Genomic DNA, 57,671 nt, shown 5'->3' with positions numbered 1-57,671 from the left:
GTTCGGGGCGTGACTGGTTCGTGATTGACTGGTTGTTGGCTGGGAGACAAAAAATCGGAACCAATTGGCTGATTCCTCCGCGTGTCGCGTTGCGAATGCGTGGGAATCGACTATATTGGGGCGAGTTGTCCTGCGGAGCAAGACAACACACCAAGGGGCTGTAGCTCAGTTGGTAGAGCGCTTCGTTCGCATCGAAGAGGTCGTGGTTTCGATTACCATCAGCTCCACAAACCCTCCGGAATTCCACCTCCGGAGGGTTTTTCTTTTTTCTGCAGTGATCCTGGGCCGTGGCCGGCGTCGGTTCATCATTGCTTTATCCGTGTGATCGCCTGCCCGGCCCTTTTTGTTGGATGGTGTCGGGGAACGCTTGATGTTCCGGTTCTGGTGAGAGACTCGTGTGGGCTGGTGACGGACATGTCTCGCTGGGACGGCGCCAGTGAGAGGTGTGTGTGGGGTTGGTGATGAGTTTCTCTCGTTGGACAGTGCGTCGGCGAGAGGCGAGTGCGGGTTGGTGACGGGAACGTCTTGCTCGGGCGAGGATAGCGGGAGACGGGGGACGGATGGTGGCGGAAACGTCTCGCTGAACTGGGTGCTGGCGAGAGTTTTCGTGAGGCGCGGTGACGGATACATCTCGCTGACTCGGTGTCAGTGAGAGACGTATGCCGGGTGGTGACGTGTGTGTCTCGCTGGGTGGGGTGTCAGTGAGAGCCGTGCGTGACATGGTGACGGGGACGTCCCGCTGAGCTGGGCGTTGGCGAGAGATGCGTGTCAGATGGTGACGGGATTCTCTCTTGGGGTTGGGCGCTGGCGGGGGGTCGTTGGCGGATGGATGGCGTGGCGGCTTGCCGGGGCGGGAAGAGTGTACAGGAGTCGTCCGCAATCGGAGTCGCCCATAATCGCGAATCATCCTTGGGCATGATTTGCTTGGGTGGGGGGACACTCCTAGAGTAGGGCGGCATGTCATGCACCACCATTCTCGTTGGAAAAGCAGCCAGTTACGACGGTTCGACCATCATCGCGCGTGACGATGACTCCGGTTCGGGCCGCTATGATCCCAAGCGCTTCGTCGCCGTCGACCCGAAAGACCAGCCGCGGCACTACCGCAGCGTCCTGAGCCATGTCGAGATCGACCTGCCGGACGACCCGTGCCGGTACTCGATCGTGCCGAACGTGCTCAACAACCGCGGCATCCTCGCCGAGGCAGGCGCGAACGAGTACAACGTCGCGATGAGCGCGACTGAGACGATCGCGGTCAACGAGCGCGTGGCCGCCGCCGACCCATTCGTCGAGCTGATTCCCGCGAGCCCGGACGCCGGCTCCGACGCGGCCGTGACCGATGTGGCCGTGACTGGTACCGGCACCGCCGGCGCCGCCGGCCCCTCCGCCGAAATCCCCGGCGGCATCGGCGAGGAGGACATCATCACCCTCGTCCTGCCGTACGTGAAGACCGCGCGCGAGGGCGTCGCACGGCTCGGCGCGCTGCTCGAGGAATACGGCACGTACGAGTCGAACGGCGTGATCATCTCCGACGTGGACGAGATCTGGTATGTCGAGACGATCGGCGGACATCACTGGATCGCACGCCGCGTGCCCGACGACTGCTACGCGACGATCCCCAACCAGCTCGGCATCGACGACTTCGACCTGTCCGACGCGTTCGGCGATCAGCGCGAATACCTGTGCAGCGCCGACCTGCGCGAGTTCATCGTCGACCATCACCTCGATCGCACGATGCGCGCGCACGCCTCGCGCCGCGCCGCCTCCAGCCACCGCCGCGACCGCTTCAACCCGCGCGTCGTGTTCGGCGCGACCACGCCGAAAGATCACATCTACAACACGCCTCGCGCCTGGTACATGCAGCGTCACCTGAACCCGAGCGAGGACTGGGATTCGCCCAACGCGCTGTTCACGCCGATCTCCGACGACATCCCGTGGTGCCGTGTGCCCGAAAGCAAGGTGTCGATCGAGGACATCGACTTCCTGCTCGGCTCGCACTTCGAGGACACGCCCTACGACCCGTACGGCACGCTCGGCACGCCCGAGTCGCGTCACCGTTATCGCCCGATCGGCGTGAACCGCACCGGTCACATGGTCGCGATCCAGCTGCGTCCGTACGCGCCGGAATCGTCGCGCGCGGTGATGTGGATCTCGTACGGCTCCGGCCCGTTCACGACCGCGGCGCCGTTCTACGCGAACGTTCGCGATACGCCCGCGTATCTGCGCGATACGACCGCGGAGGTGTCGACCGCGAACCTGTATTGGACGAACCGTCTGATCGCGGCGCTCGCGGACGCGCACTGGTTCGAGACGCAGAACCTGATCGGCGCGTATGTCGAGCAGGTGCGCGTGTTCGGTCATCGGCTGGTCGAGGAGACGGATGCGGCGCTCGCGAAGGCGGGTGATGCGGGGACGGACCAGTCGCCTGCGGACGCGCCGGCCGGGGTACGCGGCGGTTCGACCGACGTGCCGGTCGAGCTGGCGAAGGCCAACGAGCACATGGCCGGTTACCTCGAGACCCATGCGCACAAGCTGCTCAACGACGTGCTGTACACGTCCAGCAACCTGATGCGCAACAGCTTCGCGATGTCCGATCGGTGGATCTGACACGCTGACTGTGCGCCGGTTATGACTACCCCTCAGTCCGCTTCGCGGACAGCTCCCCTGACAAGGGGAGCCGAGAGAGGTGGCTCACATCACCTTGGTACTTTCGAGGTTGCGGATGATCCAGTCGTTGAGGCGGATCACGGGCTTGCGCAGCATGAGCCCGAGCAGCAGCGAAGGCACCAGGAACAGGGCCAGCTTGCCCATCGCGATCCAGTACTCCATGCCGTAGGCTCCGGCCATCGCGGAGTGCATCGCGTCGACGCCGTACGGGAACAGCAGCCACTTGGCGACCACCTGGAAGAACGGCGGTAGCGTCTCCACCGGGAACGTGCCGCCGGAGCCGGCCACCTGCATGACGAGCAGCACCACGGCGATCGCCTTGCCGATGTCGCCGAACGACACCGTGAGCGTGTACACGATGTTCGAGAACACGAGCGCCGCGAGCCAGCCGGTCAGCATGAACAGGAACGGATGCTCGCACTGCACGCCGAGGTAGAACAGGTCGCCAAGGCAGATGAGCGTGCCCTGCAGCAGCGCGAACAGGCCGAAGATCATGTACCGGCCGAAGTACTCCTGATACAGCTTGAGACCGAACTGCCGCGCGTTGCCGGGGGATTCGGAATGTGGCTTGCGCAGCACGTCGATCATCGCCCCCGGTCCGGCGGCGCGGCCGATGCGCACCGCCTCGCGCAGGCCGACGTCGGACCCGAGCGGCAGGTTGTTGCCGAGTCCCAGAATCACGGCCTTCTCGTGGTCGGAGATCGAGACCTTCATCATCGCGGCGAGCACGATCGCGCCCACCCAGATCGACAGGATCGTGTAGAACGGCGCCATCGCGGAGCCGTAGTTCGCGATCGGATAGATCGCCTTGCGGTCCACCTGAACCGGCGCGGAGAGCAGCGACGCGAGCTGTTCGGGGTCCGCCGAGGTGATCGCCGACAGGTCCGGCGCGCCGGAGCCGGACGACGAGCCCGACCCCGAACCGCCCGACCCCGACCCCGTCAATCCCGCGAACTTCCCGTTCAGCGCGTCCAGCTTCGCCGCCGAATCGGTGAGCGCCTTCGACACGTCTCCCAGCGCTGAGCGCGCCTCCTTCAGCCCGCCGCCGACCCCGTCCGAAAGCGACGCCATCCCGTCGGTCGCGCCGGACAGCCGGTCGATCACCGTGCCGGTCTGCGCGGTCAGCTCGTCGATCGACGACTCCAGCGCCTTGAGCTGCGGCTTCAGCGTCGTGCGGTACGTGTCCGCCGCCTTGTCCACCGCGGCCCGCGCGTCGGCGACCCGCTGCTTCAGGTCCGCGCGGGTCTGCTCCGCGTCGGCCGTGCCGTCGTCGATCCGCTGCGCCGCGTCGCCCAGCGCCGTGGCCGCGGACACGAGCTTCGCCTGCGTGTCCGCCGCCTGATCGGCCGCCGCGTTCAGCGCGTCCTTCACCACCGTCAGCGTCGCCGAGTCGGCGAGCGCGCGCAGCGACGCGGCGTACTTCCCGTACGCGTCGGCCTGCGACTGCACCTTGCCCTGCAGCTTGCGCAGCGCGGCGGACGTCTGCCCGGTCTGCACCTTCACGTCGTCGAACGCCGCGTCGATCTCCTTGTCGACCTCCGCGTACGCCTTGTCGGCGCGTTTCAGCGCCGCCTCGGCCTGCGATCCCGCGCTCGACATCACGTTCTTGAGCCCGTCGGCGCCGGATTGCGCCTGCGTCATCGCCTTCTTCGCGTCCTGCGCGCTCGATCCGGTCGATCCGAGCAGCTTGTCGGTCGACGCGATGAGGCTTTCGGTCGACTTGATGAGGTCCGCGTACGCGCCGACCTGCGCCGACGCGGCCTTGAGCTGGGACGACATCGCCGTGATGTGTCCGGTCGCGTTCGCCACGTACTGCTGCATCTGCGGCGTGTCCGCGTATTTCGCGACGTTCGACGCCAGTCCGATTGCGACCTGTCCGATCGTCGTGACGAATGTCTGGTCGATGGTCGAGGCGACGGTGGAGGCGCCTTCGTCGGTGATGTGCGGGGCGATCGGGTTGATTTTCTCGTTGAGGTAGTAGTCGAGTTCCGCGTGCTTGACCTTCGTAGAGAACAGCGTCATCATGTCGGCGCTGAAGCTGGACGGGATGACGAGCGCCGCGTAGTACTCGCCCGAGTGCACGCCGTCGATCGCCTTGTCCTTGTCGACGAACTGCCAATCGAGCTGGTGGTTGGCGCGCAGGGCGCTCACCACGGTCTCGCCCACGTTGATCGTCACGGGCATGAGATCCGACTTGTAGCCGCTGTCGGTGTTCGCGACGGCGACCTTGAGCGACTTCGTGTTGCCGTACGGGTCCCAGCTGGCCGCGATGTTGTACCACGCGTACAGCGAGGGCACGATGATGAGGCCCACCGACACGATGATCGCGATCACGTTGCGCGTGGCCTGCTGGATGTCACGCGCGAAGATGCGCCAGATGTTCCTCATCGCTCGCCTCCCTTGCCGTCATTGCGTCCGTCGTCACCGCGCGATCCACGTCCGCTCCGTCCGCGCCGCTCATGCCGCCCCCGCCGCCAGATGTACCCGTTGAGCATCACGTCGCGGAACTGCTCCGCCGTCATCGCGCCCGCGCCCAGCTGGCGCGAGTAGCTTTCGCGCAGGTACTCGACGACGATCAGATACGCGTCGATCACGATGATCGACACGATCCAGGCGGTGAGCATCGCGATCTTCGCCTGGATGACGAACAGCAGCACGAGGAAGACGAACGGCAGCACGGTCAGCAGCACCAGGCCGGAGACGATGAGCTTCGGGTATTGCGCGAAGAACCGGTGCGCGCGGCGCGTGAGCAGCTCGCGCAGGTCGCCGGAACCGGAGTCGGCGACCTCGCGGAACACGGAGCTCAATCCCATTTTCTCGTTGACCATCGTGTTGTGTTCGGTGATCATCAGGTCGGTGTCGCTCAGACGGCTGTCGAACAGCGCGTTGAGGTTCATCGCATACCGGCGCACGACCAGTCCGATGAACAGCGCGACCGGCAGGTAGTACGCGAGATGCAGCATGTCGATCCAGTAGTGGTTCCCGTACAGGCCGCCGATCGGTCCGCGCATCGCGTTGATGCCGTACGTAAACGGCAGCCACGGGTGCAGGTCGCGGAAGAAGTCGGGCATCAGTTCGATCGGGTAGAGGCCGGAGGCGCCCGGGATCTGCATGATGACGAGGATCACCGCGACCGCCTTGCCGATGTGCCGGAACGCGACCGCCAGCGCGTAGATGATGTTGATGTACACGAACGAGCAGAATATGCCAGCGAGGATGAACAGCAGCGGGTGATCGCACTGGATGCCGAGCAGCAGGTCGCCGACGCATGCGATGACCGCCTGCAGGAAGCCGATCGTGACGAGCAGCAGCCAGCGGCCGAGATAGGCCTGCGTGGCGGTGATGCGGCGCAGGCCCTCGCGGTCCACCTCGAGCTTGTAGATCGCGATGAGTACGAAGCCGCCGACCCACAGCGCGAGGTTCGTGTAGAACGGCGTGACCGCGGAACCGTAGTTGGCGATCGGGTAGACGGTCTTCGTGGTGAGCGTGACCGGGCTGCCCATGAACGCGCCGAACTCCTTGTCGTTGAGTTTGAACCGGTCGCGCAGCTTGGCGTACGTGTCGGAGCTTTCGATCGCGGCGACGTCGTTGCGCACGGTCGTCACGTCTTTCTGGAGGGTATTGAGCGAGTCGCGGGTGCCGCCGATCGTCGTCGACGCCTCGGCGAGCGTGCCGTCGAGCTGTTCGAACAGTCCGTCGGCCTGCGTGATCGTCGTGTCGAGCGAGGTGAGCGTGCCCGCGAGCGTGCCGTTGAGCGCGGCGAAGCTGCCGAGCGACGCGTTGAGGTTCGGCATGATCGAGGTCGTCAAGTTCTGCCGCGCCGCGTTGAGGCTTGCGATGCCGCCGCTCGTGGCCGTGCCCGCCACGTTCGACAGATGCGTCGTGGCGTCCTTGCCGGCGTTGATGAACGTCGTCGCGTTCCTGTGGAACTCGTCGACCTGCTGCTGTTGCGCCTTGACCGCCGCGTCGAGGTCGTTGATCTGGCTCCAGATGCGCCTGCCCAGCGGGTCGGTGGTGTCCTCGGCGATCCCGGCTTTGATGAGCGCGGATTTGACGTCGGCGATCGCCGCGGCCGTGTCGTCGAGCGGCTTCGAGATCGTCGTCGTGATGCGGTCGACCGAATCCTGCGCGGTGTTGAGCGATCCGATGATCGTGCCGGCCGCCGCGTTCGCCTGCACGCCCACGCCGGACAGCTGCTCCGAGCCCACGTCGAACGCGCCGGTCAACGCGCCGGAGAAGCGTTGCGCGTCGTTCTGCGCGGTGTTCAGCAGCGTGCCGGTGTTGTCCGAAACCTTGCGCGCGGCGTCGAGCTCCTTGCGCAGTTCGACGAGCGTCTGCCGCGCGTCCTTGACCGAGCTGCGCGACTGGTCGATGGTCTTGCGCGTCCCGGCGAGGGTGTCCGACGCCTTGGCGATGCGCGCGTTCGTCCTGTCGAGGTCCGCGATGATCTCGTCGGTCGTCGCGCCCGTCTTGTCCGCGAGGTCGTCGCCCGCCTTCGTGACGGTTTTGGCGACGACCTCGCCGACGGTCGACACGAACGTCTGGTTGATCTGCTCGTCGATCGTGTTCGCGCCCGTGTCGGTGATCTTCGGCGCGATCGCGTTCTTCTTCTCATTGACGTAGTACGTGATCTTCGGCCGGTCCGCGGACCCGGTGACCACGCCCGCGAGGCTTTCGCTGAAGTCGTCGTCCATGACGATCGCCGCGTAGTAGTCGCCCTTCTGCATGCCCTCCATCGCCTGCGCGCGGCTGACGAAGCGCCAGCCGAGCTGGGTGTTCTTCTTCAGCTGCGCGACGACCTGCGCGCCGGCGTCGAGTTTGCCCGCGATCGGGGAGTCGGTGCCCTTGTCGTCGTTGACGACGGCGACCTGGATGTTGCCGGTGGCGGAGTACGGGTCCCAGTTCGCGAGGATGTTGAACCATGCGTACAGCGACGGGATGATCGCCACGCCAAGCGTGACCACCAGCGCGACCGGATTGCGCAGGATCCGCTTCAGATCGCGCGTGAACACCTGCCAGATCGTGCGCATACAGCCTCGCCTTCCGCCGCCCGCTCATGCTGGCCGGGATATGCCCCGGATCATTTGTCTTCCCGAAATCAGCATACTCAGGGGTGGCATGGTCCATACTGTAAGCATGACAAACGCAGACGCCGCAATGGACAATCCGATCGATTCCGTCGAAGACGTGCGCATCCCCGCCGGAACGGTGGTGCTCGCCGCGACCCCGATCGGCAATGTGTCCGACGCCTCCGCGCGGCTGAAGGCGCTCATCGAGCGCGCCGACATCGTCGCCGCCGAGGACACGCGACGCCTGTACGATCTCGCGAACCGTCTCGGCGTGCATGTGAACGGCCGCGTCATCGCCTACCACGACCACAACGAGCGCAACAAGGCCGACGGCCTGCTCGATGAGGTCGAGACCGGTGCGACCGTGCTCGTCGTCTCCGATGCGGGCATGCCCACGATCAACGATCCGGGGCTCGCGATCGTGCGCCGTGCGATCGAACGCGGCCTGCCGGTCACCTGCGCGCCCGGCCCGTCCGCCGTGCTCGACGCGCTCGCCCTGTCCGGCCTGCCCACGGACCGCTTCTGCTACGAGGGATTCCTGCCGCGCAAGCACTCCGAGCGCATGCAGCATCTGCGCACGCTGCTGCCCGAGCGCCGCACGATGGTCTTCTACGAGACGCTGCATCGCATCGACGATTCGATGGACGACCTTCTGGAGGCGTTCGGCCCGAACCGTCGCATGGCCCTGTGCCGCGAGCTGACCAAGGACTATGAGGAGGTGCGCCGCGGTACGATCGTCGAGATCCGCGACGGCGTGCGTTCCGATCCGCCGCGCGGCGAGATGGTGCTCGTCGTCGCCGGCGCGTCCGACGAGGAGGCGACCGCCGCCGCGCCGAGCACGCTGACGACCGAGGAACTGGCCGTGCTCGCGATCGACCGCGCGCTCGAGGACGGTTTGCGCATCAAGGAGGCGATCAGCCAGGTCGCCGAGGAGCATCCGCTGCCCGACGGCACCCTGCCCAACCGCAAGCAGATCTACGCGGCGGTGCTCAAGATCAAGCAGGAGTAGCGGGAGCGGTGGGCGTAGGGGCGGCCGGCTCGCGCGCGTCGGGAGGCAATCCGGCGACCTCCGGGCGGCGTCGGGCGTAGACGCGGGCGATGTCGCGCAGGAAGTCGCGCGCCTGCGGGGCGGTGACCATGCACGGGTTCTCGTCGATGATCGTGATGCAGTCGTTCGGGGAGAAGTCGTACGCGTCCATGCACTCGGCGATCGGGTCGATGAGCGCCTCGGCGTCCGGCTCCTCGCCGAAGATCGTCACGATGTCGCAGATCGTGCGCGCCGGGCGGGTGACGCCGAGCCCGCCGATACGCGCCAGGTCACGGCGGGCGATCTTGCGCGAGAACACGCGCACGCGACGGCCGTGCTGCGCGGTGCGGTAGTGCGAGCGCGACATCACGTCCACGGTGTCGGGGAACGCGCCTCCCATCCACACCCACAGCGCGGTGAACGCGCAGGCGATCGCCGAGATCGGGATGATCCGGTACGCGATCATCGCGCGGCCGAACAGGGTGTCCGCGTGCTCGGACCAGTAGCCGCTGCGCGTATCGAGTTTGCTGATCGACCCCATGGTCGCCAGTCTTTCGAGGCTCAACGGGCCGGGCAGATCCCGGTCCGCGAGGATCGCCGGGATCAGCGGCTGCGGAGGTGGGGCGGGCTGCGGGGCGGGCTGCGCGCCCGGTGTGACCGGCACAGCCGGATCGGGAATCGTGTCGCGCGGGGCGTCCTGCGGGGGAGGCGGCGCGGGTTTCGTCATCGAACTGTCCATGAGCCGACGATACCGGTCGGCCGGCCGCCGCGCCGCGACCGGGCGGCTCCCGCGGCCGCCGGTGGATACAGCGGTGGATGAGCCGGATACTTCCACAGCCGTGGTTACTATCGGCTTTATGAGTCATATTTTGGTCAATGTCGCATGGCCGTACGCGAACGGCCCCCGCCATATCGGTCACGTGGCCGGTTTCGGCGTCCCGTCTGACGTGTACGCGCGCTACGAGCGCATGAAGGGCAACGACGTGCTGATGGTCTCCGGCACGGACGAGCACGGCACCCCGATCCTCGTCGAGGCGGAGAAGGAGGGCGTCACCGCGCAGGAGCTGGCGAACCGCTACAACCGCGTCATCGCCAAGGATCTGTGCGATCTCGGTCTGAGCTACGACCTGTTCACCCGTACCACCACGGGCAACCACGAGCACGTCGTCCAGGAGCTGTTCAAGCAGTGCCTGAAGAACGGCTACATCTACAAGGGCACGCAGAAGGTCGCGATCTCCCCGTCGACCGGCCGCACTCTGCCCGACCGCTACATCGAGGGCGAATGCCCGATCTGCCACACCGAGGGCGCGCGCGGCGACCAGTGCGACGCCTGCGGCAACGAGCTCGACCCGGACGAGCTGATCAACCCCGTCTCCAAGATCAACGGCGAGACCCCGCGCTTCGAGGAGACCGAGCACTTCTTCCTCGACCTGCCGGCGCTCGCCGAGGCGAACCTCGCGTGGCTCAACACCCGCGAAGGCTGGCGCACCAACGTCATCAACTTCTCCAAGGGCCTGTTCAAGGAGGTCAAGCCGCGCGCGATCACGCGCGACATCGACTGGGGCATCCCGGTGCCGGTGGCCGGCTGGATCGACAACCCGAACAAGAAGCTGTACGTGTGGTTCGACGCCGTGATCGGCTACCTGTCCGCCTCGATCGAATGGGCCCGCCGCAAGGGCGAGCCGGAGGCGTGGCGCGCATGGTGGAACGACCCGAAGACCCCGGGCTACTACTTCATGGGCAAGGACAACATCACGTTCCACTCCCAGATCTGGCCCTCCGAGATGCTGGCCTACAACGGTCAGGGCTCCAAAGGCGGCGAGACCGGCGAGCTCGGCCCGCTGAACCTGCCCGAGCAGGTCGTCGCCTCCGAGTTCATGACGATGGAGGGCAAGAAGTTCTCCTCGTCGCGCGGCATCGTCATCTACGTCAAGGACATCCTCTCGCGCTACCCGGTGGACGCGGTGCGCTACTACATCTCGATCGCCGGCCCGGAGAGCTCCGACTCCGACTTCACCTGGGCTGAGTTCGTGCGCCACAACAACGAGGAGCTCGCCTCCTCCTGGGGCAACCTGGTCAACCGCGTCGCCAACCTCATCGCCAAGAACTTCGGCGAGATCCCGGCGCTCGACGAGGATTCGATGACCGACGAGGACCGCGCGCTCCTGACGGAGACCCGCGGCGCGTTCGACTCGGTCGGCGGCTTCATCGAGAACCACCACCAGAAGGGCGCGCTCATCGAGGCGATGCGCGTCGTCGGTGACATCAACAAGTACATCTCCGCCGAGGAGCCGTGGAAGATCAAGGACGACGACAAGCGTCTCGCCACCGTGCTGCACGTGGCCGCGCAGGCCGTCTCCGACGCGAACCACCTGCTCGCACCGTTCCTGCCCCACTCCGCGCAGAAGGTGTGGGAGGCGCTGGGCGGCACCGGCACGTTCTCGCCGCTGCCGCGTCTCGAGGAGGTCGAGGATCTCGACAAGCCGGGCTTCCGTTACCCGATCATCACCGGCGACTACGTGATGGGTGAGACCGTCCACCCGTGGGAGAGCGAGCCGATCGAGGTCGGCGCGCCCGTCGCCAAGCCGTCGCCGATCTTCGCGAAGATCCCGAAGGAGGCCGTCGAGGAGGAGCTCGCGCGCTTCGACGAGGCGCTCGCCGCCCGTCGTGCCGCCGAGGCGGAGCGTCTCGCGGCCGCCAAGGCGAAGCTCTCGGAGGGCGATTCCGAGGGCGGTTCCGAGGGTGGCTCCGAGAGCAACTCCGACAAGGCGGCGTGAACGGTTACAAACCCGTCACATAGCGTTGAGAGTTTTCTCAGGAACGCGCATCGTTCCTCCAAGAAACCGGCGGTTTACTGTTAACTGTCGGCGGATGGAATGACCCGCGGGCGAGGTTCTTCCGAACCCCATAACTGAACCCTTCTTCTCTCTTCTCTCTCACCCGGCGGCTTCTCACCGCCGGGTTTCTTTTTGCCTTTACGTCCGTATATGCGGCCGTATATGCGGCCTCGGAGGCCGAATGTTGCGCGTGCGCCCCGATGTGGTGTCCCATGGCGCAGTTGCCGGTGCCATCGCGCGGTGACTTTCCCATGAAGCAGTGAAATCCCCATGACGCGGTGACACAAAACGGCGGAATCATGCGGTTTATGGAAAACGGCTCACCGCGTCATGGGAAAGTCACCGCGCCATGTGTACGCAGTCCGCGCGATGGAGGGGCCTCGGGGCCTCGGGGTGCATCCCAGTTGCGGTTGTGGCGTCCTTCGTTAGCGAGACACGCGAGGGTTCGCGGATTGCGAACGCATGCGGGCCGTCTAGACTGGTATGCGTTTGCGAAACGCGATGCGTTTGGGCGTGCGGGGGCGATGTAATCCCGTACGTCCAGCCGGTGAAGGAGAGCGCCGGTCGGGCGCCGGCGGTCGGAAGGTCAATCCGTCGGCGAGGCCGGACGCAGGTGGTCGTGAATCGTGGCGGCGACGGATGCCGCGCGCGGTGAAGGAGAGCGCCGCGCCAACCACAGGCAAACAATCCGAAGAAACGGTGACCTCCCCAACATGTACGTCAATCCGGGAATCAACCAACACGCCGGCAACATACGCTGGATCCTGCCCTACTGCAAACCCGATCTCCCGCGCGTCATCGGCGCGCTGATCCTGTTCGTCGCGAACAACGCGATGGCCCTGACCATCCCCATCATCTCCGGTCTGATCGTCGACCGCGTCATCGTCGGCGGACACACCGACGAGCTGCTCAAGTTCTGCGGGCTGATGATCGCGATGACCGTCGTGCGCGTCGGCGCGCGCTACGGCTACCAGCTGTGGATGGAACGGTTCGGCCAGAACTCCGTGTACCGCCTCGTCTCCGACGAGTACGAGAAGTTGCACGAGCTCGACTTCACCTACTTCAACCACACGCGCACCGGCGACATCATGAGCCGCCTGACCTCCGACACCGACGCGATCCGCCACTTCCTGAGCTGGGTGAGCTACCAGATCGCCGACTGCGTGGTCATGTTCATCGGCGCCCTGTGCGTGATGTTCGCGATCGACTGGCGGCTCGCGCTCGCGCTCGCCTGCGTCACCCCGTTCATCTTCATCCTCACGCGCGGCCTGTCGACGCACGCGCACCCGCTGTTCTTCGCGATCCGCAACTCGCTCGCCGCGCTGAACTCGATGGTCGAGGAGAACATCGAAGGCAACCGCGTGGTCAAGGCGTTCGTGCGCGAACCCTACGAGACCAAGCGGTTCGACGAGCACAACGACGACTACATGCGTCGCAACCTGGCGCTCGCCTACAACTCGCGCAGGTACATGCCCTGGCTCGACGGGCTCGGATTCTCGCTGCAGCTCATCACACTCGGATTCGGCGGTTTCCTCGTCATCAAGGGGTACATGACGCTCGGCAACCTCGTGAGCTTCAACTCGTTCCTGTGGATGATCGACGGGCCCGTGCGCGCCTCCGGATGGCTCATCAACGACTGGCAGCGGTTCAACGCCAGCTGCATCAAGATCAGGAAGCTGCTGACCGAGCAGTCGCGCATCGTCGAGAAGGCCGACGCCGGACAGGCGGTCGCCGACAGGACGGCCACCTCGGCTGCGACGTCCGCGTCCGCGTCCGCGTCCGCGACCGCGTCGAACGCGACCGCCGCATCGCCCGCATCGCGCGTCAAGGGCGACATCCGCTTCGACCACGTCTCCTTCTCCTTCCCCGACGACCCGGACACGCCGATCCTCGAGGACCTCGACTTCCACGTACCCGCCGGCACGAAACTCGGCATCCTCGGCGAGACCGGCGCCGGCAAGTCGACGCTCGTCAGCCTCATCTCCCGCTTCTACGATCCGACCGCCGGCCGCGTGCTCATCGACGGCGTCGATGCGCGCGACTGGCCGCTGGCCACGCTGCGCTCGCAGGTGTGCATCGTCGCGCAGGACACGTTCCTGTTCTCCGACACGATCAAGGGCAACATCGGCTTCGGCGCCAATCGCCTTGAGAACGACGGCGACGGGCGCCCGCGCACCGGCTCCGGCGACGGACCGGACGACGAGTTCATCCGCCGCATGGCGCAGATCGCCGGCGCCGACGGCTTCATCCGCGCGCTGCCCGACGGCTACGGCACGATCGTCGGCGAGCGCGGCGTCGGCCTGTCCGGCGGGCAGAAGCAGCGTTTGAGCCTCGCGCGCGCACTGGCCGACGACCCGTCGATCCTCATCATGGACGATACGACCTCGGCGGTCGACATGGAGACCGAGGCCGAGATCCAGCGTCATCTGCGCGAGATGGACGGCGACAAGACGATCGTCACCATCGCGCACCGCATCTCGTCGGTGAAGGACTCCGACCTGATCCTCGTGCTCGAGCGCGGGCGGATCGTCGAGCGCGGCACGCACGCCGAGCTCGTGGCCGCGCACGGGCGTTACTGGAGCATCTATTCGAAGCAGCTCGGCGCCCAGTCCGGCGCCGCGCAGGGGTTCTGAAGGGCCTGTCCATACCCGGCCCCCTCTGACGAGGGGGCTGTCAGCGAAGCTGACTGGGGGAGAGACAGTGCGTATGCAATCACAAAGGACACGTACCATGGCACAACGCAATACGTTCCGCGAGGATGAGGAACTCGAGGAAACCATCAACCTGCGCGACATCGCGCGCGTGGGCAAGTATCTCAAACCGTATCTGCCGCGAGTCGCGCGCATTCTGGCGGTCGTCATCTCGATGAGCTGCATCGTCGTGAGCGTGCCGTATCTGACGAAGATCATGATCGACGAGGCGATCCCGAACAAGGATCTGACCAAGCTGGGGCTGCTGGCCGGCGCTCTCGCGTGCCTGATCGTCGTGTACGAGCTGGCGCTGCGGTATCGCACGGTCGCGATCACACGGGTCGGCCAGATGATGTTGAAGGACATGCGCCGCGACCTGTTCACGCACATCCAGACGCTGCCGTTCAGCTACTTCGACTCGCGCCCGCACGGCAAGATCCTGATCCGTGTGGTCAACTACGTGAACACCCTGTCGGACACGCTCTCGTCCGGTCTGATCAGCGTGTTCGCCGACGTGTTCACGTTCTTCGTCACGCTGGTCGTGATGTTCGCGATCGACTGGAGGCTCGCGCTGTGGAGCCTCGTGCTGTTCCCGGTGCTGATCCTGTGGGTGCGCGTGCTGCAGCATTTCCAGCGCAAGGCGTTCCAGAAGCTGTCGAACAAGCAGAGCAATCTGAACGCGTTCATCCACGAGTCGATCGCCGGTGTCAAGACCACGCAGACGTTCGCGCGCGAGCGGACCCAGTTCATGACGTTCCAGCAGTAGCAGGACGACGTGCGCACCGCGTGGATGGCGGCCAAGCACATCGAGTTCCTCATGTGGCCGGGCGTGCAGACGATCTCCGTGATGACGATCGCGTTCATCTACTTCGTCGGCATCACGGGCTTTGGCGGCGTGGACGTGACCACCGGCATGCTGATCGCGTTCGTCGGGTACGCGAACAACTTCTGGAACCCGGTCATCAACATCGGCAACTTCTACAACCAGCTGGTCACCTGCTCGGCCTATCTGGAGCGCATCTTCGAGACGCTCGATGTGGTCCCCGAGATCGAGGACAGGCCGGGCGCGCGCGATCTGCCGCAGATCCGCGGGCGCGTCGATTTCGACGACGTCGTCTTCCGCTACGAGGCCGGCGGGCGCAACATCCTCAATCTGGTCGACTTCCATGTCGAGCCAGGCCGCACGATCGCGCTCGTCGGCCCGACCGGCGCCGGCAAGACCACGATCGTGAGCCTGCTGTCGCGCTTCTACGACGTGACCGAGGGTGCGGTCCGGGTCGATGGTCATGACGTGCGCGACGTGACGCTCTCCTCGCTGCGCCGGCAGATGGGCGTGATGCTGCAGGACACGTTCATCTTCTCCGGCAACGTGCGCGAGAACATCCGCTACGGCAGGCTCGACGCGACGGACGAACAGATCGAGGCGGCGGCGAAGGCGGTGCACGCGCACGAGTTCATCATGGACCTGCCCGACGGCTACGACACGGTGGTCGAGGAGCGCGGCTCGACGCTGTCCGCCGGCCAGAGGCAGCTCATCGCGTTCGCGCGCGTGCTGCTCGCCGATCCGCGCATCCTGATCCTGGACGAGGCGACCTCGAATATCGACACGCGTACCGAGGAGGCGCTGCAGGCGGGCCTGCGGCACCTGCTCAAGGGGCGCACGTCGTTCATCATCGCCCACCGTCTGTCGACGATCGAGAACGCGGACGAGATCCTCTACATCGATCACGGCCGGATCGTCGAACACGGTTCGCACGCCGAGCTGCTGGCCGCGCGCGGCGCGTACTGGCGCCTCTACGAGTCGCAGTACGCGGCGATCCGCGCGTAAGGGCGCGGGATCCGGGGGACTCAGCGCGATTCCCCCGCTGAGTCCCGTGGCCTGCGTCGTTGTTCATGATCCGCGTGTCGTGGATAACGTTAGGTTAACGTTAAACATTGATGATGTGAGCGGTAACAACCACATCCGTCCGCTGAGGACCGCTCGCATGTGATCTTACGGATGTCAAAGGAGCATACGAACATGACCGATTCCGCGACGACGCCGGGCAAGGCGCCCACGCCCGAAGCCGCGCGCCACAGCACGCCGCTCAAACTCAGGGATGTGACCGTCACCGACGCGTTCTGGCACACCGAACAGGAGCTTGTGCGCACGGCCGTGCTGCCGTTCCAATGGAACGCCCTGAACGACAACGTGCCGGGCGCGGCCCCCAGCTACTGCATGCACAACTTCAAGGCCGCGGCCGCGCAGAACGCACGCAAGGACACGGAAGGCAAGCGGTTCGTGCCGCCGGCCTACTCCTACCGGGGCTTCGAGTCCAAGCCGGAGGACCCGACCCACCCCGATCCGGACAAGTTCTACGGATTCGTGTTCCAGGACACCGACTTCTCCAAGTGGGTGGAGGCGGTCGGCTACAGCCTCGCGCATCACCCGGACGCCGAACTCGAGGCCACCGCCGACAAGGCGATCGACATCGTGTGCGCCGCCCAGCTCGACAACGGCTACCTCGACACCTACTACATCCTCAACGGCATGGACCGCGCGTTCCACAACCTGCGCTGGCACCACGAGCTGTACTGCCTCGGCCACCTCATCGAAGGCGCGATCGCCTACTACGAGGGCACCGGCAAGGACAAGCTGCTCAAGGCCGCCGAGCGCTTCGCCGACTACACCGCCGACTACTTCGGCCCGAACGAGGGGCAGTGCAAGGGCTACCCGGGCCACGAGATCGCCGAGATGGCGCTCGCCCGCCTCGCCGGCGTCACCGGGAATCGCAAGTACTTGGACCTCGCGAAGTTCTTCATCGACGAGCGCGGCACCGAGCCCAACTACTTCCGCTACGAGGGTGAGCGCGATCAGAGGGACGGCACCACGGATACCGGTTGGCGGTTCGATTACCCGTACGCGCAGGCCCACAAGTCGGTGCGTGAGCAGACCGAGGCGGTCGGCCACGCCGTACGCGCCGGATACCTGTACTCCGGCATGGCGGCCGTCGCGCGCATGACCGACGACCCGACGCTCGCCAAGGCGTGCGAGACCCTGTGGCGCAACATCGTCGACAAGAAGCTGTACGTGACCGGCGGCATCGGTGGCACGCGCGAGGGCGAGGCGTTCTCCTACAACTACGACCTGCCGAACGACTCCGCATACTCCGAATCCTGCGCGGCGATCTCGCTCGCGTTCTTCGCCCGCCGCATGCTCGAACTCGACCCGAAGGCCGAGTACGCGGACGTGATGGAACTCGCCCTGTACAACACCACGCTCGCGGGCATGGCCCTCGACGGCAAGAGCTTCTTCTACGTGAACCCGCTGGAGGTCAACCCGTACGCCTGCCACAAGGACCGCAGGCTCGACCATGTCAAGCCGGTGCGCCAGAAGTGGTTCGGCTGCGCCTGCTGCCCGCCGAACATCGCCCGCATCGTCGAATCGGTGCAGGAGTATGCGTACGCGGTCTCCGACGACGCGTCCACGCTGTACACGCACCTGTACATGGGCGGTGAGGCGAAGGCCACGCTCGGTGGAGTGCCGGTGCGTCTGAACGTCGACGCCGACCTGCCGTGGCACGGCGACGGCTCGGTGGTCGTGCATGTGGGCGATGGGGTGCCCGACGCCGATTCGCTCTCCGGCCGATTCACGCTCGTCTTCCGCCTGCCCGGCTGGGCCGGCGCGCAGGAGGCGGCGGCCGCCGCGATCTCGACGACAGGCGAATCGCCCGAAGCCGACGGATCGCCCCGCATCACGCGCGACATGCGCGACGGCTACCTGTACTTCACCGGCGAATGGCGCGACGGCGACATCGTCTCCTTCGACTTCCCGATGCCGGTGCGCATGCTCAAGGCGAACCCGCTCGTGCGCGAGGACGTGGGCAAGGTCGCGTTCACGCGCGGCCCGATCACGTTCTGCGCCGAGGAGCGCGACAACGGCGCGAACCTGCACCTGCTGCACGCCGACGTGGACAGGATCCTCGCCGATCCGGGCTCCATCAAGGTCGAGGACTTCGATTTCCGTGCCGGCGCCAAGGGCATCGACGATCAGGGCCAGGGCGAGGTCGATCAGGTGATCCGTCGCATGGTCAGGCTCGAAGTGCCCGCGTGGCGCGAGTCCGTGCCCGTGTCCGTCGCCGACGCTCCGGCGGGCGATTCCGCGGACGCGCCCGCGTTCTCCCCGCTGTACGCGGACTACGCGCCGGCCGAGCGCGAGCCGGTCACCGCGACCCTCATCCCGTACTTCGCATGGGCCAACCGCGGAGAGAACGAGATGACCGTCTTCCTGCACGACTGACCGACATCGGTGGCTCGTGCGCGATCGCGATACCTGGCTGGGAATCGTTGGTCCTGCTCGATGAGATTCAGGAATGTCCTAGGGCGTTGACCTCATTGATTTCTGCGTTAACTGTTGATTTTGTGAGTATGGAGCTGTTTATAACCGTTGATTTTGTGAATACCGTTGTTTTGACGATAGGAGCCCTGTCGCAACATGAGAAGAGATACCGTGTGTCGTCAATGATTGCGTCAACTCGACTGATCCGACTGTAGGCTTGAGCGCCTATGCGGATCGGGCTACGATCAAATGCTACATGGCGGATACCGGGCTGCTGGTCACTCAGGCGCTCGCCGATTCGAACGTCACCGAGGATGACATCTATCGGGATGTCCTGTTGGGGAAAATCTCCATCAACGAGGGAATGCTGACCGAGAACGTCGTGGCGCAGCTCCTTCATTCCAGTGGACATGCCCTGTACTTCTATTCTCGCAATGACCGTGACGGTGCCTCGCTCACCGCACTGCGGTGGATTCGCGCTCGAGGAGGGTGAATCCGACGGTCGTGGTGGTGGGCGTGGGGCGATCGTCGTCGTCCGCGTCGATCTGCTGGCGCAGGTTCATCACGGCGAGCGCGGCGAGCTGGTCCATGTCCACGCTGATCGTGGAGACCGATGGCACGGTGAACGCGCCGACGCCCACGCCGTCGAAGCCGATGACCTTGACGTCCTCCGGCACGCGCAGGCCCACGTCGGCGAGTCCGCGGATGGTGCCGATGGCCGTCGAGTCGTTGAGGCAGAACAGGCCGTCGAACGGTAGCCCGTCGCGGCCGCGCGAGCTGATGGTCTCGCGGGCGTACTCCTCGTTCATGCCCTCGAGCGGGATGACGATCGACTCGTCGTATGACAGGCCCAGGTTGATCAGCGCCGACTTCGCGCCGAGCAGGCGCAGCTTGCGCGGGGTGAGCGTGGTGAGCAGGTCGTCGTTGTCCATGAACGGCGGGCCGACGATGCCGATGCGCGTGCAGCCGCGCGACGCGAGGTGCTGGATCGCCGCCCGCGCGCCGGACTCGTTGGGGAACATGACGCTGGAGACCAGCATCTTCCTTTCGACGGTGTCGATGAACAGCGCCGGCCGCCCGTGCTTGATCGAGTCGACGAGCTCGCCGGTCAGGCCGGAGGCGTGGATGATGACGCCGTCGGCCAGCGTGCCGGAGAACAGCGAGTCCGACAGGGCTGTGGCCGCGCTTTCCGGCAGGTACTTGGTCTGCTGGAGGAACGGCACCATGCCGTGCGAGACGACCGCGTTGGACAGCGCGTCGATGAGCTTCGAGTAGAACGGGACGTCGTATTCGTTGACGATGATCTGGATGATCCCGCTGCGGCCCGACTTGAGCATGCTGGCCGACGCGTTGGCGGTGTAGCCCATCTCCTTGGCGATGGCGACCACGCGCTCGCGTGTGGTCTCGCTGACGCCGGGGGCGTTGCGCATCGCCTTCGACACGGTCATGGCCGAGACGCCTGCGGATGCGGCGATGTCCTTGAGCGTTACGGCTGATTTCTTCATGGGGCTCCTTTGATGCTGCCTTATAAGCTATATGGTAACTCGGCGCCGGGTTATCGTTCACTCACTGTTGTTTATCGTTAATTATATTCGAGAGTTAGATGTTTGCATATATGGCAGGCGTGGGCGTGGCGCTTTGCCTGTTCTGCGGATGTGTGGCGGGGTTCTGATATCTTGCGATACGCCGATGTCGTCTCGGCGGCCATTATGCGAGGATTTGCGAAAGTTATCGTTAAGCTGCAAAGAAGCGAGTCGGTAACTCTGCCGGCGTGGGCATGTCTCTGTGGAGCCCGTCGTTTCGATGATGAGGAGTTCTGGCCGGACGTCAAGGCGATGACCGACGAACTGCACCGCATGGGCATCAGGCTCATGGTGTCCGTCTGGCCGCAGATCGACCTCAAATCCGAGAACTACGACGAGATGAAGCGCCGCAACTTCTTTGCCAAGACCCGAACCGGCAAGGACGTGGGCATGTGGTGGCCGCGCGACGTGCACTCCACGTTCGACGACTTGAAGTCGCAGATCACCTGCGCGATCCACATGGGCGCGGCCGGCATCCCGTGGTTCACCACCGACATGGGCGGCTTCGCCGGCTCCGACATCACCACGGACGACTTCAAGGAGCTGTTCGTGCGTTGGTGCCAGTTCTCCACGTTCCTGCCCGTCATGCGCAACCACGGCGACCGCGGGCCGAACAACCGCCAGATCAAGGACCGTCGCGGCAACGAGTACACGCATGTGCACACCGGCGACGACAACGAGCCGTGGAGCTTCGGCCCCGAGGTCGAGAAGACGTTCGTCAAGTACATCAACCTGCGCGAGGCCATGCGCCCGTACACGCGAGAACTGTTCCGCGAGGCCCACGAGAACGGCCAGCCGCTCGTGCGCGGTCTGTTCTACGAGTTCCCCGGCGAGGAGGCCGCCGCCGACATCGCCGACGAGTACACGTTCGGTCCCGACCTGCTCGTCGCGCCCGTCACCGTCGACGCCCCGCTCGACGTGGTGCCCGTGTTCGCGCGCGACGGCCGCGACCACGGTCTCGCCGGTCGCATCCTGTCCGAGCGTTCGCCTCGCGATTTCGACGCCGTCTTCGCACTGACCGATTCGATCGCGATCGGCGCGCTGAAGGCCCTGACCGAGGCGGGCGTGCGAGTGCCCGAGGACGTGATGGTCGTCGGCTTCGACGGCGTCACGGACGGTGCGTACACGAATCCGGGGCTCACCAGCGTGGCCATCGACACCAAGGAGATCGCGACGGTCTGCCTCGATCTGCTCATCGACCGCATCGAGGCCGTGCATGACGGCTCCGGGGTCTCCGCTCGCGTCATCCCCGCTCCCCGCACCCGCGTCCTCTCCTATCGCCTCACCCCTCGAGGCAGCGCCGAGCGGCGTTAAGCGCGGAGAGTCGCGGCATCCGCGTTATGCGTGTGTTTGTCACGTTTTGCGTCACGTTTTTCGTGCTCGCGATGCCGGTCGGGAACGGCTACCGGCGGGTGGACTCGCGCTGGATGAGATGGTATCCGGCGGTGAGGCGGCGCACCGGCGCGCGTTGATCGCGCGGCAGGTTGCAGGCGTCCTCGTCAAGACGTTCGAGGAGCAGTCCGACGGCCTTGCGCGCCAGATCGGGCATGTCGGTGGCGATGGTGGTCAGCGACGGCACGGAGTAGGTGCCCTCGTTGATGCCGTCGAAGCCGATGACGGCCACATCGTCGGGCACACGCACGCCCCGGTCGGCGAATCCGCGGATCACACCGAGCGCCAGTGAGTCGGTCATGCAGAAGATGCCGTCGAACGGCATGCCCTCGTCGGCGATCTTTTGCGCGACCTGCCGCGCGGTCTCCGTGTCCCAGTGATCGACCGGAACGAAGTCGTGTTCGTCCACGTCGATGCCGGCTTCGTCGAACGCCTGCAATGCCCCGGCGAGACGTCGACCGGATACGGTCGTCGACTGGCGGTCGTCGACCAGCGCGTTGTAGTCGACGCCGAATACGCCGATGCGCTTGCATCCGATGTCGATGAGGTGGTTGATGGCGGCCTTGGCGCCGTCCTCGCAGGGGGTGAAGACGCAGTCGAAAAGCGGGTCGTCGGAGATGTCGTCGAGCAGGATCAGCGGTTTGCCGCCGTACAGGGCGCTGATCTCCTCGGGGGAGATGTTGCCGGGGCTGAAGATCGTGCCGTCGCACAGCTGGCTGGTGACCTTGCGCAGGATCGAGATCTCGCGCTCCTTCGAGTTGGAGGTCTGTTGCACGATGGCCTCGAGATCGAACTTCGTGGCCTCGCGCGCCACGGCTGCGCTCATCTCGGAGGGGTAGGGCTTGTCGAGCTCGAAGATGGCCACGCCGATGACGCCGGAGCGCCCGGAGCGCAGCGACCGCGCCGAGAGGTTGGCGGTGTAGTGGAGCCGCTCGGCGGCCCGGCGCACCTTCTCGGTGGTGTCGGGGGTGATGCGTGGGTCGCCGCGCAGCGCATAGGAGGCCGTTGCCCGCGACACGCCGGCGGCCTTCGCGACATCACTCATCGTTGCCATTCTCAAACTCCCCGTGTGATTCGTCGTAATCGGCTTCGTGAAGCCGTTTTCATGGTATCGCTCCCACGTCGTCTCCGCCGTGGACGAAGCCAGCGTACCTCATCGATTTGACACGATTCAACGGCCGGGTGTATAACGTAATCATCCGAATTGAATCGTGTCAAATAATCGATTCAACGACGAGATACATGGTGAAGTTGCCATCAACCGACTTCGGGCGCAGCGGCCCGGAGGCAAGGAGGAAGACATGAAGTTCAACAGGACGATCAAGACGGCGCTTGCCGCGATCGCCGCGGGCGCAATGCTGATCCCGCTGGCGGCGTGCGGAGGCAGCGCCGATTCCGGCAAGATCAAGCTCAGCTACCTGAGCTGGAACAACGAGCAGATGTCCAAGCCCTACATCGACGCGTTCGAGAAGGAGAACCCGGACATCGAGATCGACTTCAGCTACTCGCCGCCGACCCCGGAGTACATCCAGACCCTGCAGACCCGACTGGTCGGCAACCAGGCGCCCGACGTCTTCGTCATCACCTCGGAGAACAAGACCGACCTGATGGACAACGGCTACGTCAAGGATCTCACCGACGAGCCGTTCATGAAGAACATCTCGCAGGCCAACAAGGACTTCGTCTCCCGTGACGGCAAGGTCTACGGCATGTCCACCAGCTCCTGGGCCTCCGGCATCGTCTACAACAAGGACCTGCTCAAGAAGGTCGGCGTCGACGAGGTCCCGGGCACATGGGACGAGTTCCTCGCGCTGTGCAAGAAGCTCAAGAACGCCGGCATCACCCCGTACCTCGAGACCGTCGCCGATGGCCTGAGCCGTATCCCGGATTCGTTCCAGGGATCGATCTTCGCCAAGGAGGGCACCGACATCACCAAGCTCGCCACCGAGAGCAAGCAGACCCCGGGCGAGAACGAGAAGGAGGCCGTCAAGGCCTGGATGAAGCTGTACGATCAGGATCTCGTCACCCGCGACACCGTCGGCATCAGCGGCGACGACATGAAGACCCAGTTCGTCAACGGCCAGGTCGCGATGATCTGCACCGGCCCGTGGGACTTCGGCACCTTCCAGGAGGCATCCGGCCTCAACTGGGGCTACGCCCAGATGCCGGCCCTCGACAAGGACCACGAGAACTACGCGCAGGGCTCCCCGTCCCCGGGCCTCGCCATCTACTCCAAGCTCGAGGGCGACAAGCTCAAGGCCGCCGAGAAGTTCCTGACCTTCATGTCCAGCAAGACCGCGCTCGACATGGACTCCAAGAACGGCAACGCCGTGACCGTCGAGGGCTACGACTCCTCCGTCATCGACCAGTTCAAGGACGTCTACGAGAAGAACGTGCAGACCGGCAAGTACTTCCTCATGACCAACTTCTACAAGAACCCCGACGTGCTGAACACCGCCACGCAGGCCGAGACCCAGCAGCTGGTCCAGGGCCAGATCACGGTCGACCAGTGGGCCAAGAACGTCGACGAGAAGATGGCCTCCGCCCAGTGATCCCGCCGGTCCCGCTGATCCCGCCGGGCCTGCGGGACCGTGCATCGAAACCGGATGGCCGCATGGCCATCGAATAACCGAATAACCGAATAACCGCACTTGGCGGGCGGAACTCTCCTGCCGCCCGCCAACCTTATGCTTTCCGACGATTTTTCAGTCATTTCCAGTCATTCCCAACTCTTTCCCAACCAAATCTCGAATGAACAAGGAGGATGTTCATGAGCGAGTCGATCGCGGCGGTGAAGAACCTTCCGCCGCTGGATGAACAGGCGTATCGCAAACGTCGCAGGATGAAGGGCCTGCGTGACGACCTGACGTCGTTCTGGTTCCTGCTGCCGATTCTGGCCGTGTTCGTGGTGCTGTTCCTGGTGCCGCTGGTGCAGACGCTGATGTTCTCGTTCACCGATTTCAACGGCTACAGCATGAATATGAACTGGGTCGGTCTGGACAACTACAAGAAGGTGTTCTCCGACTCGTCGACCCTGCAGGGCCTCGGCTTCACGATCCTGTACGCGATCGTGGTGATGGTCGGCGTGACCGTGATCGCGATCCCGCTGGCCGTGGTGTTGAACCGCAAGTTCATCGGACGCAATTTCGTGCGCTCGCTGTTCTTCTTCTTCTCGGTGCCGTCGCTGGCGATCATGGGCATGGTGTGGAAGTACATCTTCTCCCCGATGAAGACCGGCGTGGTCAATTCCGTCCTGTCGATCTTCGGCGTGGATCCGATCCCGTGGCTGAGCAACTCGAAACTCGCCCAGTTCTGCGTGATCTTCATCGCGATCTGGGCCCAGATCGGTTGGCACGCGACCCTGTACCTCGCGTTCCTGCAGGCGATCCCGGCGGACCTGTACGAGCAGGCCACCGTGGATGGCGCCAACAAGTTCCAGCAGTTCGTGCACATCACCCTGCCGCAGCTGATGCCCGGCATCGTGACTTCCACGTTCCTGCTCATGAGCGGTGGCCTGAAGGTGTACGACCTGCCGTTCACGATGACCAAGGGCGGCCCCGGCTACTCGACGTACACGGTGACCCAGTCGATCATCCAGCAGGGCATCGGACAGTCCCAGTACGGCATCGGATCCGCGCTGGCGGTGCTGTTCTTCATCGCCACCGGTGTGGTGGTGTTCCTGCAGATGGGCATTTCGAACCTGATCTCGAGGAGGTTCCAGTGATGAGCAACGCAACCGACAAGACGACCGAGACCCCGGAGGCGTCCGTGTCCGAGAAGATCGAACGGGCCGAGAAGTCGGGTGGCATGGACTTCACCACCCGCAAGCGCATCGGCTCCGCCGTCACCAGTGTGGTGATGATCGTGATCGCGCTGGTCTGCGCGGTGCCGCTGTGGTACATCTTCATCAACACGTTCAAGACGATCCCCGACATGGCCGCCAACCCGCTGGGCCTGCCGAAGGAGTGGACGTTCGCGAACTACGCCAAGGCGTTCGAGACCGTCCCGATCGTGCGCTCCCTGATCAACACCGTGATCGTCACGTTCTTCGGTGTCGCGATCCAGGTGATCGTGGGCGCCCTGGCCGCGTACGGCATGATCCTGAGGAAGTCGGTGTTCACCGCCGCCGTGGGCGCGATCCTGATGGTCGCGTTCGTGGTGCCGGCCCAGTCCACTCTGATCCCGCTGTACCGCATGGAGGCGCAGGCCGGTCTGGTCAACACGCTCGCCGGTCTGGTCATCATCTACCTCGGCGGCGCCGTGTTCTGCTACTTCCTGACCGTGGGCTACATGCGCTCCCTGCCGTTCGAGCTGATCGAGGCGGCGCGCATCGACGGCGCGGGCCCCCTGCGCATCTTCTGGAACATCGTGATGCCGCTGATCCGCCCGATCCTCACGACCGTGGTCGTGTTCCAGACGATGGGTACGTGGAACGACTTCATGAACGCGAACGTGTTCCTGTCCTCCTCGGATCTGAGGACGATCGTGCTGCAGGTGTACAACGCGGTGGGCCAGTTCTCGACCGATTGGCCGAGCTTCATGACCATCACCGTGCTCGCCCTGCTGCCCGTGCTCATCTTCTTCGTGTTCTGCCAGAAGTGGATCGTCTCCGGCCTTGTCGCCGGATCGGTCAAGGGCTGACGGGGCGTCGCAAGACGGCCAAGACAGCAAGATGGGCCTATTCGTCCCCGTGCGAGGCAGCGCAAATCCTCCTTCCCGCGGCCTTGCACGGGGATTTTTGACGGATTTTGAAGAGAAAGACGTACTACCATGACATCCGTTCTTGAACCGACGATCGCGACGGCTTCCCGCGCCGCGCGCGAGGCGCTCCCGCACCGCGTCAACGACACGACGCTGGCCACCAACCCGCTCCATCGCTACTGCGCCGACCCGAACCTCGCGATCTTCGACGGCCGTTACTTCCTGTACTGCACCGACGACGGCGTCGACGACTGGGGTACCACCTGCTTCAGCGTGTATGTCTCCGACGACCTCGACACCTGGGAGCGCTACCCCGCGCTCGACCTGCGCGACGTACCGTGGTGGAACGGCGCCGACGGCGCGTGGGCGCCGACCATCGTGCGCCGCGCGGACGGCAAGTACGTGTTCTACTTCGTGGCCGCGTCCGCGATCGGTGCCGCCGTCGGTGACAGCCCCTACGGGCCGTTCAGGCCGGAGTCCGAGCCGATCGTGCGCAAGGGAACCTTCGACTGTCACACCATCGACCCCGGCGTCTACGTCGAGGACGACGGCACCCGCTACTTCCTGTGGGGCAACGGCAAGGCCTGGGCCGCGCCGCTGAACGACGACTGCCTGTCGTTCGACGAATCGAAGGCGTTCCACTGGACGCCGGGCGACTTCCGCGAGGCCATCTGGATCCACAAGCGCAACGGCCTCTACTACGCGAGCTGGTCGGAGAACGACGCGCGTGACCCGGAATACTGCGTCAAGTACGCGACGTCCCGTTCGCTCCACGGGCCGTGGAGCGAACCGCGGACGCTGCTCGAGCAGGATCCGGAGCACCACCTGTACGCCACCGGACACCACAACATCGTGAACATCCCCGGCACTGACGAGTGGATCATCGCCTACCACCGCTTCGCCTACAATCCGGCCGGCCGCTGGTCCGGCGGCGACGGATGCCATCGCGAGGTCGTGTTCGCGCCGCTCACGTACGCGGCGGACGGCTCGATCGAACAGGTGCGCCCGCAAGTCGGCTCCTACATCCGCTCGCTCGCGTTCTGACCGGTCACGGTCGGGGCCGATGCGTGCAGCGCTACGCGGCTTACATCCCCATCGCGCGGTGAAGTGACCATCGCGCGATGTTTGTCCCATGGAGCGGTGTCGCAAAATGGCGGAATTCCGCCAATTCGCAAAATCGGCTCACCGCTCCATGGGAGTTTCACCGCTCCATGGGAGTTTCACAGCGCGAAGGCGGCTTCGATGCCGTCGTATTCGGCGGCGGTGATCGGCAGGATCGCGCCGTGTCGCTTTTTGAGCTTGCCGAAGTCGATGTCGTCGGCGACGGCCCAGTCCTCCGGCTCGCGGCTCGACAAGTCGGCGGAGCGGAACGGCAGGTAGCCCTTCGCCTCGGCGTACTGGTCGCACATGAGACCGAAGCGCATCGGACGGCCGTTCACGGTCCTCACGTCGGCGTCGTTGTAGCGGAACAGCTCCGGGCCTTCGAGGTAGCGCCACGAGTAGCGGCCGTTGCCGAGGATGTCGGTCAACGTGCCGACGTACGACCACGCCTGCGGGTCGTCGGTGCGCAGCACCTCGTACGTCTGGGCGTACGGGTTGCGCGTGCGCTCGATCGTGATCTCCGAATCCTTGGATGCGCGGTACCACCAGCCGTCATCGTCGCGCAGCATCGTCGTGTCGATGATGTCGTTGCGCCGGTCGATCCACTTGACCGGATCGGAGAACGTGCGGAAGTCGGTGGTGGTCGCGTAGTACATGTTGACGCGGTCGCCGAGCTCGTTGTTCAGCGGGTTGCCCGGCTCGTCGGTGTTCGTCGTCGTGGCCCAGAACACGATCCACTGTTCCTTGTCCGGGTCCCAGTTGGCTTCCGGCGCCCAGGCCATGCCCGCGCCGGGGATCTTCGAGGCGACGTCGACCAGACGCGGCTCGCCCCAGTTCACGAGGTCGGGGGAGTCCCAGACGACGAGCCCGGTCGATCCGTTCACGGTCGCGCCGCAGTTCGGCCCCCATCCGCCGCGGTAGTGGATGGACAGGTCGGTGGCGACGATGTGGAATCCGCCGCGCGGGTCGCGTTCGATGTGCGGGTCGCGCACGCCCTTCTCCCCTCCGGTCCAGACGAGCGCCGGCTTGCCGGCCGGGCGCAGGTCGTGCCAGTGGACGCCGTCGCGGCTCAGGGCGAAGTACAGCTGCTCGTCCATCGGCGTGCGTTCGTCGCCGATGAAGTGGACGAACAGGTACGCCTCGGTCTTCGGCGACTGCGGGGTGATGTCGGTCATGTGTGCTCCTTGGTGGATTGGTCGGCGTCAATGCTCTGGAGGACAGTATACCGCGTAAGTATGGTTATCGGTAACTATTATGATGGTGCCGTATCGGCGTGTTGCGTGATGTCGGTGTCGGCATGTCGCAAGTGCTTGCAGTGCAACGGTATATCGATGCTTTGCGTCTTGCGGTGATCTGTTGGGCAAAAGTGTTGGCGTCGGTCTACGATAGCGCTACAATAGTTAACGTTAATTTCATGTTGAAAGCAGGATGCAATGACGAATCAGACGCTTGGCCAATCGCTTCCCCAAGCGTGGCGCCCGCCGATGGGCTGGAACAGCTGGGACTCCTACGGCACCACCGTCACCGAGGACGAACTCCTCGCCAACGCGCGCTTCATGGCCGAGCACCTCAAGGACGCGGGCTGGGACACGCTGGTCATCGACATCGACTGGTACGACCCCACCGCGCGCGCCCACGGCTACAACGAGAACGCGCCGCTCATCCTCGACGAATACGGCCGCCAGCTGCCCGATCCGGTGCGCTTCCCCTCCGCGGCCGGCGGCAGGGGCTTCGCGCCGCTCGCCGACAAGGTCCACGAACTTGGCATGAAGCTCGGCGTGCACATGATGCGCGGCATCCCGCGCATCGCCGTCGACAAGAACCTGCCCGTGTACGGCACCGACTACACCGCGCAGGACGTGGCCGACCTCAAGCACGTGTGCAAGTGGAACCCGGACAACTACGGCCTCAACCAGAATCACCCCGGCGCACAGGCGCGGTACGATGCGCAGCTCGACCTGTTCGCCTCCTGGGGGCTTGACTTCCTCAAGGTCGACGACATGCAGACCCCGTTCCACGTCGACGAGATCGCCGCCTACCACCGCGCGATCGCCAAGGCCGAAACCAAGTACGGCCGCGCGATCGACCTGTCCCTGTCGCCCGGCGGCTGGATGTCGACCACGTACGTCGACTTCCTGCGCGAGAACGCCCAGATGTGGCGCATCTCCGACGACCTGTGGGATCGCTGGGAGGACATCTACCAGCAGTTCGCGCGACTCGCCCGCTGGGCCCCGTTCCAGACCGCCGGCCACTGGGCCGACGCCGACATGATCCCGTTCGGCCACATCGGACTGCGCGCCGAGCGGGGCGACGACCGCCAGTCGCGCCTCACGCTCGACGAGCAGAAGACCCTCCTCGCCCTGTGGTGCATGGGCCGCTCGCCGCTTATGGTCGGCGGCGACCTGCCCACCAGCAACGACGACGCGATCGCCCTGCTCGCCAACCCTGCCCTGCGCGAGGTGACCGCCGGATCGACCAACAACCGCGAGCTCGTGCGCGAACGGCAGTTCGATGGATGGGGCGACAACGCCAAGTACCGCGGCGAGTTCATCGTCTGGGCCGCCGACGCCGCCGACTGGGCCGACGGCACGCCCTCCGCGCACGCGGGCGGCCACTACGCCGCGCTCTTCTGGACCGGCGACGACGACTATGATCTGCGATCCAACATCCAGCTGCAGTCGATCGTCGGCCTCGACGCGCGCGACGACGACTGGACCCTGACCGACCTCTACGCCGACGCGCCGGGCGCCAAGTCCGACGACGTGCGCATCGAGGGCGAGGGCGCCGACCGCGTCATCACCGGCACGATCCCGGCCCACGGCGTGCTCTGGGTGGCCCTTGACAAGTGATTCAGTCCCGGGATTTCGTCGCGGAATCCTGGGAGCCCACGAAAGGAACAAAACAATATGACCGATTCCCTCATCGCAACGCTCGACAAGGCCGGCGAGCGCGCCATCAGCACCGACCTGTGGGGCGTGTTCTTCGAGGACATCAGCTATTCGGCCGACGGCGGCCTCAACTCGGAGCTCGTACAGAACGGCGCGTTCGAATACGATCGCGCCGACCGCGAAGGATGGAGCAACTACAGTTTCTGGCGCAAGGTCGTGCCGGAGGGCGCGTTCGCCGCGTTCGCGATCCGCGACGTCGCGCCCGTGGCCGACGAGAACCCGCATTACGCGGTCGTCGAGATCGGCAAGGTCGGGGAGTCGGGCGACCCGCTGATCGGCGCCCCCGTGCTCGAGAACGTCGGCTTCGACGGCATGACGTTCCGAGCGGGCGAGACGTACGATTTCTCGGTCTGGACGCGCGCGCACGGCAGGGGCCTGCCGATCGTCGTCTCGCTGATCGGCGACGACGGCGGGACGCTCGCCTCCGCGACGGTCCACGCGCCCGCGGCCTCCCCGGCGTCGGGCGGCGAGTGGACGCAGCTGCGCGCCGAACTGGACGTGCCGGGTACGTCGGGTGAGACGTCCAACGCGTCGGATCCCGACGCCGACGACCCCTACGCCGGCAAGCCCGTCGTCGCGCGCCGGGGCGTGCTGCGACTCGCCTTCCCCGAGAACGGCGTCATCGACCTCGACTTCGTCTCGCTCGAGCCGCGCACCACCTACAAGGGCCTCGAGCACTTCCGCCCCGACCTCGTCAAGGCGCTCGCCGACCTGAAACCCCGGTTCATGCGCTTCCCCGGCGGATGCGTCGCGCACGGGCTCGGCATCGACAACATGTATCACTGGGACCGCACGATCGGGCCGGTCGAGCATCGTCCGCACGACTTCAACCTGTGGGGCTACCACCAGTCCTTCCGACTGGGCTATTACGAGTACCTGCGCCTGTGCGAGACGATCGGCGCCAAGCCGCTGCCGGTGCTCGCCGCCGGCGTGAGCTGCCAGAACACCAGTCAGGGCCCCGTGCCGATCGCGTTCGAGGACATGCCCGCGTACATCGACGAGGTGCTCGCCCTGATCGACTTCTGCAACGCCGACCCGGCCGTCAACAAGTGGGCCGCCAAGCGCGCGGCGATGGGCCACCCCGAGCCGTTCGGCCTCGAATACCTCGGCATCGGCAACGAGGATCTCATCGACGACGTGTTCAAGGACCGCTTCGAGCGCATCTTCGATGCCGTCAAGGCCGCGCACCCCGAAATCACCGTCGTCGGCACGATCGGCCCGGCGCCGGCCGGCCGCGACTACGAGCAGGGCTGGGACTACGCGCGCAAGGCCCGCATCCCGATCGTCGACGAACACTCCTACCAGTCGTCGAGCTGGTGGTTCCACAACCTCGACCACTACGACCTGACCGACCGCGAAGGACCGAAGGTGTATCTGGGCGAGTACGGCTCGTGGGGCACCGGGCTCATCAACGGCCTCGCGGAGGCCGCGTTCATGGGGCGTGCGATGGAGCTCAACGGCGACGTCGTGCATATGGCGTCCTACGCGCCGCTGTTCTGCAAGAACGGCCACAACAGCTGGGACCCGGACCTCATCTACTTCGACAACGAGCGCGTCTACCATCCGTACAGCTACTGGGTACAGAAGATGTTCGCCACCACCACCGCCGACACCGCGTGGCCGGTCGCGCTTTCGGGGCCTATCACGCTGCGCCGCGATCTGCCGAACCGCATCGGACTGCGCGTCGGAGGCGGCGCGAAGGCCGATTTCACCGACCTGTCGATCGAAACGGCGGATGGCCGTCGCATCGATCTGCCGGACGTCGAGTATCGGGGGAGCGGAGTCACGCTGCCCACGCCGGACGATCTCGCGGCCGACGCGTACACGATCCGCGCCACCGTCACCTACCACGAGGGCATGTGGGGTGTCGGATTCGATTTTGGTGACATCGACGGCAAGAACCACAGCGGCGCGTCGTTCGGCCGCGGTTTCGCGCTGCGTCTGGTGTGCGACGGCTCCGGCTACAACCTCGCCAACACCGAGTCGTCGATGGACGCGGTCAGGCCCGGCACCGTGTGGCACGCGCGCATCGAGGTCGCGGACCGCGGCGAGTCGCTGGCGTTGTACATCGATGACCGGCTCGTGATCGAGGGCCGTGAGATCCCCGAGGAGCCGCGTCGCACGGTGTCCGTGTCGCGCGATTCCGCGGCGGGCGTCGACTGCATCCGCGTGGTCAACGCGCTGCCCGATGCGGTCGACGTCGACCTGACGCAGGTGCTCGAATCGCTGGGATTCGGTGCGGCGGGCGACGGCGCGGCCATCACCGCGACCGCCACCGTCCTGACCGGCGACGACCCGTACGCCGGAGCCAAGGGCGCCGAATCGCCCACCGCGCCGGTCGTCACGCATGACGTCGCGCTGACCGCAAACAGCGCCGACGCCGGCAAGGCCGCATACACGGCCCCAGCCTGGTCGTTCACCGTCCTCGCCATCCGCCACTGAATCACCGAACGAAAGGTCGCAACCCTCCCATGACCGACAGCGAAAGCGACGCGCTACGCAGCGCGATCGACTCGTCGAAGGGCCGTCTGCCGTGGGCCGTGTTCCCGTACATGGCCGATGTCGATCAGGTGGTGACGCGCCGCTACCGGTCGGCCACGTTCTCCGCGATCCAGGCGTCGTTCCGTCAGCTCGGATCGGGACTTGCGACGATCCTCGTCGACGTGATCCTCGGGACGGTCGGTTTCGACTCGACCCGGTCGGTGCAGACGCCTGCCGCAAATCCGCCGTCGACGCCGAAACCCGCCGCACGATCGAGAAGCTCACCGGCATGCCCTACGACCAGGTCTGGCTCAACGGCTCGCGGTAGGATAGTTAACGTTAACGTGGCTGATGCGCGAGGACGCTGAGAAGAGGTATCCCATGACCGGTACATCACTGATCGATGTCGACGAGGAGCTGGAGCAGTTCCATCTGACCAACGGGCGGGTGAGCATGATCCTCAAGGTCGTCGAGGGCAAACTCATCAACCTGTACACCGGCGCGGCGGTGCCCGGTTCGGGCAGTCGTCCCGGCCGGCGCGATTTCGGCTATCTCGTCGACGACGGGTTCCGCGTGCAGGCGACCACCGCCGACGAACACGGCGAGCTGCGCATCGAGCAGTCGCGGCAGGAGTTCCCCGAATACGGCCGCGGCGACTTCCGCGGTCCCGCGATCACCGTGCTGCAGGGCAACGGCTCGCGCATCACCGACTTCCGGTACGCGGGGTATCGGGTCGCCCCCGGCAAGCCGGAGCTCGATGGGCTGCCGGCGACATACGCGGACTCCGTACCGGGTGACGCCGACGCCGCGACCCTGAGCATCGACCTCGTCGACGACCTCACCGGTCTGACCGCGACCCTGAACTACACGATCTTCCGCGACGAACCGGTCATCGCGCGCAGCGTGCTCGTCACGAACCACGGCGACGAGCCGGTCACGATCGAACGCATCGCTAGCCTGAACCTCGACCTGCCCGACGACGACTACGAGATGATCGAGTTCACCGGCGCGTGGGCGCGCGAACGCCAGCCGTATCGCCAGCCGCTGCATCCCGGCGTACAGTCGATCGGTTCGATGCGGGGCGCGAGCGGGCCCTACTTCAGCCCCAACGCGATCATCGCGCGACCAGGCTCCGACGAGGACCGGGGCGAGGCGTTCGGGCTCGCGTTCGTCTACTCGGGCAACTTCGACCTGCACGCCGAAGTCGACGCATACGGCGCCACCCGGCTCCAGCTCGGCATCAACCCGGCCGGATTCGCGTGGCGGCTCGCGCCCGGCGAATCGTTCCAAAGCCCCGAAGCGCTGCTCGGTCACACCGACCGTGGTCTCAACGACCTGAGTCAGACCTTCCACCGCATCGTCCTCGACCATCTGGAGCGCCCGCGCTGGGCGAGGCGCGAGCGGCCGATCCTCATTAACAACTGGGAGGCCACGTACTTCGACTTCACCGAGGAGAAGCTGCTGGAACTCGCGCGGATCGCGCACAGGGCCGGCGTCGAACTGTTCGTGCTCGACGACGGCTGGTTCGGGCGCGGGGAGCACGCGCGCACCAGCGACCGCGCGGGACTCGGCGACTGGATCGCCAACCCTGAGCGCCTGCCCGAAGGCGTCGCCGGCATCGCTCGGAAGATCAACGAGATCGGCATGCGGTTCGGCCTGTGGTTCGAACCGGAGATGGTCAACCGCGCCACCGACCTGTACGAGGCGCACCCCGACTGGGTGATCGCGACGCCCGGACGCGCAAGCGCCGTGTACCGCCAGCAGTACGTGCTCAACTTCGCGAATCCCGCGGTCGTCGACCACATCTACGGGCGCATGCACGCGATCCTCGACTCCGCGAACGTGGCGTACATCAAATGGGACATGAACCGTTTCATCACCGAGGCGTACGACGCCACGCGCGGCGCCGAGCATCAGGGCGAGGTGTTCCACCGCTACATCCTCGGCGTGTACGCGCTCTACCGGCGACTGCTCGCCGCGTTCCCCGACCTCATCATCGAAGGCTGCGCGTCCGGCGGATCGCGGTTCGACATGGGCATCCTCGCCTACTCGCCGCAGATCTGGACCAGCGACGACACCGATGCGGTCGAGCGTCTGTCGATCCAGTACGGCACCAGCTACTTCTTCCCGGTCTCCGCGATGGGCGCGCATGTGTCGATCACGCCGAACCATCAGACCGGGCGATCCGAGTCGCTCGCCATGCGTGGCGCGGTCGCGATGTTCGGCACGTTCGGCTACGAGATGGACCTGACGCGGGTGGGGGAGGACGAGCTCGACGAGATCGCGCGGCAGGTCGCGTTCTTCAAGGAGCGCGCGCCGCTGCTGCATAACGGCGACCTGTACCGCCTGCGCGCGCCGTACGATCATCGGCAGGCCGCGTGGATGGTCGTCTCGGCCGACCGCGCGCACGCGATCGTCGGCGACTACGTGATCCTCGGCGTGCCGAACCGGCACAAGTCGCGGCTGCGTCTGCGCGGGCTCGACGCGGACGCGCTGTACCGCGTGACGACGGTCGCCGGACCGGGGCTCGACCCGGACGACGCGTTGCGCGGGCGACTCGGGTATTCGGCCGAGGATGTGGGCGAGGTGGCGGGCGCGGACGCGGGCGAGGTCGCGGGCGAGGCGAGGATCGCGGGTGGCGCGCCCGGCGTGGTCCGCTCCGGCGCCGAGCTCATGCGCATCGGCCTCGACGACACCAACGTCGGCCCGGATTTCGCCTCGCGCCTCTATCTCGTCGACCGACTCTGACCGGCGATCCGCGATCCTCGCCCGACACGACCATGTCCGATATGTGACCTGTATCACGAGACGGCGGTCGGTTGCTCCTATGGTGACGGGCAGTTGGTGCACAACACCACAAGAGAGTCAGGAAGCAAACAACGCATAGCCCGCCGTAGCCGGAAACGCAACCAGCGCCCACCGGCCCAAGCGACAACCCGAACGGAAACGACGGCGGGCGTTCCGGGGCAATCGAGACCCCATCATCATGAGCACTAGCATCGCCACGCCGGCCACTTCGCCGGCTTCGCAGAGCGGGTCGCGCGCCGCCAACGCCGCTGCCGACCCGCAGTCGGCGGTCAGGACCATCGTCAACCGCATCGACCGCACGAACGTCACCCCCGTGCTGAAGCGCATCGTCGCCCTGGTGGCGGCGGGCATGATGCTGGACGGCATCGACGTGTACATGGCGTCGACCGTCGCGTCCAGCTCGTTGGAGACCAAGTGGTCCACCGTCCAGCAGAACTCCCTGTTCCTGTCCGCGGGATTCGCCGGACTGCTCATCGGTTCGCTGCTGGCCGGGTTCATCGGCGACCTGTTCGGCCGTCGCGTCGCCTACCAGCTGAACCTGCTGCTGTTCGGCGGGTTCACGCTCATCGGCGCGTTTGCCCCGACGATGATGTTCCTGACGGTGTGCCGTCTCGGCGCGGGCATCGGCCTCGGCGCCGAGATCGTGACCGGCTACGCGATGGTCAACGAGTTCGCGCCGGCGAAGTCACGCGGCAAGTGGTGCGCGATCATCTCCATCTTCGCCAACGCGGCCGCGCCCGTCACGATGCTGCTGTGCGCGTTCATCATCCCGCGCTGGACGTGGCGCCCGATGTTCGTCGCGATCGGCGTGCTCGCCGGCATCATCTGGTGGCTGCGCCGCGACATCCCCGAATCGCCGCGATGGCTCGCGCTCCACGGACACATGGACGAGGCCGACGCGATCGTGAAGACCCTCGAGGCCAACGGCGTGGACGATACGCCGATCGCCGACGTGCGCGGCGAGAACATCGGCACCGGTAACACCTCGGCAGGCGCCGGCACCGCCGCCTCCGGCACGCGCAACACCGCCAAGTCGGTCGCCCTGTGCCTGTTCGTCGCCCTCATTGCGGTCGGCGCGACCAACGTGACCCAGTACACGTTCACCTCCTGGGTGCCGACGCTGCTCGTCAAGAAGGGCATCAACCTGTCCGGTTCGCTGTGGATCAGCACTGTGATGCTGCTCGGCGCGCCGCTCGGCTGCATCCTGAGCGCCGCGTTCGTCGACCGCATCGGCCGCAAGCGCACGATCGTGCCGGCGTTCGTCGTGACCGCCGTGTTCGGCCTGCTCTACGCCGCGCAGACCTCCACCGTGCCCGCGATCATCGTCGGCTTCGTGCTCACCACGTCCCTGTACGTGACGTTCTGCGCGGTCATCGCCGTGTACACGCCGGAGCTGTTCCCGACGCAGGTCCGCTTCCGCTGCACCGGCGTCGCCAACGCGTTCGCCAAGCTGCTCACCGTGCTGATGCCGCTCATCGTCGCGCAGATGCTCACCGCGTGGGGTGCGACGTCGATCTTCGTCGCGATCTCGATCACCGCGGCCGTCGCCGCCATCGTGATCGCCGTCTTCGGCCCCGAAACCAGCCGCAAGTCCGTCGGCTGATCGGGCGCCTTACCGCCCGTCCGGCCGGAGGTGGCCAATGGTGTAGATCGGCAGATATCGTATGGTCCTTCCGTCCGGATTCGTGCGTATCTCCACGTTGCCATCGTGGAATACATATGCGTGGGCGAACGCATAATTGTCGAGCGACAGCAGATTGTTCATGGCGCGGTGACGGGTGTAGTCCTTGCCGGATTTGATCTCGACAAGGGAGACACAATCCAGTTCGTGCTGGATCAGGAAGTCGACTTCCCCGATGCCGCGCTGGTTGTAGTAGTGGAGTCCGAAGCCCTGGGCGAAGAGTTCCTGTGCCGCGGCGTTTTCGAAGATGGATCCGTAATTCATCGATGAGCGGTGATTGATGATGTCCAGATCGACGCTGCGCATCAATCTGGAGGTCAGTAGTCCGACGTCGTTGAGATACAGCTTGAACGATCCGAGGTCGTCATGGGCCTCCAGCGGGTATTCGGGGTCCTGCACGCGCGGCGTCTGCAGCGCGATACCGGCGTTCGACAGCCAGTCGAACGCGGTCTTCATATGCGCAAAGCGTACGTTGGGACCGATCTTGGCGAACTTGAACCGCTTGTTCTCCGTGTTGAGCTGGCTGGGGATCATCTCGTAGACGGTCTTGATGTGACGCCGTTCGACCGGATTGTCGACATATTTGGTGATGTCGTACTCATAGGTGTCGTAAATGGCCTGCTGGATATTGCGAACCTGGTTGATGTCGGAGGAGTTTACGAAAGCTTGTACCGCATCGGGCATCCCGCCGACGAGAAGGTACTTGTACCACAGATCGGTCAGTTTCTCATGCAGGAAATCGGGGAGCGGCCGATCGGAGTCAAGGCATTCCTCCACGGTCTCGACGGCTGACTCCGGGAACCCGCACGCCGCTTGGAACTCGCTGAAGTCGAGAGGATACATGCGAACGGTCTGCAGGAACCCGACGGGGATGGAACGTACGTTGAACACGTCGATGCCCAGCAGGGATCCGGAAACGATGACGTCCAGCCCCTTGGCGCCGGCGAGGAACTTCATCCATGTGAGCATGTCCTCGCACGCCTGGATCTCATCGAGGAACAGCAGGGTCTCTCCTGGGATGATCTGCACGCCCGCAAGTACGGAAAGGCGCAGAATCAGATCGTTGGTGTCGGTTGCCTTGCTTACCGTCTCGGCCGCCTGCGGAGTTTCGATGAAGTTGATTTCGGCTATATGCCGGTAGTTGTCTTTGCCGAACTGACGGATCAGCGTGGTCTTGCCGACCTGCCGCGCTCCCGTGACCATCAGGCCCTGCCGGGTGCGCAGCCGTTTCCAATCGACGATTTGCCTGTAGGCTTTCCGTTCGAGCATTGCAGGAGTCCTCTCGGTTCTGGGAATGCTGGATTTCTAACGAAAAGTATACCTGATTCGTGTTATTGATTCACGTTTGTTGCATGGTTTTCAGGGTCTGTATTCACGTTTGTTACAAGATGTAAAGGCGATTGATTCACGTTTGTCAAAACTGCCGTCTAGATTTCGGGGATTCCAGGAGGCCGACAGGTCGTGTTGACGGTAGGGGGCGGTGAGGTGTCGCGTCTGGGGAGAGGTGTCGCGTGTGCATCCGTTGTGTGACTTGCGCCGGCTCCCGTCATCCCATCCCGCGGTTGCGGTGCCCATCACGCGGTGAATTGCACATGGCGCGGTGAAACCTCCATCACGCGGTGACGAGAAATGGCGGAATTCCGCCAAAACGTAAAAACGTCTCACCGCTTCATGGGGATTTCACCGCGCCATGGGTGTCCGGATTGCGCGATGTGGGTGGCGCAGGGGTGGCGCAGGGGTGGCGCAGGGGTAGTGCAGGGGTAGTGCAGGGGTAGTGCAGGGGTAGTGCAGGGGTAGTGCAGGGGTAGTGCAGGGACGCGTCGCCGGCGTCACAGGAAGCGGTTTCTGATGAACTTGGCGATCGCGTCGATCGCGGCGCAGCCGGCCACGATGAGGACCGCGATCAGGGTCGCGTGGGCGAGCCGGTCGCCGTTGGCGAGGATGCCCGAAGCAGCGGCGAGGACCGTGTCGGAGGCGAGAATCTGGCAGATCATGATGTTCCTTTCGGTGGAATGAATTTGCTGTCGCGTTGAACGACCCCTCAGTCCCGCTTCGAGGGTCAGCTCCACTGACGAGGGAGACCAAGGGGCGGGGCGGGGTGCGCGTTTGCCTACTTGACGGTGAATCCCTCCTGACGGCCGTAGTCCTTGAGCGCCTCGCCCCACTTGACGAGCGAGTCGGCGAGCGTGTCCTTGCCGTGGTAGGTCTGGCCGATCGTGTCGACCGAAATCGAGTTCGCGTACGCCATGTACGGCAGGTATTCGAAGCCGTCCAGCACGTCCTTCGACGCCTCGGCGATCACCTCGTGCGTCTTCTGCCCGCCGAAGAAGTCGTCGGTCTCGTCCAGCCACGCCGTGTCCGCGAGCACCGAATTGAGCGGCGGGATGCCGCCCTGCGCGAGGTTCACCTTGACGCCGTCGCCGTGCGAGAACCATTCCGCGAACGTGTACGCGGCGCGGGTCTTCGCCTCGTCTGAACCCTTCGGCATCGCGAGCGCGCCGCCGCCGTTCTCGCCGTTCGCGTGCGCGCCGGCCGTGTACTGCGGCATCGGCGCCATCCGCCAGTCGCCCTTCGTGGCGGACAGGTTCTTCTGCATCGACGAGACGAGCCACGCGCCGGTCAGCACGGAGGCGATCGATCCGTCGTCGAGTTTGCGCCACCAGTCGTCCGTCCACATCGGGGTGGCGGTGTCGATGAGGTTGTCGTCGATGAGTCCTTGCCACATCGTCGTGAACTTCGAGACGTTCTTCGCCTTCATGTTCACGCCGATCGTGCTGCCGTCGACGCTGAACGGCTTGGCGCCGGCCTGCCAGAGCATCGAGGTGATGAATCCGCCGTCACCGGTGTCGTTGGTGACGCGCGCCTTGCCGCCGGTCGATTCCTTGATCTTCTCGGCGGCCTCACGGTATTCGTCCCATGTGGTCGGGGCCGTGGTGACGCCCGCCTTGTCGAAGGCCTCCTTGTTGTAGAACATGACCATCGGGCCGGAGGAGATCGGCAGTCCGTACGGCTGGCCGTTGACCGTCACGTTCGACTGCGCGGCCGTGGTGAAGTCGTCCTTGATGGAGTCGTATCCGTAGTCGTTCATCGAACGCAGCTGGTCGGAGATCGCGAACTGGTGGACCGCGTTGAAGTCGAGGTAGACGAGGTCGGGGATGCCGCGGCCCGCGTTGAGCGCGTTGGTCAGCTGCATGTACTCGTTCTCGTTCGCACCCGCGTTCACCACCTTCACCGTGATGTTCGGGTGCGATTCCTCGAACGCGTCGACGAAGTCGCCGATGGTCGACTGCCAGGTCCACAGGGTGATTTCGGTCGATCCATCCGCCGAACCATCGCCGGTGCCGGTGCCGGTGCCGCCGTTGCCGTTCGATGATCCGCCGCATGCGCCCAGCGTCGCGACCATCGCGGCGGATACGCCCAGAGCGGTGATCGTGCGGACCGCGCGGATCGTGCGGGCGGTATGGCGGTGCGACCCGCACGATCGCGACGCCTTCTCCACCATCGACGTTCTCGACGTCTTCGACGATCGCGGCAACCATGACAGGCAGGACATGACGTTGGCTCCGATCTTCCTTGTTTCGTGCTGTTCCTGTTGTGCGTTCCGCGCCCCATATACGACATCGGTGGGGCCTCGGACCGGTTACCGAGTGTAATTTGCGCTCATCGGGGCTTTGCCGCAAAACGGCAAATTGGCAAACGGGCGCCGGCGGTCGGCCGGCAAGCAGCCGGCGGACCGCCGGGAAGCGGCCGGGAAAGGCGTGAATCAGGCGTCTGACGGCGCGGCGTCTGGCAAAACACGCGGCAAACGGATGACAGGGCGGATGGCAAAGAACGGCAAACTTTGGCAAAACGACGATGGCAAAGAATGGCAAACGAATTCGGCCCGTATGGTGTGAGCCATGAGCCGGGAACAGCCCGGCGGAACCGAAGACGGTTGTCGAGGGTTATCGAAGACGGGTTCGGTTCCGACAAGACAGGAAGCGAAAGGTATTGCAATGAGGCTCAACCTCAATGGCGTGTGGGACTTCTACCCCAACGGCGGCGACGAGCGCCACGACATCGTCGTGCCTACCTGGTGGGATTCGCTCAGCCGCACCACCGGTTATCCCGAGGATTGGGAGAAGGGCCTGCGCCACGGCGTGTACGTGAAGACCGTGGAGCTGCCCGCGGACATCACCGACGAGGACGTGTTCCTCCACGTCGGCGCCCTCGCCACGCTCGGCAAGGTGTTCGTCAACGGCAGGTCCGTCGGCCCCGTCACCACCAAGGGCTACCTGATGACCCTGCTGCCGTACGACCTCGACATCAACGACGCCGTGCGCCCGGGTGAGGAGAACGAGATCCGCATCGAGGTGTGGAGCGTCAAGGCCCTGCCGGACGACGCGCTCGCCACCGAGGGCGGCCCCGACCGCCTGCTCTTCCCGTTCGGCGTCGAGAACATCGTCGGCCGCGTCGGCATCGGCGAGGACGTCGCGATCGTCACCCGTCCGAAGCTCAGGATCGACGACCTGCAGATCATGCCGGACTTGAAGAAGAACGCCGATCCGAGCGACGACGAGCTCGCCGTGAATGTCACCGTCGTCAACCACACGGCGTCGGACGCCGATCTCGAACTCGACGCCGTCGTGCGCCCGTTCGAGAAGTCCGATTCCGGTGATTCCGGCAATGCCGGTGATGATGTCGCCGCCAAGCCGGCCCCCGCCCTCGCCTTCGACGCCGAGCACGTCCACGTCGCCGCCGGCGAGACCGCCGTCGTCCGCCTCACCAAGGGCTGGCCGACCGCGCACTACTGGTCCCGCACCGACCCGTTCCTCTACACGCTCGACGCCACGATCAGCGTCGTGAGCGCGAACGGCGGCAACGAGACCGTCCACGAGGCGTCCGACCGATTCGGCTTCCGCCAGTTCTGGCGCGAAGGCGACAAGTACATCTTCAACGGCATCAAGATCCGCCTGCGCGGCGACTCCCTGTGCCTGCTCAACCAGGGCGACCGCGACCTCATCAACGAGATCGGCGACGCCTACGGCGTGATCCTCGACGACAACCACGCCACCGACGAGATGGCCAAGGCGTGGCTCGACGCCTACCAGCACGCCAACTGCAACATCATCCGCAACCACATCCGCTCCGTGCCGTCGCATGTGCTCATGGACCACGCCGACGAGACCGGCATGCTCCTCGAGGAGGAGACCGCGTTCTGGAACCCGGGCTCCACGTCGAACGTGTCGCTCGAACCGCCGTACTACCTCAACTACTCCGACGAGGCGATCGGCTACTACGTCGAGTGGGTCGAGCGCTGGGTGCGCGAGTACCGCAACCACCCGTCGATCATCCTGTGGTCCACCACGAACGAGGCGTGGAACCCGAACGACGCCGAGATCCTCATCCCGCCGCTTGAGGCCGCCGCGAACCGCGAGGACCCGACCCGCATGGTCATCAACGACGGCTTCAACAAGCCGATCACCAACGAGGACTCCCGCCACTACTTCGGCGGCTACCCGTCCGGCATGACCAGCGCGCCCGACATCTACGACCTGTACCAGATCGACGGCGACCTGCCGCTGGGCGCGGGCGAGGAGTTCTCCGTGTCCACCGCCGGCATCCCGCAGTACGCGGAGGACGGCACGATCAAGGACATCTACCACGGACGCCTCAACGGCAACCCGGACACGATCTCCCGCGCCGATTTCGGCCGCGAGGTCGGCCGCGTGACCCGAGGCGTGCGCACCACACGCATGGCCAACTGGAAGCCGTTCTGCCTGTCGATGTTCATCTACGACAACATCGAGAAGGTCATCGAACTGGACCAGTCGGCCAACACGCACGGGCTCAACCCGAAGGCGCTGCTGAGGCCGCAGTTCGACCCCACCGCCACCGGCGACGCCCGTTGGATCGAGGGCGACGGCTACCGGTACTTCGCCAACTCCTACTCGGATGTTGCAGCGTTCGACAAGGAGTTCGACAAGGAACCGCGTCTCGGACTGCCGCACAGCATCTACGCCCTCGGCACCACGTCCCAGCGCACGCTCATCGTCTACAACGACGAGGAGATCGACGGCACCGAGCTGGAGGTGCGCTGGACCGTCTCCGCGCTGAACACTGCGACCGGCGAACGCCGCGAGGTCGAGTCCGGCTCGAAGACCGTCACCGTCGGCCATGGCGAGTTCGTCGAGACCCCGATCACGATCCATGTGCCCGGCGAGGTCGAGACCTACGAGTCGAAGCTCATCGAGACCCTGAGCGTCGTCAAGGCGGGCAAGGTCAAGTTCACCGAGGACAACTTCCTCGGGTGGATCGGCCGTCCGGCGCCGGCGAAGATCGGCTCCAACCGTCCCGGCATCGATCTGGGCCGCGTCGACTGGGCGTCGCGCAACGTCAAGCACTGCCTGCACCTGAACCAGCAGGGCGGCGCGCTGAGCGAGAAGTGGACCGCCCGCGTGGTCGATGACGCGGCCGGTTCGATCAGCTTCGAGCGTCTTTCCGGCAACCTGCGTCACGAGCAGGAGCTGTTCTACACGGTCAACGTCGCGGGGCTCGAGCAGGGTCGCGAGTACACCGGCCAGATCGAGTACACCGGCGAGAACGACGACACCGTCACCATCACCGTGCGATTCGTCGCGGGCGCGATGCCGGCCGCCGACGAGGCCGCGAACAAGGCGCTCGGCGCCACCGTGCGCGTGAGCTCCTCGTCGACACGCAACGGCTGGACCGCCGCGTCGCTCGTCGACGGCGAGTTCAAGGCCGACTACAACCACTTCGGCTGGTCCAGCGAGCCGTCCAAGGAGAACCGCGATGAGTGGGCGCTCCTGAAGCTCGCGCATCCGACCACCGTGGCGCAGGTCGTGCTCGCGCCGCGCGGCGAGAACCCCGGCGGCACCGTCGCCGAGGCGTTCCACGGCGAGGGCGAGGGCGTCGGAGGCGTGCAGGAGTTCGCCGCCGGCCACCGCGCGTTCGATCCGAACCAGGGGCAGGGCTTCCCGGTCGACTTCACGATCTCCGTCTCCGCGGACGGCAGGGCGTGGACCAAGGTCGCCGACAAGCGCGACTACGCGCTGCCCGACAACGGCAAGCCGCGCGCCTTCGACTTCGCGCCGGTCGAGAACGTCCAGTACGTCAAGGTCGAGGCCACGAAGCTGCGTTCCAACCCGAACGAGCACGGCGAGTACGCCTTGCAGCTGGTCGAGATCGCCGTCTTCGACGATCACCGCATGCCGGCGATCCCGTCCGAGCCGACCGACGTCGCGGTCGCCGTGCAGGCGCACGACGTGCAGGTGAGCTGGCAGTTCGCCTCCGACGGTCGATCCCCGATTCTCGGCACCACGCTGACGCTGACCAACACGGACGGTGAGGTCATCCCCGCCGCCGTGACCGGCACCGACACGCACGCGCTCATCGCGGACGTGCCCGCCGGCGAGTGGACCGTCACCGTGCAGGGCCGCAACGAGATCGGCGAGGGCGAAAGCGCCGTCTCCGCGCCGTTCAAGGTCGGTCGCGCCGGTGCCGGCGAGGTCGATGCGACGCTGCCGCGTCCGAAGGCCCCGGTCGCCGAGCTGCTGGTCGAATCCGGGTCGGTCGCCGTCTCCTTCGACGAGGTCGACACCCGCTCCGGCTTCGGCCGCGGCGGCGCCAACATCCACCTGACGCCGGTGTCCGACGCCTCCGGTTCCGCGGACGCGCTGCCCAAGCGCACCGCGTGGGTGCCGGTCGGCACCACCGCCTTCACGTTCGCCGACGTCGCGCGCGGCACCTACACGGTCACCGTCGAGGCGACCAACGGTGAGGATCGCGTCTCCGATCCGAGCGATCCGAGCGATCCGGTCATCGTCGCCGCCGTGCCGGCCAAGCCCAACAAGCCGGGCGTGACCTCCGCGGGCGACACGATGAACGTCACGTGGAAGGCGCCCGTCGACGGCGGCGCTGCGATCGACTCGTACGTGCTGACCCTGAGGAACCTGACCGAGAACACGGTCAAGGTCGTCAAGGCCGCGGCCGGCGAGGAGTCAAAGAGCGTCTCCGGCCTGACCCCGGGCAACTACACGGCCTCGGTGATCGCCGTCAACGCGATCGGCATGTCCGCCGAGTCCAGCCCCTCCCTTCCCTGCCTCATCAAGTAGGCCGCCTCGTCCCCGGCCCCTCTGATGGAACCCGCCCACCCCGGCCCCCTCTGACGAGGGGGCTGTCAGCGGAGCTGACTGGGGGAGAGACCGCGCGTCTAACGCGCACAACACAAGATTTGCCGCAGCCCTGGCCGCGGCATGCCCGGATGCGACCACCGCCGCATCCGGGCGACAGCAAACAGAAGAAGAACTAAGGAGTTCTCGATAATGAGCACTGCAACAGCGCAGCCGGCGAAGAAGACGCCGCAGAAGCTGACCTGGCTGAACATCGTCGGCTATGGTTCCGGCGATCTCGCCAACAACATCGGCTGGCGTATGATGTCGATGTTCCTGGCCACCTACTACATCTACATCGGCATCGACCCGGTGGTCACCGCCAACATCTTCCTGTTCGCGCGCTTCTTCCAGGCCGTCGTCTACCTGCTCGCAGGCAACTACGCCGACCGTGTCAAGCCGAACAAGAACGGCAAGTTCCGTCGTCTGGTCGTGATGTTCGGCGTGCCGATGATGGTCGCCATCACGCTGATGTACACGATCCCGACCGACATCGACATGGCCCTGAAGATCACGTGGGCCATCGTCACCTACCTGCTGTACCAGCTGCTCGGCGCCCTCGGCGGCGTGCCGTACGGCGCGCTCCTCGGCGCGATGACGCAGGATCAGAACGAGCGTCAGCGCCTGTCCTCCGCCCGCATGGTCGGCGGCGCCCTGTTCGGCCTGATCGCCACCTTCACCCTCGCCCCGGCCATCAACACGGTCACCGACCAGGCCGCGCTCGCCAAGCTCATGCTGCCGGTCGTCGCGATCTTCTGCCTCGTCGGCGCGCTGATCTACGTCTTCCTGTACAAGACCACCATCGAGCAGATCGACGTCCCGGAGCAGCCGAAGGTCTCCTTCGTCGACACGCTCAAGGCCATCGTCATGAACCCGGCCCTGCTCATCCTGTGCTTCGCCACCGGCTTCTACCTGATCGCCACCTGCGTCGGCTCGATCGGACCGATCATCGCCAAGGAGGTCCTCGCCAACGGCGCGGACGCCGGCACGCTGGCCCTCATCACCACGCTCGTCACCTTGATCAACGCCTCCATCGGCGTCGTGGCCTCCCCGTTCGGCCCGTTCATCGCCCGTCACCTCGGCAAGAAGGGCGGCTGGTACCTGGGTTGCGCGCTCGGCATCATCGGTGGTGTGATGTTCATCTTCGTGAACAACGTGTGGCTGTCCCTCGTCGCCCTCGCCCTCAACGCGATCGGCGCCCAGTTCTGCGGCAACTACGTGTGGGGCATGGAAGGCGACACTGTCGAGTACTACGAGTGGAAGACCGGCAAGCGCACCGATGGCGCGGCCATGGCCGGCCTGAGCTTCTTCCGTCAGATGTTCGGCGCCCTGACCTCCTGGCTCGGCCCGGCCATCCTCGCCTTCACCGGCTACAAGGCCGGCATGAACGTCGCCCAGGACCCGTCCGTCGCCGAGAACCTGCGTCTCGCCGCCGGTCTGGTGCCGCTCATCGGCTTCGTGATCTCCGCCGCGATCATGTACTTCTACCCGGTCACCGAGGAGAAGTTCAAGCAGATCAAGGCCGAGCTGGCCGAGCGTCACGCCGCCGCGGAGGCCTGATCGTCCGCTGATTGTCGACTGATTGTCGACTGATTGTCGACTGACCGGCTGGGCCGCGTCATGTGACTCGCGTCGCATGGCGCGGCCGTATCCTGTAGTGCAAGGGCAATCAACGATGCCGGTCGGACGCCTGTCTGATCGGTGGAATCGGAGGGAACGATGACGGAACGCAAGGCCGCTTCCAGCGCCACCAAGCGCGTGCGTCTGGTAGATGTGGCCGAGGCGGCCGGCGTGGCCGTCTCGACCGTCTCCCGCGTCTTCTCCGATCCCGGACGCATCAACTTCCAAACCGCCGAGCATGTGCTCGCGGTGGCCGAGGAACTCGGTTACCGCCGCAGGCCGGCGGTTTCGCCGTCTTCGAAGTCCGTTTCGTCTCAGGTTCCCGGTCCGACCCCGGTTTCTGTTCCGGGCCTGATGAACCCTGTGAGTTCGGGGAGCCCCGTGAATCCGGTAAGCCCCGTGAACCCGGTCGAGGGTGGCATCATCGCCCTCGTCGTCAAGGACACCGCCGACGGCATCTCCTCGCAGATCCTCAAGGGCGCGCAGGTCACCGCGATGGAGGCGGACAGCGCCGTGAGCGTCATCGAGACCGGCACCTCCGCCCAGCGCACCACGCAGATGCTCGATCATCTGGTCGGCAAGGTCGACGGCGTCATCCTCGCGACCGATGCGCCCGGCACCGATTTCATCCGCGATTACGCGCGACGCATGCCGCTCGTCGTGCTCAACCGTCCGGTCGAGGGCGTCGCGAGCGTCATCCCCGACCCGCGCATCGGCGTTGTGCGGGCGCTGAGCCTGTTCAAGCGCTACCATCACACGGCCGTCACCTACGTGGCGGGTCCGTCCGCGTCGTGGGCGAACCAGTCGCGCTGGCGATACCTGCACGACATCGGCCAGCGCATGGGGTTCAAGGTCAATCAGATCGGCCCGGTCCACGCCACGGTCGAGGGCGGGTATCAGGCGGCGCTCGCGTTGGAGGGCGGGCGGGCCACGGCGATCGTCACGTACAACGATCTGATCGCGGCTGGCATCGTGCTGCGACTGGGCGCGGACGGCGTGAAGGTGCCGGACGACGTGTCCGTCATCGGCTTCGACAACACGCTGATCGCGCCGGTCGTGACCCCGCCGATCACGACGATCCGCATCCCGCGCGCCCAGCTCGGGCAGGTCGCGGTGCGTCGGCTGCTCGGCCGCGATCCCGGCTCCTACCGCAATCCCGCCGACGCGCAGGTGATGGAACGATTCGCCGAATACGGCATCCGCTGCGAAGACGAGGAGTCGCCCGACATCACGCTCGTCGATACCTCGATCATCGTGCGTCGATCGGTCGGCGAACGCCGCCGCGTCCAGTGAGTCGACGTGCGGGGCAGTCGGTGTGCGATGATTGAAACCGATCGCGTTTGACCGCGATCGACGGAAAACGATGAAGGATGGTCGATCATCATGTCCGATGGTTCCGGCAGCGGTTCCGGCAGTGGTCTCGGCACTGGCTCCGGCAGCGGTTCTGATAGCGACAGTCGGGCGCTGCGCGACGCGCTGAGCGGCACCGGCCCGCGCAAGATCACGATGAAACAGGCCATCGGCTTCGGTGTCGGCGACTGCTACGGCGGTGGCCAGCTGACCCTCATCGCCACGTATCTTTCCCTGTTCTGGACGCGATTCTGCGGTATGTCGATCGGCACCGCGCAGACCGTGATCGGCCTGAGCGCGCTGATTTCGGCGATCGCGGCGCTCGTCTTCGGCGTGCTCGACGACAACCTCTACCGCTACGACCTCGGTTTGCGATTCGGCCGTCGCCGCTTCCTGCTCATGCTCATCGCGCCGCTGATCCTGCTCGGCGTGTTCCTGTGGATCCCCGGCCTGCCGCTTGCCGTGTACGCGGCCGTCTACGTGTTCTGGGTGGTGCTGACGCAGGCGTTCCAGACCGCGTACAACCCGCTGCCCGGCGAGATGACGCCCGATTTCAACAGTCGCGCGAAACTGTCGACCGTGCGACTGTTCATCTCCACCGGCATGGGCACCGCGATCCCGGTGGTCGGCGGCATGGTCCTCGCCGTGACGGGCGAGACCACGCCGGCCGGGTACATGATCTTCACGATCGGATCGACCGTCATCTTCGCGATCGCGGTGTTCGCCTGCTGGCGTTCGACGTGGGAGATGACCCCGGAGGCGGCCGGTTTCGGCGCCTACGCCCGCGGCGCGCGCGACGGGCACATCGGCGCCGAACGCTGGTTCGGCCGCGCGATCAAGGTGCTGCGCGAATACGCCTCGACCCTGCGCATCAAGGAGTTCCGCAAGCACCTGGCGATCTATCTGCTGGTGCAGGTGTCGATGGACGTGTTCGGCCAGACGTTCGTGTTCTTCGTCGTCTACAACTGGAGTCGCACGGCCGCGTTCGCCTCGCTGCTGCTCGGCTGCGCGGTGGTCTCCCTGCCGCTCATGCCGGTGTTCGGCTGGGCGATGACGCGCATCGGGCCGAAGCGCCTGTATGCGATCAACTTCATCGGATGCCTGATCGGCGTCGCGTGGCTGTTCGCCGCGTGGATGCTGGTCGGGGTGATGCCGGGGCCGGTGTGGACCGTGTTCGCGGCGGCGGGCGCGCTGTGGTTCTTCTCGTTCAAGTCGCTGTGCGGCTACCTGCCGTGGGCCGTGTTCCCGTACATCGCGGACATCGATCAGATCGTGACGAGGCGATACCGTTCCGCCACGTTCTCCGGTATCCAGGCGTCGTTCCGCCAGTTGGGGTCCGGCCTGGCGACGATCCTCGTCGGCGTGGTCCTCGGCGCGGTCGGCTTCGACGCGACCCGGCCTGCGCAGACCTTCGGCGCCCGTGTGGGATTGGGCGCCGTGCTGCTCGGCTGGTTCGCCTGCGCGATGATCGTCTGCTGGATCGTCTCCGCCCACCTCAACATCGACAAGCGCACCGACGGCATCGTCCTCGCCGAGATCACCCGCCTGCGCAACGGCGGCCAGAAGTCCGACGCGACCCCCGAGACCCGCGCCGTCGTCGAATCCCTCACCGGCCTCCCCTACAACAACTGCTGGCGCTAGCGCCTGCCCGGTTTTGGGGCCCTTGTCAGGACGTTGCCGTGAAGCAAACAGCGGAGCTGTTTGTAGGCAACGTGCGAGCCGACAGGCGAGCCAACATAACGCGCACGCAGTGCGTCCTTAATTGCAGGACGAGCTGGCCGCGAAGCGGACTGAGGGGTAGTCATGGCCAGTCGTATTTTTTTTTTGTTGTTCTATTCGAAGAGTTCGAGTTCGCCGTCATCCCCGCGGTTCTGTGGACCGCAGGTACTCCCGCAGGAACGGGATGGCGAAGTCGACGCGGCCCCGCGCCGGTGCTGCGATGATGTGCTTGTCGAGCAGCCGTTGCCGGTAGATGTTGGCGTAGTCCATGCTCTCTCCCATGCGTGATGCCACCACCGATGTCGATGACGGCCCATCATCCTGGGCCATCGCCCGCAAATATGGTCGGCATTGGCCTGCGTGGTTCTGTGCGGTGTCTCGATTCCGGTAACGGCGTACGGATATCGTGGCCTGAAGGAGGCCGACCTCGTCGAACGTACGCTGAGGATTTGTCAGCGTACGTCGGGCGGGGCTTGATCCCGCTTGTCACCCGTATTCGTACGCTGCCACGCTCGCAACGTACGAATACGGGTGATGGGATGCCGATGCCCCCGGAGAGCGTACGCTGACGAAGTCTCAGCGTACGGGGAATGGGGTTCTGGGTTTGGGCTGAGCCCGGGTGTTTCGCCGTGAGTCTCAGCGTACGGGGAATGGGGTTTCCAAAGGGGTTCCGGAGACATAGGGCCCGTCCCCGGAGGCACGGGAGACCCGGGAGACTCAGCGGCAGGGGCGGGTGAGCGGCTGCCAAGGGTCGAGTTCGACCGGTTCTGCGGTGAGCAGGGTCCGGGTGGCGTCATCAAGGTATTCCTTGCGGATGATGAGCTCGGTGACGAAGCGGTCGAACCACTTGTCGGACATCACGTAGTAGCCGTCGACGCCGGCGTCCTTGCCCCAGCTGTTCTCCACCTTCCAGCGATCCGGCCTGCCGTCGGAGTCGAGGTTCACGCCGGTGAAGGTCATCGCGTGGTTGCTTGGGCTGTCGGCGTACTCGAGGGCGTCGGCCTTGTCGAGCGTGAATTCGGTGCCGAACAGCTGGTCGACGCGCACGACCGACTGGTCGAAGAAGCCCTCCTTGCGCAGTGAGAACTGCGTGCAGTCGCAGGCGAACCAGATCGGATGTCCGGCCGAAAGCTGGTCGATCGCGGCCTTCTTGAACACGTCGAGCGGCACGTTGACGAACTCCATGTCGCCGGCCTCGGCCACGTTCGCCGTGTAGCGGATGCGGTATCGCGTGTTGAACGGCGTGCGCGCCATCGGCGCGTTGGCGAGGGTCGCGAAATCATTGACGTCGACCGGCACGTACTTTCGGTAGAACTCCAGCGGGGTGATGCCGGTCTCTCGGATCTGCGGGCGATCGTCCTTGCCGGACTTGCCCTTGTCCTTTTTCTCCGACTTTTTCTCCGACTTCTCGGCCGAATCGCCCTTCTTGTCGTCCTTATCCCCGTTCTCATCGTCGTCCTTCACGCGCGCGAGGAAGTCGAACCGCTCCGGCGGCTCGCCGAGCGCGATCGAGCAGATACGGTACACGACCGACATGTACTCGTCCTTGATCGCGCGCAGCTCCTCCGTGCCATCGGCCGCATGACGACGACGCAGCTCGATCGCGAACTCGCGCAGCTTCGAGTTGAGGTATTGCTTGAAATCGTCGGAATTGCGCGAATTCGCCGACTCCGGGTACGCGCTCTTCGGCACCAGACCGTACTTGTTCACGAGCGCCGCGAACATCTGCCACCATCCGCCGTCATCGGATGGGCCGTCGTTGATGATCTCGAACAGACGGTCGTCGCTCGGGCGATCAAGCGTCGACAGCACGTTCTCGAGGTACGTGTTCGACTTCTCCATCGTGTCCCAGAAGAACAGGTAGGACTCGGAGAACTCGAAATCCTCGAGATTCCAACGATGCATGAGCTCATAGCGCAGCGTGTTGAGCGAGGCGAACATCCAGCAGCGGCCAGAACGCTCCTGATCGGTGATCGACCCCTGCTTGAGCTCGATCGAGAAGTCGCGCGGCAGCTCGCGCACGCCGCGGTAATCGGTCGCCGCCTTGAGCACGCCGGCCGACACGGCCGCGTTCGCCGCGACGAGATTCGCGCGCTCGCCGTTGAAGTCACTGGAATAGTCACGCAGCAGTTGAGGCTTGATCGCCTTCGCCGCGTTGAGATTCGTGTTCGTCATTGATGCTCCCACCTGATGAATGGTCTGATGAATGGCCCGATGAATGATGCCGACTGACCGTTCGGTCGTGTCCGCGATCGAGCGCAAAGTCCAGCGGCAGTATACGACCATGATTCACCGCTCAACAATTACGACATACCTGACGCAGGAGTTCCTGTGAATCCGTCATGTGCGCAGTCTCATCGTGGGTCTGCGTGGCTCTTCGGTGCAATCGGGTGGTGCCGTGTGCGTCGTATGTGGTTTGATCCGGCCTGACCACAGGGAACGTACGCTGAGGGTTCGCCAGCGTACGTCGGACGTGGCTTGATGTCGGTCATCACCCGTATTCGTACGCTGCGCGCGTGGCCCCGTACGAATACGGGTGATAGGACGCTGATGACCACGGGGAACGTACGCTGCCTGCGTGGCAGTGTACGAAGACAGGGGGTTGGATGCCGATGGCCACACGGAACGTACGCCGTATGTGCGGCGGCGTACGGGAACGGTGGATAGGATGCCCGGATGCCACTGGGAACGTACGCCGGGCCCCAGTCTAGCCTCGCCTACACTGGGTAGCTATGAGCAAGCATCATCATCGCGACCGCAGCTGGGCGCCGGCCCCCGAATCCCTTCCCGCCGACGCGCAGGTCATCGACAATCACACGCATGTCGCATCGGTCGTGCCGTTCGCGCGGGCGATGAGTCACGAGGCCGTCGCCAAGGGGCAGCCGGAGGTACCGGTCTACGGCGTCGACGAACTGCTCGCGCAGGCGGCGGCGGTCGGCGTGACCGGGATCATCGACTGCGGCTGCGAATACCCGAACATGCAGCGGGCGATCGACATGGCCGTCGATCACCCCGGGCAGGTGCACGCGGCGATCGCCATCCACCCCAACGAGGCCGTGCGGCACGGGCATCGCGCCGAACCCGGCCCCGACGGACTGCCCGTCACGTACAAGCCGTACCACGACGTGAGCTTCGACGATGCGATGGCCGAGGTCGCCCGACTCGCCCGCGCCTACCCGGACCAGGTCGTCGCGATCGGCGAGACCGGCATGGACCTGTTCCGCACTGGCGGCGACGCGATCGCGCTGCAACGGGAGGCGTTCCGCGCGCACATCGCCCTCGCGAAAGAGCTCGGCCTGCCGATGCAGATCCACGATCGCGATTCGCACAAGGAGGTCATCGAGACGCTGCTCGCCGACGGCGCGCCCGAACGCACGGTGTTCCACTCCTACTCGGGCGACGCCGACATGGCCGAAATCGCGCGCGAGCACGGCTGGTACCTGAGCTTCTCCGGCACCGTGAGCTACAAGGGCAACGACGGGATCCGCGAATCGCTGCGCATCGTCGGCCTCGATCACGCGATGGTCGAAACCGACGCGCCGTACCTGACGCCGATGCCGTATCGTGGCCGCACGAACGCGCCGTACATGATCCCCTACACCCTGCGCGCGATGGCCGACACCCTCGATCTTCCCCTCGCCGAAGTCGCCCGCGGCGCCCGCAACACCACCCGCACCGTCTACGGCGTGTGAGCTCGTATGTATGGCCCCCCCTCTGACGAGGGGGCTGTCGGCCGCAGGCTGACTGGGGGAGAGAAGGAGGGTGGTCTGGTCGGTCGCGGAAAACACCGTATCGGTCGAAGACTGATTCCCTAATCATGGTCATACGTTGGGATAAGGTAAGCGTTAAGAATTTGTGAGGTTTTCGTTAGGGCGATACCATGTCCTTTCGAAAGAGGCGTCGAACAGTCGAATAATCGTCCGACGGGAAGTAAGGAAGATCGCGGGTTGCAGTTGGTCCCGCGCTGAGACCGGTGGAGGACCGAACGTATGGCTGAGTCGAATCAGAGGCCCGAACGCGCTCGAAAAGTCAGCGGCGGCGCGCAAAACGTCAATACTGCGCCCGATTCCGCGCAGTCGCAGGTCGGGCAGGCCGCGCAGTCGCAATCCGCGCCGGCCGCGCCCGCCCCGGCCACGGCCCCCGCGGTCAAGTCCGCGGAGAAGGCCGCCGCGGCCAAGGCGCGTCAGGAGAAGGAGGCCCTGCTGCGGGCCGACACCTTCACCAACGCGCCGAAGGTCTCCCGACGCACGCTCACCAGGGAGGAGCGTCAGGAACTCGTCAAGCAGGCTGAGGCCAAGAACAAGGAGGCCGAGAAGCTCGCCAACACTGCCGCGCGCGGCCGCTTCGGCCGCTGGTGGGCGCGATTGCAGTCCGGTCCGGACAAGGTCACGTGGGGCATGGCGATCGTCGCGCTTGGCGTCGTCTACGGCGACATCGGTACCTCGCCCCTCTACACCGCGCAGACGTTCCTGTCCGGCCAGGGCGGCATCGGCAACGCCGACCGCGAGGCCGTGCTCGGCATGCTGTCGCTCGTGTTCTGGTCGATCACGCTGATTACCACCGTCAAGTACGTGCTCATCGCGATGCGCATCGACAACAACGGCGAGGGCGGCATCTTCGCCCTGTACTCGCTGATCCGTCGTCGCGGCGCGTGGCTGGCGATCCCCGCGATGGTCGGCGGCGCCGCGTTCCTCGCCGATTCGGTGCTGACACCAGCCGTGTCGATCAGCTCCGCGGTCGAGGGTCTGCAGACCCTGCCGCCGCTCGAAGGGCTGTTCGACGAGAACCCGAGCCTGACCCTGATGATCACCGTCGTGATCATCGTCGTGCTGTTCATGGTGCAGTCGCGAGGCACCGAGTCGATCGGCAAGGTGTTCGGCTCGATGGTGCTCATCTGGTTCAGCTTCCTCGCGATCGTCGGCATCGTGAACCTGTCGAACGACTGGACCGTGTTCGCGGCCCTCAACCCGGTGTACGGCATCAAGTTCCTGTTCAGCCCGCACAACGCGGCCGGCATCGCCCTGATGGGCACGGTGTTCCTGTCGACCACCGGCGCCGAGGCCCTCTACTCCGACATGGGCCATGTGGGGCGCGGCAACATCTACTTCACCTGGCCGTTCATCAAGATCGCCCTCGTGTTCAACTACTTCGGCCAGGGCGCGTGGATCCTCGCGAACAACCGCAACCCCGAGTACAGCACGATGAAGACGCTCAACCCGTTCTTCCAGATGATGACCCCGAACGTGCGATACCTCGCCGTGATCCTGTCGGTCACCGCGGGCGTGATCGCCTCGCAGGCGTTGATCACCGGCGCGTTCACGATGGTCTCCGAAGCCACACGACTCAACTGGATGCCGCATCTTCAGGTGCGCTACCCGGCCCGCACGCGCGGCCAGCTGTACATCCCGGTCATCAACGGCGTGCTGTGCGTCGCCACCCTGCTCGTGCTCGCCCTGTTCAAGGACTCCGAGCACATCTCCGCCGCGTACGGTCTCGCGCTGACGATCACGATGATCACGACGACCGTGCTGCTCGCCGTGTACATCTGGTACGACCACCACCGCCTCGGCGCGATCGTGTTCCTCCTGATCTTCCTCGCGATCCAGGCGATGTTCTTCATCGCGTCGATGGCGAAGTTCCTGCACGGCGGCTGGTTCACGATGCTGCTAACCATCGCGATCCTGTTCATCATGTACACATGGAACGAAGGCACGAAACTGGAACGCGCGCAACGGCGTCACATGCAGCGTCAGGACTTCCTGCCCACGCTCGAGAAGCTGCATGGCGATTTCCGTATTCCGTATTTCGCGGACAACATCGTCTACCTGACCTCCGATAACATCATGAAGAGGCTCGACACGGACATCTTCTTCTCGATCTTCGCCGATCACCCGAAGCGCGCCCGCGCATGGTGGGCGGTGAGCGTCGAGACCACCGACGAGCCGTTCACGCGCGAGTACGAGGTCGAGAACTTCGGCACGAACTTCCTGTTCCGCGTGCGTATCCGCTTGGGATTCAAGGTGTCGCAGTCGATCCCGGCGTACCTGCATCAGATCATGCACGACCTGTCGAAGACGGGGGAGCTGCCGCAGCAGAAGTCGATCTACCCGAAGGTGGACGCCGACCCGAACATCGGCACGATCCGCTACGTGCTGATCCACAAGGCGCTGATGCCGGAGTCGAAGGTCTCCGCGCGCGGCGCGCTGTCGCTGTCGGTCAAGTACGCGATCCGCCATGTGGCCGGCTCGCCGGTCAAGTGGTTCGGTCTGGCGCCGTACAACCCGCTGGTCGAGGTGCAGCCGCTGTTCGTCTCGACCCGTCGCCCGCCGCGCCTGAAGCGCACCGAGCGTATCGACCGCGACGAACCCATCACCGCCAACATCCCGGCGGTGAAGTAGGTCGCCTGCGAATTCTTATAGGTCTCCCAGATCGCCTCCGTAACGATTCTTCGTCGCGGAGGCGATCTTCGTTTTGGGGTGTATGAAGCCGTGGCCGCGAGCGTGCGAGTCGCCGGTTTTCAGTAAGATTTACCCCTGTTTGGAGGGGATTCATCGTCGAGAGAAGAGGGTATTTCTAGAGGAAAGAACCAGATCGTCAGGGTCTGGTTTCCTAGAGACAAGGGGTTCGGAATGGCGAATCAGGATCATTCCAACGAGCGTCGTCTGGTCGCGCTGCTCGCCGCCGCCTGCACGCTGGGCTCGCTGGCCGTCGCGCCGGCCGCCAACGCGGCGACGACGTCGGTGACCGCCGACAAGGCGCAGACGACGACGTCGCAGACGACCGAGGCGGGTAACACGTCCGATAAGGCCGACGCCACGGCCGATAAGACCACGGGCACCGGTGAGACCGGCAACGCGGATAACACGACCGCGGGCGATGCCAACAATGGCAACACCGCCGCCGGCGACACCAACCAGGGCGAGGACGCCGCCGCCACCGACGTCGCTACGGTGACATCCGCCGACGGCACGACCATCACGCCCTACGAGTCATTCCGCAAGGCTTTGGCCGCCGTCAAGACCGGTGAAACGGTGACGTTAACCAAGAGCACGTCCGAGAACGTGGATGTCGCCCAAGGAGTCGAGAACTACACGGTGACCGCCGCGGAAGGCGCTGTGTATTCCGGCACGATGACGGCGCATGGCGCTGTCACGATCACCGGCATGACCTTCTCGTTGGACGGCACGAATGGAACCACCACCAGCGTGTCCATTCAGGGAGCTGGCGGTGTCGTTGTTAAGAACAACACGTTCGGCGTCGCCGAGAATGCCGCTAAAAAGACCTATAATGGCGTGTTCTTGGCTCAGGGATCTGCGCGTGCCACCATCGATGGCAACACGTTCAACTTCTCCGTGCCGCAAAGCAACCATGAACGCAGGGCGGTCAACATTCAGGGCAACCCGACCATCAACGAAGTTGCGATTACGAACAACAAGTTGAATGTCACCGGTGCGGCTAACGATAAAGGCATGGTCATGCTGCTGTCCGCGCTCGGCAACACTGCGAATGGC

Annotated in this window: 35 protein-coding genes, 1 tRNA gene and 1 pseudogene (2 of these 37 cut by a window edge); 26 read left to right on the top strand and 11 right to left on the bottom strand. The window is 65.2% G+C overall.

Annotated features, from left to right (window positions below; genetic code table 11):
* The 3 genes from CSQ85_RS07550 to CSQ85_RS07540 form a co-directional block, all read left to right on the top strand.
* Window positions 1–13, top strand: the 3' portion of a protein-coding gene (locus tag CSQ85_RS07550) for an ATP-binding protein (protein ID WP_150383553.1). 1,328 nt of this gene lie to the left of the window's left edge; only the last 13 of its 1,341 coding nucleotides appear in the window; its start codon lies off the left edge, out of view; the stop codon is at window positions 11–13.
* Window positions 14–154: 141 nt separating this feature from the next.
* Window positions 155–227, top strand: a tRNA-Ala gene (locus tag CSQ85_RS07545).
* Window positions 228–957: 730 nt separating this feature from the next.
* A complete protein-coding gene (locus CSQ85_RS07540) occupies window positions 958–2,604 on the top strand; it encodes a C69 family dipeptidase (RefSeq protein WP_150383552.1) in 1,647 nt (548 codons plus the stop codon).
* 84 nt (window positions 2,605–2,688) lie between these two features.
* Here CSQ85_RS07540 and CSQ85_RS07535 read toward each other — a convergent pair whose 3' ends face one another.
* Together CSQ85_RS07535 and CSQ85_RS07530 are read right to left on the bottom strand one after the other, a co-directional pair.
* Window positions 2,689–5,052 (bottom strand): YhgE/Pip domain-containing protein, encoded by a 2,364-nt coding sequence (locus CSQ85_RS07535; protein WP_150383551.1) that lies wholly within the window; start codon window positions 5,050–5,052, stop codon window positions 2,689–2,691.
* Window positions 5,049–7,694, bottom strand: coding sequence for a YhgE/Pip domain-containing protein (locus CSQ85_RS07530; protein WP_150383550.1), 2,646 nt, complete (start codon window positions 7,692–7,694; stop codon window positions 5,049–5,051). Before CSQ85_RS07530 ends, CSQ85_RS07535 begins: the two co-directional genes overlap by 4 nt.
* Window positions 7,695–7,800: 106 nt before the next feature.
* Here CSQ85_RS07530 and rsmI point away from each other — a divergent pair, with 106 nt between their 5' ends.
* Window positions 7,801–8,742: a 16S rRNA (cytidine(1402)-2'-O)-methyltransferase gene (gene rsmI, locus CSQ85_RS07525; protein ID WP_223846900.1), complete on the top strand. Its 942-nt coding sequence runs from the start codon at window positions 7,801–7,803 to the stop codon at window positions 8,740–8,742.
* Here the strand turns inward: rsmI and CSQ85_RS07520 are convergent.
* Complete coding sequence (locus CSQ85_RS07520; RefSeq protein ID WP_150383548.1) at window positions 8,729–9,499, bottom strand: hypothetical protein; 771 nt, start codon at window positions 9,497–9,499, stop codon at window positions 8,729–8,731. The two genes, rsmI and CSQ85_RS07520, sit on opposite strands and share 14 nt — an antisense overlap.
* A gap of 118 nt (window positions 9,500–9,617) precedes the next feature.
* Between CSQ85_RS07520 and metG the strand changes: the two genes are divergently transcribed.
* The 5 genes and pseudogenes from metG (at window position 9,618) to CSQ85_RS07495 (ending at window position 19,098) form a co-directional block, all read left to right on the top strand.
* Window positions 9,618–11,537: a methionine--tRNA ligase gene (gene metG / locus CSQ85_RS07515; RefSeq protein WP_150383547.1), complete on the top strand. Its 1,920-nt coding sequence runs from the start codon at window positions 9,618–9,620 to the stop codon at window positions 11,535–11,537.
* A gap of 773 nt (window positions 11,538–12,310) precedes the next feature.
* Window positions 12,311–14,230: an ABC transporter ATP-binding protein gene (locus tag CSQ85_RS07510; protein ID WP_190972952.1), complete on the top strand. Its 1,920-nt coding sequence runs from the start codon at window positions 12,311–12,313 to the stop codon at window positions 14,228–14,230.
* Between the two features lie 97 nt (window positions 14,231–14,327).
* Window positions 14,328–16,115, top strand: a pseudogene (locus CSQ85_RS07505) (ABC transporter ATP-binding protein).
* Window positions 16,116–16,307: 192 nt separating this feature from the next.
* Window positions 16,308–18,566 (top strand): glycoside hydrolase family 127 protein, encoded by a 2,259-nt coding sequence (locus CSQ85_RS07500; protein WP_150383546.1) that lies wholly within the window; start codon window positions 16,308–16,310, stop codon window positions 18,564–18,566.
* A gap of 205 nt (window positions 18,567–18,771) precedes the next feature.
* A complete protein-coding gene (locus tag CSQ85_RS07495; RefSeq protein WP_150383545.1) occupies window positions 18,772–19,098 on the top strand; it encodes a DUF4143 domain-containing protein in 327 nt (108 codons plus the stop codon).
* Here the strand turns inward: CSQ85_RS07495 and CSQ85_RS07490 are convergent.
* Window positions 19,061–20,110 carry a LacI family DNA-binding transcriptional regulator gene (locus CSQ85_RS07490; protein WP_150383544.1) on the bottom strand — a complete coding sequence of 350 codons (1,050 nt, stop codon included), beginning with the start codon at window positions 20,108–20,110 and terminating at the stop codon, window positions 19,061–19,063. The genes CSQ85_RS07495 and CSQ85_RS07490 overlap by 38 nt on opposite strands.
* A gap of 204 nt (window positions 20,111–20,314) precedes the next feature.
* On the opposite strand from CSQ85_RS07490, the gene CSQ85_RS07485 reads away from it, so the two are divergent.
* Window positions 20,315–21,502, top strand: coding sequence for a TIM-barrel domain-containing protein (locus CSQ85_RS07485; RefSeq protein WP_150383543.1), 1,188 nt, complete (start codon window positions 20,315–20,317; stop codon window positions 21,500–21,502).
* Window positions 21,503–21,590: 88 nt separating this feature from the next.
* On the opposite strand, the gene CSQ85_RS07480 is transcribed toward CSQ85_RS07485, so the two are convergent.
* Window positions 21,591–22,625 (bottom strand): LacI family DNA-binding transcriptional regulator, encoded by a 1,035-nt coding sequence (locus tag CSQ85_RS07480; RefSeq protein ID WP_190972951.1) that lies wholly within the window; start codon window positions 22,623–22,625, stop codon window positions 21,591–21,593.
* A gap of 256 nt (window positions 22,626–22,881) precedes the next feature.
* On the opposite strand from CSQ85_RS07480, the gene CSQ85_RS07475 reads away from it, so the two are divergent.
* The 4 genes from CSQ85_RS07475 to CSQ85_RS07460 all read left to right on the top strand — a co-directional run bounded on the left by CSQ85_RS07475 (window position 22,882) and on the right by CSQ85_RS07460 (window position 27,325).
* Window positions 22,882–24,132: an ABC transporter substrate-binding protein gene (locus CSQ85_RS07475; RefSeq protein ID WP_150383541.1), complete on the top strand. Its 1,251-nt coding sequence runs from the start codon at window positions 22,882–22,884 to the stop codon at window positions 24,130–24,132.
* A gap of 218 nt (window positions 24,133–24,350) precedes the next feature.
* Window positions 24,351–25,304 (top strand): carbohydrate ABC transporter permease, encoded by a 954-nt coding sequence (locus tag CSQ85_RS07470; protein ID WP_150383540.1) that lies wholly within the window; start codon window positions 24,351–24,353, stop codon window positions 25,302–25,304.
* Between the two features lie 83 nt (window positions 25,305–25,387).
* Window positions 25,388–26,221 (top strand): carbohydrate ABC transporter permease, encoded by an 834-nt coding sequence (locus CSQ85_RS07465; RefSeq protein WP_150383617.1) that lies wholly within the window; start codon window positions 25,388–25,390, stop codon window positions 26,219–26,221.
* Between the two features lie 129 nt (window positions 26,222–26,350).
* Window positions 26,351–27,325: a family 43 glycosylhydrolase gene (locus CSQ85_RS07460; protein WP_150383539.1), complete on the top strand. Its 975-nt coding sequence runs from the start codon at window positions 26,351–26,353 to the stop codon at window positions 27,323–27,325.
* Window positions 27,326–27,501: 176 nt separating this feature from the next.
* On the opposite strand, the gene CSQ85_RS07455 is transcribed toward CSQ85_RS07460, so the two are convergent.
* Window positions 27,502–28,557, bottom strand: a complete 1,056-nt coding sequence (locus CSQ85_RS07455; protein ID WP_150383538.1) for a glycoside hydrolase family 43 protein — start codon at window positions 28,555–28,557, stop codon at window positions 27,502–27,504.
* A gap of 309 nt (window positions 28,558–28,866) precedes the next feature.
* Between CSQ85_RS07455 and CSQ85_RS07450 the strand changes: the two genes are divergently transcribed.
* The 5 genes from CSQ85_RS07450 to CSQ85_RS07430 all read left to right on the top strand — a co-directional run bounded on the left by CSQ85_RS07450 (window position 28,867) and on the right by CSQ85_RS07430 (window position 37,222).
* Window positions 28,867–30,231 carry a glycoside hydrolase family 27 protein gene (locus CSQ85_RS07450; protein ID WP_190972957.1) on the top strand — a complete coding sequence of 455 codons (1,365 nt, stop codon included), beginning with the start codon at window positions 28,867–28,869 and terminating at the stop codon, window positions 30,229–30,231.
* Between the two features lie 57 nt (window positions 30,232–30,288).
* The gene (locus CSQ85_RS07445) at window positions 30,289–32,772 is read left to right on the top strand and encodes an alpha-L-arabinofuranosidase C-terminal domain-containing protein (protein ID WP_150383536.1); all 2,484 of its coding nucleotides are present in this window, start codon (window positions 30,289–30,291) and stop codon (window positions 32,770–32,772) included.
* Between the two features lie 29 nt (window positions 32,773–32,801).
* Complete coding sequence (locus CSQ85_RS13085) at window positions 32,802–33,179, top strand: MFS transporter (protein WP_190972950.1); 378 nt, start codon at window positions 32,802–32,804, stop codon at window positions 33,177–33,179.
* A 13-nt stretch (window positions 33,180–33,192) separates the two neighbouring features.
* The gene (locus tag CSQ85_RS07435) at window positions 33,193–35,559 is read left to right on the top strand and encodes an alpha-galactosidase (RefSeq protein WP_150383535.1); all 2,367 of its coding nucleotides are present in this window, start codon (window positions 33,193–33,195) and stop codon (window positions 35,557–35,559) included.
* Between the two features lie 238 nt (window positions 35,560–35,797).
* The gene (locus CSQ85_RS07430; RefSeq protein ID WP_150383534.1) at window positions 35,798–37,222 is read left to right on the top strand and encodes an MFS transporter; all 1,425 of its coding nucleotides are present in this window, start codon (window positions 35,798–35,800) and stop codon (window positions 37,220–37,222) included.
* 9 nt (window positions 37,223–37,231) lie between these two features.
* Here CSQ85_RS07430 and CSQ85_RS07425 read toward each other — a convergent pair whose 3' ends face one another.
* The 3 genes from CSQ85_RS07425 to CSQ85_RS07420 form a co-directional block, all read right to left on the bottom strand.
* Window positions 37,232–38,569, bottom strand: coding sequence for an ATP-binding protein (locus CSQ85_RS07425; protein WP_150383533.1), 1,338 nt, complete (start codon window positions 38,567–38,569; stop codon window positions 37,232–37,234).
* A 560-nt stretch (window positions 38,570–39,129) separates the two neighbouring features.
* The gene (locus CSQ85_RS13080) at window positions 39,130–39,294 is read right to left on the bottom strand and encodes a hypothetical protein (protein ID WP_181281928.1); all 165 of its coding nucleotides are present in this window, start codon (window positions 39,292–39,294) and stop codon (window positions 39,130–39,132) included.
* A gap of 116 nt (window positions 39,295–39,410) precedes the next feature.
* The gene (locus tag CSQ85_RS07420) at window positions 39,411–40,802 is read right to left on the bottom strand and encodes an ABC transporter substrate-binding protein (RefSeq protein ID WP_150383532.1); all 1,392 of its coding nucleotides are present in this window, start codon (window positions 40,800–40,802) and stop codon (window positions 39,411–39,413) included.
* Between the two features lie 493 nt (window positions 40,803–41,295).
* On the opposite strand from CSQ85_RS07420, the gene CSQ85_RS07410 reads away from it, so the two are divergent.
* From CSQ85_RS07410 to CSQ85_RS07395, 4 genes are all read left to right on the top strand, one after another.
* Window positions 41,296–45,414 (top strand): fibronectin type III domain-containing protein, encoded by a 4,119-nt coding sequence (locus CSQ85_RS07410; RefSeq protein ID WP_190972949.1) that lies wholly within the window; start codon window positions 41,296–41,298, stop codon window positions 45,412–45,414.
* A 210-nt stretch (window positions 45,415–45,624) separates the two neighbouring features.
* Window positions 45,625–47,031 (top strand): MFS transporter, encoded by a 1,407-nt coding sequence (locus CSQ85_RS07405; protein WP_190972948.1) that lies wholly within the window; start codon window positions 45,625–45,627, stop codon window positions 47,029–47,031.
* 159 nt (window positions 47,032–47,190) lie between these two features.
* Window positions 47,191–48,384 carry a LacI family DNA-binding transcriptional regulator gene (locus CSQ85_RS07400; RefSeq protein ID WP_150383528.1) on the top strand — a complete coding sequence of 398 codons (1,194 nt, stop codon included), beginning with the start codon at window positions 47,191–47,193 and terminating at the stop codon, window positions 48,382–48,384.
* A 90-nt stretch (window positions 48,385–48,474) separates the two neighbouring features.
* Window positions 48,475–50,082 carry an MFS transporter gene (locus CSQ85_RS07395; protein WP_150383527.1) on the top strand — a complete coding sequence of 536 codons (1,608 nt, stop codon included), beginning with the start codon at window positions 48,475–48,477 and terminating at the stop codon, window positions 50,080–50,082.
* Between the two features lie 216 nt (window positions 50,083–50,298).
* Here the strand turns inward: CSQ85_RS07395 and CSQ85_RS13075 are convergent, their stop codons facing one another.
* A complete protein-coding gene (locus tag CSQ85_RS13075; RefSeq protein WP_190972947.1) occupies window positions 50,299–50,442 on the bottom strand; it encodes a hypothetical protein in 144 nt (47 codons plus the stop codon).
* Between the two features lie 435 nt (window positions 50,443–50,877).
* The gene (locus CSQ85_RS07390) at window positions 50,878–52,335 is read right to left on the bottom strand and encodes a C1 family peptidase (RefSeq protein ID WP_150383526.1); all 1,458 of its coding nucleotides are present in this window, start codon (window positions 52,333–52,335) and stop codon (window positions 50,878–50,880) included.
* A gap of 557 nt (window positions 52,336–52,892) precedes the next feature.
* Here CSQ85_RS07390 and CSQ85_RS07385 point away from each other — a divergent pair.
* The 3 genes from CSQ85_RS07385 to CSQ85_RS07375 all read left to right on the top strand — a co-directional run.
* Window positions 52,893–53,852: a TatD family hydrolase gene (locus CSQ85_RS07385; protein WP_150383525.1), complete on the top strand. Its 960-nt coding sequence runs from the start codon at window positions 52,893–52,895 to the stop codon at window positions 53,850–53,852.
* A gap of 297 nt (window positions 53,853–54,149) precedes the next feature.
* Window positions 54,150–56,558 (top strand): KUP/HAK/KT family potassium transporter, encoded by a 2,409-nt coding sequence (locus CSQ85_RS07380; RefSeq protein ID WP_190972946.1) that lies wholly within the window; start codon window positions 54,150–54,152, stop codon window positions 56,556–56,558.
* 231 nt (window positions 56,559–56,789) lie between these two features.
* Window positions 56,790–57,671, top strand: the start of a protein-coding gene (locus CSQ85_RS07375; RefSeq protein ID WP_150383524.1) for a bacterial Ig-like domain-containing protein. Its footprint extends 2,166 nt past the window's final position; the window shows 882 of its 3,048 coding nt (coding positions 1–882); the start codon lies at window positions 56,790–56,792; its stop codon lies off the right edge, out of view.

Origin of the sequence: Bifidobacterium rousetti (assembly GCF_008698235.1) — a bacterium.
Lineage (GTDB): Bacteria > Actinomycetota > Actinomycetes > Actinomycetales > Bifidobacteriaceae > Bifidobacterium > Bifidobacterium rousetti.
This window is presented reverse-complemented; position numbering and strand designations above follow the sequence as displayed.

Bases quoted from the DNA above. Each gene is read 5' to 3' on its own strand.
- CSQ85_RS07510 (WP_190972952.1), top strand. From the start codon at position 12,311: ATGTACGTCAATCCGGGAATCAACCAACACGCCGGCAACATACGCTGG.
- CSQ85_RS13080 (WP_181281928.1), bottom strand. From the start codon at position 39,294: ATGATCTGCCAGATTCTCGCCTCCGACACGGTCCTCGCCGCTGCTTCG.
- CSQ85_RS07540 (WP_150383552.1), top strand. From the start codon at position 958: ATGTCATGCACCACCATTCTCGTTGGAAAAGCAGCCAGTTACGACGGT.
- CSQ85_RS07430 (WP_150383534.1), top strand. From the start codon at position 35,798: ATGAGCACTAGCATCGCCACGCCGGCCACTTCGCCGGCTTCGCAGAGC.
- CSQ85_RS07500 (WP_150383546.1), top strand. From the start codon at position 16,308: ATGACCGATTCCGCGACGACGCCGGGCAAGGCGCCCACGCCCGAAGCC.
- CSQ85_RS07390 (WP_150383526.1), bottom strand. From the start codon at position 52,335: ATGACGAACACGAATCTCAACGCGGCGAAGGCGATCAAGCCTCAACTG.
- metG (WP_150383547.1), top strand. From the start codon at position 9,618: ATGAGTCATATTTTGGTCAATGTCGCATGGCCGTACGCGAACGGCCCC.
- CSQ85_RS07465 (WP_150383617.1), top strand. From the start codon at position 25,388: ATGGACTTCACCACCCGCAAGCGCATCGGCTCCGCCGTCACCAGTGTG.
- CSQ85_RS07405 (WP_190972948.1), top strand. From the start codon at position 45,625: ATGAGCACTGCAACAGCGCAGCCGGCGAAGAAGACGCCGCAGAAGCTG.
- CSQ85_RS07445 (WP_150383536.1), top strand. From the start codon at position 30,289: ATGACCGATTCCCTCATCGCAACGCTCGACAAGGCCGGCGAGCGCGCC.
- CSQ85_RS07535 (WP_150383551.1), bottom strand. From the start codon at position 5,052: ATGAGGAACATCTGGCGCATCTTCGCGCGTGACATCCAGCAGGCCACG.
- CSQ85_RS07490 (WP_150383544.1), bottom strand. From the start codon at position 20,110: ATGAAGAAATCAGCCGTAACGCTCAAGGACATCGCCGCATCCGCAGGC.
- CSQ85_RS07480 (WP_190972951.1), bottom strand. From the start codon at position 22,625: ATGAGTGATGTCGCGAAGGCCGCCGGCGTGTCGCGGGCAACGGCCTCC.
- CSQ85_RS07455 (WP_150383538.1), bottom strand. From the start codon at position 28,557: ATGACCGACATCACCCCGCAGTCGCCGAAGACCGAGGCGTACCTGTTC.
- CSQ85_RS07380 (WP_190972946.1), top strand. From the start codon at position 54,150: ATGGCTGAGTCGAATCAGAGGCCCGAACGCGCTCGAAAAGTCAGCGGC.
- CSQ85_RS07420 (WP_150383532.1), bottom strand. From the start codon at position 40,802: ATGGTGGAGAAGGCGTCGCGATCGTGCGGGTCGCACCGCCATACCGCC.
- CSQ85_RS07450 (WP_190972957.1), top strand. From the start codon at position 28,867: ATGGGCTGGAACAGCTGGGACTCCTACGGCACCACCGTCACCGAGGAC.
- CSQ85_RS07385 (WP_150383525.1), top strand. From the start codon at position 52,893: ATGAGCAAGCATCATCATCGCGACCGCAGCTGGGCGCCGGCCCCCGAA.
- CSQ85_RS07520 (WP_150383548.1), bottom strand. From the start codon at position 9,499: ATGGACAGTTCGATGACGAAACCCGCGCCGCCTCCCCCGCAGGACGCC.
- CSQ85_RS07475 (WP_150383541.1), top strand. From the start codon at position 22,882: ATGAAGTTCAACAGGACGATCAAGACGGCGCTTGCCGCGATCGCCGCG.
- rsmI (WP_223846900.1), top strand. From the start codon at position 7,801: ATGACAAACGCAGACGCCGCAATGGACAATCCGATCGATTCCGTCGAA.
- CSQ85_RS07395 (WP_150383527.1), top strand. From the start codon at position 48,475: ATGTCCGATGGTTCCGGCAGCGGTTCCGGCAGTGGTCTCGGCACTGGC.
- CSQ85_RS07485 (WP_150383543.1), top strand. From the start codon at position 20,315: ATGCGAGGATTTGCGAAAGTTATCGTTAAGCTGCAAAGAAGCGAGTCG.
- CSQ85_RS07435 (WP_150383535.1), top strand. From the start codon at position 33,193: ATGACCGGTACATCACTGATCGATGTCGACGAGGAGCTGGAGCAGTTC.
- CSQ85_RS13085 (WP_190972950.1), top strand. From the start codon at position 32,802: ATGACCGACAGCGAAAGCGACGCGCTACGCAGCGCGATCGACTCGTCG.
- CSQ85_RS07410 (WP_190972949.1), top strand. From the start codon at position 41,296: ATGAGGCTCAACCTCAATGGCGTGTGGGACTTCTACCCCAACGGCGGC.
- CSQ85_RS07470 (WP_150383540.1), top strand. From the start codon at position 24,351: ATGAGCGAGTCGATCGCGGCGGTGAAGAACCTTCCGCCGCTGGATGAA.
- CSQ85_RS07400 (WP_150383528.1), top strand. From the start codon at position 47,191: ATGACGGAACGCAAGGCCGCTTCCAGCGCCACCAAGCGCGTGCGTCTG.
- CSQ85_RS07460 (WP_150383539.1), top strand. From the start codon at position 26,351: ATGACATCCGTTCTTGAACCGACGATCGCGACGGCTTCCCGCGCCGCG.
- CSQ85_RS13075 (WP_190972947.1), bottom strand. From the start codon at position 50,442: ATGGGAGAGAGCATGGACTACGCCAACATCTACCGGCAACGGCTGCTC.
- CSQ85_RS07530 (WP_150383550.1), bottom strand. From the start codon at position 7,694: ATGCGCACGATCTGGCAGGTGTTCACGCGCGATCTGAAGCGGATCCTG.
- CSQ85_RS07425 (WP_150383533.1), bottom strand. From the start codon at position 38,569: ATGCTCGAACGGAAAGCCTACAGGCAAATCGTCGATTGGAAACGGCTG.